Annotated in this window: 56 protein-coding genes, 1 other RNA gene and 1 pseudogene (2 of these 58 running past the window's edge); 23 read left to right on the plus strand and 35 right to left on the minus strand. The window is 62.3% G+C overall.

All coding sequences use genetic code 11. From position 1 onward, the window contains the following. Positions 1-57 carry the 3' portion of an SGNH/GDSL hydrolase family protein gene (locus BLS66_RS13425; protein WP_074726070.1) on the plus strand. Its footprint begins 1,224 nt before the window's first position, so the window shows 57 of its 1,281 coding nt (coding positions 1,225-1,281); the start codon falls outside the window, past its left edge; the stop codon is at positions 55-57. A 63-nt stretch (positions 58-120) separates the two neighbouring features. Here BLS66_RS13425 and fur read toward each other — a convergent pair whose 3' ends face one another. After that, on the minus strand, positions 121-537 hold the full coding sequence (gene fur, locus BLS66_RS13430) for a ferric iron uptake transcriptional regulator (protein WP_014646807.1): 417 nt from the start codon (positions 535-537) through the stop codon (positions 121-123). 103 nt (positions 538-640) lie between these two features. Here fur and BLS66_RS13435 point away from each other — a divergent pair, with 103 nt between their 5' ends. After that, entirely contained in the window at positions 641-1,033 is a 393-nt protein-coding gene (locus BLS66_RS13435) for an outer membrane protein assembly factor BamE (protein WP_049470299.1), read from the plus strand. Positions 1,034-1,068: 35 nt separating this feature from the next. Here BLS66_RS13435 and BLS66_RS13440 read toward each other — a convergent pair whose 3' ends face one another. After that, positions 1,069-1,326 (minus strand): RnfH family protein, encoded by a 258-nt coding sequence (locus BLS66_RS13440; protein WP_064238225.1) that lies wholly within the window; start codon positions 1,324-1,326, stop codon positions 1,069-1,071. Between the two features lie 3 nt (positions 1,327-1,329). Continuing rightward, positions 1,330-1,755, minus strand: a complete 426-nt coding sequence (locus BLS66_RS13445) for a type II toxin-antitoxin system RatA family toxin (RefSeq protein ID WP_053463290.1) — start codon at positions 1,753-1,755, stop codon at positions 1,330-1,332. A gap of 57 nt (positions 1,756-1,812) precedes the next feature. On the opposite strand from BLS66_RS13445, the gene smpB reads away from it, so the two are divergent. Beyond that, positions 1,813-2,316, plus strand: coding sequence for an SsrA-binding protein SmpB (gene smpB, locus BLS66_RS13450; protein WP_049470305.1), 504 nt, complete (start codon positions 1,813-1,815; stop codon positions 2,314-2,316). Further along, positions 2,313-2,744, plus strand: a complete 432-nt coding sequence (locus BLS66_RS13455; protein WP_074726071.1) for a GNAT family N-acetyltransferase — start codon at positions 2,313-2,315, stop codon at positions 2,742-2,744. The genes smpB and BLS66_RS13455 overlap by 4 nt, the downstream gene beginning before the upstream one ends. A 28-nt stretch (positions 2,745-2,772) precedes the next feature. Here the strand turns inward: BLS66_RS13455 and BLS66_RS13460 are convergent, their stop codons facing one another. Beyond that, positions 2,773-3,345: a hypothetical protein gene (locus tag BLS66_RS13460; RefSeq protein WP_049470310.1), complete on the minus strand. Its 573-nt coding sequence runs from the start codon at positions 3,343-3,345 to the stop codon at positions 2,773-2,775. A gap of 220 nt (positions 3,346-3,565) precedes the next feature. Between BLS66_RS13460 and ssrA the strand changes: the two genes are divergently transcribed. Continuing rightward, positions 3,566-3,919: a transfer-messenger RNA gene (gene ssrA, locus BLS66_RS13465) on the plus strand. A 300-nt stretch (positions 3,920-4,219) separates the two neighbouring features. Further along, entirely contained in the window at positions 4,220-5,644 is a 1,425-nt protein-coding gene (locus BLS66_RS13470) for a site-specific integrase (protein WP_208596523.1), read from the plus strand. Positions 5,645-7,017: 1,373 nt separating this feature from the next. Here BLS66_RS13470 and mobQ read toward each other — a convergent pair. The 7 genes and pseudogenes from mobQ to BLS66_RS13510 all read right to left on the minus strand — a co-directional run. Next, positions 7,018-7,698: pseudogene (mobQ, locus tag BLS66_RS21075) on the minus strand (MobQ family relaxase); the annotation flags it as partial. Between the two features lie 207 nt (positions 7,699-7,905). Beyond that, positions 7,906-9,840 carry a DUF3732 domain-containing protein gene (locus BLS66_RS13485; RefSeq protein ID WP_208596524.1) on the minus strand — a complete coding sequence of 645 codons (1,935 nt, stop codon included), beginning with the start codon at positions 9,838-9,840 and terminating at the stop codon, positions 7,906-7,908. Between the two features lie 14 nt (positions 9,841-9,854). Next, on the minus strand, positions 9,855-10,364 hold the full coding sequence (locus tag BLS66_RS21080) for a three component ABC system middle component (protein ID WP_425513292.1): 510 nt from the start codon (positions 10,362-10,364) through the stop codon (positions 9,855-9,857). A gap of 3 nt (positions 10,365-10,367) precedes the next feature. Next, positions 10,368-11,507, minus strand: coding sequence for an ABC-three component system protein (locus BLS66_RS13495; protein ID WP_143025165.1), 1,140 nt, complete (start codon positions 11,505-11,507; stop codon positions 10,368-10,370). Positions 11,508-11,633: 126 nt separating this feature from the next. Continuing rightward, positions 11,634-12,170 carry a hypothetical protein gene (locus BLS66_RS13500; RefSeq protein ID WP_074726077.1) on the minus strand — a complete coding sequence of 179 codons (537 nt, stop codon included), beginning with the start codon at positions 12,168-12,170 and terminating at the stop codon, positions 11,634-11,636. A 34-nt stretch (positions 12,171-12,204) separates the two neighbouring features. Then, positions 12,205-12,504, minus strand: a complete 300-nt coding sequence (locus BLS66_RS13505) for a hypothetical protein (RefSeq protein WP_074726078.1) — start codon at positions 12,502-12,504, stop codon at positions 12,205-12,207. A 13-nt stretch (positions 12,505-12,517) separates the two neighbouring features. After that, positions 12,518-12,976 (minus strand): hypothetical protein, encoded by a 459-nt coding sequence (locus BLS66_RS13510; protein WP_244152995.1) that lies wholly within the window; start codon positions 12,974-12,976, stop codon positions 12,518-12,520. Between the two features lie 118 nt (positions 12,977-13,094). Between BLS66_RS13510 and BLS66_RS13515 the strand changes: the two genes are divergently transcribed. The 3 genes from BLS66_RS13515 to BLS66_RS13530 all read left to right on the plus strand — a co-directional run bounded on the left by BLS66_RS13515 (position 13,095) and on the right by BLS66_RS13530 (position 16,313). Beyond that, a complete protein-coding gene (locus tag BLS66_RS13515; protein WP_074726080.1) occupies positions 13,095-13,427 on the plus strand; it encodes a helix-turn-helix domain-containing protein in 333 nt (110 codons plus the stop codon). 1,753 nt (positions 13,428-15,180) lie between these two features. Beyond that, positions 15,181-15,840 carry a hypothetical protein gene (locus tag BLS66_RS13525; protein WP_208596525.1) on the plus strand — a complete coding sequence of 220 codons (660 nt, stop codon included), beginning with the start codon at positions 15,181-15,183 and terminating at the stop codon, positions 15,838-15,840. Positions 15,841-16,103: 263 nt separating this feature from the next. Continuing rightward, positions 16,104-16,313: a hypothetical protein gene (locus BLS66_RS13530; RefSeq protein WP_074726081.1), complete on the plus strand. Its 210-nt coding sequence runs from the start codon at positions 16,104-16,106 to the stop codon at positions 16,311-16,313. Positions 16,314-16,359: 46 nt separating this feature from the next. On the opposite strand, the gene BLS66_RS13535 is transcribed toward BLS66_RS13530, so the two are convergent. Continuing rightward, positions 16,360-16,749, minus strand: coding sequence for an H-NS histone family protein (locus BLS66_RS13535; protein WP_074726082.1), 390 nt, complete (start codon positions 16,747-16,749; stop codon positions 16,360-16,362). Positions 16,750-17,273: 524 nt separating this feature from the next. Between BLS66_RS13535 and BLS66_RS13540 the strand changes: the two genes are divergently transcribed. From BLS66_RS13540 to BLS66_RS13550, 3 genes are read left to right on the plus strand one after another with little or no spacing between them, the layout of a single operon-like run. Further along, complete coding sequence (locus BLS66_RS13540) at positions 17,274-18,671, plus strand: site-specific integrase (protein ID WP_074726083.1); 1,398 nt, start codon at positions 17,274-17,276, stop codon at positions 18,669-18,671. Between the two features lie 57 nt (positions 18,672-18,728). Next, positions 18,729-20,294 (plus strand): DUF4365 domain-containing protein, encoded by a 1,566-nt coding sequence (locus BLS66_RS13545; protein WP_143025166.1) that lies wholly within the window; start codon positions 18,729-18,731, stop codon positions 20,292-20,294. Between the two features lie 51 nt (positions 20,295-20,345). Beyond that, positions 20,346-21,116, plus strand: a complete 771-nt coding sequence (locus tag BLS66_RS13550) for an NYN domain-containing protein (protein ID WP_074726085.1) — start codon at positions 20,346-20,348, stop codon at positions 21,114-21,116. Between the two features lie 597 nt (positions 21,117-21,713). On the opposite strand, the gene BLS66_RS13555 is transcribed toward BLS66_RS13550, so the two are convergent. The 6 genes from BLS66_RS13555 to BLS66_RS13580 all read right to left on the minus strand — a co-directional run bounded on the left by BLS66_RS13555 (position 21,714) and on the right by BLS66_RS13580 (position 26,005). Further along, positions 21,714-22,007 (minus strand): hypothetical protein, encoded by a 294-nt coding sequence (locus tag BLS66_RS13555; RefSeq protein WP_074726086.1) that lies wholly within the window; start codon positions 22,005-22,007, stop codon positions 21,714-21,716. A 237-nt stretch (positions 22,008-22,244) separates the two neighbouring features. Next, positions 22,245-23,045 (minus strand): hypothetical protein, encoded by an 801-nt coding sequence (locus BLS66_RS13560; RefSeq protein WP_143025167.1) that lies wholly within the window; start codon positions 23,043-23,045, stop codon positions 22,245-22,247. A gap of 9 nt (positions 23,046-23,054) precedes the next feature. Continuing rightward, entirely contained in the window at positions 23,055-23,888 is an 834-nt protein-coding gene (locus BLS66_RS13565) for an abortive infection family protein (RefSeq protein WP_074726088.1), read from the minus strand. Between the two features lie 11 nt (positions 23,889-23,899). Beyond that, positions 23,900-24,172 carry a hypothetical protein gene (locus BLS66_RS20770; RefSeq protein WP_167357710.1) on the minus strand — a complete coding sequence of 91 codons (273 nt, stop codon included), beginning with the start codon at positions 24,170-24,172 and terminating at the stop codon, positions 23,900-23,902. Positions 24,173-24,208: 36 nt separating this feature from the next. Then, a complete protein-coding gene (locus tag BLS66_RS13575) occupies positions 24,209-25,222 on the minus strand; it encodes a hypothetical protein (protein ID WP_143025168.1) in 1,014 nt (337 codons plus the stop codon). 366 nt (positions 25,223-25,588) lie between these two features. Continuing rightward, a complete protein-coding gene (locus BLS66_RS13580; protein WP_074726091.1) occupies positions 25,589-26,005 on the minus strand; it encodes a hypothetical protein in 417 nt (138 codons plus the stop codon). 203 nt (positions 26,006-26,208) lie between these two features. On the opposite strand from BLS66_RS13580, the gene BLS66_RS13590 reads away from it, so the two are divergent. Next, the gene (locus tag BLS66_RS13590; RefSeq protein WP_057493804.1) at positions 26,209-26,655 is read left to right on the plus strand and encodes a hypothetical protein; all 447 of its coding nucleotides are present in this window, start codon (positions 26,209-26,211) and stop codon (positions 26,653-26,655) included. Between the two features lie 27 nt (positions 26,656-26,682). Then, positions 26,683-27,129: a hypothetical protein gene (locus tag BLS66_RS13595; protein WP_074726092.1), complete on the plus strand. Its 447-nt coding sequence runs from the start codon at positions 26,683-26,685 to the stop codon at positions 27,127-27,129. Here the strand turns inward: BLS66_RS13595 and BLS66_RS13600 are convergent. Next, on the minus strand, positions 27,126-27,920 hold the full coding sequence (locus tag BLS66_RS13600; RefSeq protein WP_057493806.1) for a hypothetical protein: 795 nt from the start codon (positions 27,918-27,920) through the stop codon (positions 27,126-27,128). The two genes, BLS66_RS13595 and BLS66_RS13600, sit on opposite strands and share 4 nt — an antisense overlap. A 274-nt stretch (positions 27,921-28,194) precedes the next feature. On the opposite strand from BLS66_RS13600, the gene BLS66_RS13605 reads away from it, so the two are divergent. The 3 genes from BLS66_RS13605 (at position 28,195) to BLS66_RS13615 (ending at position 31,882) form a co-directional block, all read left to right on the plus strand. Then, positions 28,195-30,216, plus strand: coding sequence for an esterase/lipase family protein (locus BLS66_RS13605; protein WP_074726093.1), 2,022 nt, complete (start codon positions 28,195-28,197; stop codon positions 30,214-30,216). A gap of 84 nt (positions 30,217-30,300) precedes the next feature. Further along, on the plus strand, positions 30,301-31,173 hold the full coding sequence (hchA, locus tag BLS66_RS13610; protein ID WP_074726094.1) for a glyoxalase III HchA: 873 nt from the start codon (positions 30,301-30,303) through the stop codon (positions 31,171-31,173). 4 nt (positions 31,174-31,177) lie between these two features. Then, on the plus strand, positions 31,178-31,882 hold the full coding sequence (locus tag BLS66_RS13615; RefSeq protein ID WP_074726095.1) for a PA1136 family autoinducer-binding transcriptional regulator: 705 nt from the start codon (positions 31,178-31,180) through the stop codon (positions 31,880-31,882). Between the two features lie 20 nt (positions 31,883-31,902). Here the strand turns inward: BLS66_RS13615 and BLS66_RS13620 are convergent, their stop codons facing one another. After that, entirely contained in the window at positions 31,903-33,159 is a 1,257-nt protein-coding gene (locus BLS66_RS13620) for a cytochrome P450 (protein ID WP_244152996.1), read from the minus strand. Positions 33,160-33,533: 374 nt separating this feature from the next. On the opposite strand from BLS66_RS13620, the gene BLS66_RS13625 reads away from it, so the two are divergent. Next, positions 33,534-34,391 (plus strand): endonuclease/exonuclease/phosphatase family protein, encoded by an 858-nt coding sequence (locus BLS66_RS13625; RefSeq protein ID WP_049470325.1) that lies wholly within the window; start codon positions 33,534-33,536, stop codon positions 34,389-34,391. A gap of 19 nt (positions 34,392-34,410) precedes the next feature. Here the strand turns inward: BLS66_RS13625 and BLS66_RS13630 are convergent, their stop codons facing one another. Further along, positions 34,411-34,674, minus strand: coding sequence for a hypothetical protein (locus BLS66_RS13630; protein ID WP_049470327.1), 264 nt, complete (start codon positions 34,672-34,674; stop codon positions 34,411-34,413). Between the two features lie 141 nt (positions 34,675-34,815). Here BLS66_RS13630 and BLS66_RS13635 point away from each other — a divergent pair, with 141 nt between their 5' ends. Then, positions 34,816-35,193, plus strand: coding sequence for a VOC family protein (locus tag BLS66_RS13635; protein ID WP_074726096.1), 378 nt, complete (start codon positions 34,816-34,818; stop codon positions 35,191-35,193). Positions 35,194-35,234: 41 nt separating this feature from the next. Here the strand turns inward: BLS66_RS13635 and BLS66_RS13640 are convergent, their stop codons facing one another. The 6 genes from BLS66_RS13640 to BLS66_RS13665 all read right to left on the minus strand — a co-directional run bounded on the left by BLS66_RS13640 (position 35,235) and on the right by BLS66_RS13665 (position 43,058). Beyond that, entirely contained in the window at positions 35,235-36,656 is a 1,422-nt protein-coding gene (locus tag BLS66_RS13640; protein WP_049470332.1) for an efflux transporter outer membrane subunit, read from the minus strand. Then, a complete protein-coding gene (locus tag BLS66_RS13645; protein WP_074726097.1) occupies positions 36,650-37,387 on the minus strand; it encodes an SDR family oxidoreductase in 738 nt (245 codons plus the stop codon). Before BLS66_RS13645 ends, BLS66_RS13640 begins: the two co-directional genes overlap by 7 nt. 63 nt (positions 37,388-37,450) lie before the next feature. Beyond that, on the minus strand, positions 37,451-40,621 hold the full coding sequence (locus tag BLS66_RS13650; protein ID WP_074726098.1) for an efflux RND transporter permease subunit: 3,171 nt from the start codon (positions 40,619-40,621) through the stop codon (positions 37,451-37,453). Positions 40,622-40,748: 127 nt separating this feature from the next. Beyond that, a complete protein-coding gene (locus BLS66_RS13655; protein ID WP_074726099.1) occupies positions 40,749-41,972 on the minus strand; it encodes an efflux RND transporter periplasmic adaptor subunit in 1,224 nt (407 codons plus the stop codon). A gap of 91 nt (positions 41,973-42,063) precedes the next feature. Then, complete coding sequence (locus BLS66_RS13660; RefSeq protein ID WP_049470344.1) at positions 42,064-42,834, minus strand: SDR family NAD(P)-dependent oxidoreductase; 771 nt, start codon at positions 42,832-42,834, stop codon at positions 42,064-42,066. Further along, complete coding sequence (locus BLS66_RS13665) at positions 42,831-43,058, minus strand: hypothetical protein (RefSeq protein ID WP_049470347.1); 228 nt, start codon at positions 43,056-43,058, stop codon at positions 42,831-42,833. The genes BLS66_RS13660 and BLS66_RS13665 overlap by 4 nt, the downstream gene beginning before the upstream one ends. Positions 43,059-43,205: 147 nt before the next feature. Here BLS66_RS13665 and BLS66_RS13670 point away from each other — a divergent pair, with 147 nt between their 5' ends. After that, entirely contained in the window at positions 43,206-44,237 is a 1,032-nt protein-coding gene (locus BLS66_RS13670) for a LysR family transcriptional regulator (protein WP_005416157.1), read from the plus strand. A gap of 32 nt (positions 44,238-44,269) precedes the next feature. Here BLS66_RS13670 and BLS66_RS13675 read toward each other — a convergent pair whose 3' ends face one another. Continuing rightward, positions 44,270-45,160, minus strand: coding sequence for a LysR family transcriptional regulator (locus tag BLS66_RS13675; RefSeq protein ID WP_049470353.1), 891 nt, complete (start codon positions 45,158-45,160; stop codon positions 44,270-44,272). A gap of 119 nt (positions 45,161-45,279) precedes the next feature. Between BLS66_RS13675 and BLS66_RS13680 the strand changes: the two genes are divergently transcribed. Then, entirely contained in the window at positions 45,280-46,005 is a 726-nt protein-coding gene (locus BLS66_RS13680; protein ID WP_049470357.1) for an SDR family oxidoreductase, read from the plus strand. 211 nt (positions 46,006-46,216) lie between these two features. Here BLS66_RS13680 and BLS66_RS13685 read toward each other — a convergent pair whose 3' ends face one another. The 6 genes from BLS66_RS13685 to BLS66_RS13710 form a co-directional block, all read right to left on the minus strand. Continuing rightward, positions 46,217-46,912 carry a YiaD family glycine zipper/OmpA-like lipoprotein gene (locus tag BLS66_RS13685; RefSeq protein ID WP_005416156.1) on the minus strand — a complete coding sequence of 232 codons (696 nt, stop codon included), beginning with the start codon at positions 46,910-46,912 and terminating at the stop codon, positions 46,217-46,219. A gap of 140 nt (positions 46,913-47,052) precedes the next feature. Continuing rightward, positions 47,053-48,468 carry a cryptochrome/photolyase family protein gene (locus BLS66_RS13690; protein ID WP_057493813.1) on the minus strand — a complete coding sequence of 472 codons (1,416 nt, stop codon included), beginning with the start codon at positions 48,466-48,468 and terminating at the stop codon, positions 47,053-47,055. Between the two features lie 89 nt (positions 48,469-48,557). Then, entirely contained in the window at positions 48,558-49,172 is a 615-nt protein-coding gene (locus tag BLS66_RS13695) for an inorganic diphosphatase (RefSeq protein ID WP_074726100.1), read from the minus strand. Between the two features lie 10 nt (positions 49,173-49,182). Beyond that, the gene (locus tag BLS66_RS13700) at positions 49,183-50,532 is read right to left on the minus strand and encodes a purple acid phosphatase family protein (protein WP_244152999.1); all 1,350 of its coding nucleotides are present in this window, start codon (positions 50,530-50,532) and stop codon (positions 49,183-49,185) included. 14 nt (positions 50,533-50,546) lie between these two features. Continuing rightward, positions 50,547-51,662, minus strand: coding sequence for an NHL repeat-containing protein (locus tag BLS66_RS13705; protein ID WP_074726102.1), 1,116 nt, complete (start codon positions 51,660-51,662; stop codon positions 50,547-50,549). Continuing rightward, positions 51,662-54,175 carry a TonB-dependent receptor gene (locus tag BLS66_RS13710; RefSeq protein WP_425513294.1) on the minus strand — a complete coding sequence of 838 codons (2,514 nt, stop codon included), beginning with the start codon at positions 54,173-54,175 and terminating at the stop codon, positions 51,662-51,664. Before BLS66_RS13710 ends, BLS66_RS13705 begins: the two co-directional genes overlap by 1 nt. A gap of 219 nt (positions 54,176-54,394) precedes the next feature. Between BLS66_RS13710 and upp the strand changes: the two genes are divergently transcribed. Next, positions 54,395-55,027, plus strand: a complete 633-nt coding sequence (upp, locus tag BLS66_RS13715) for a uracil phosphoribosyltransferase (RefSeq protein WP_005409099.1) — start codon at positions 54,395-54,397, stop codon at positions 55,025-55,027. A 186-nt stretch (positions 55,028-55,213) separates the two neighbouring features. After that, positions 55,214-55,507, plus strand: a complete 294-nt coding sequence (locus tag BLS66_RS13720) for a PsiF family protein (protein WP_046430010.1) — start codon at positions 55,214-55,216, stop codon at positions 55,505-55,507. 77 nt (positions 55,508-55,584) lie between these two features. On the opposite strand, the gene BLS66_RS13725 is transcribed toward BLS66_RS13720, so the two are convergent. Beyond that, positions 55,585-56,279: the 3' portion of an MBL fold metallo-hydrolase gene (locus BLS66_RS13725; RefSeq protein WP_057493818.1), read on the minus strand. Its footprint extends 193 nt past the window's final position; 695 of the gene's 888 nt are visible here — the last part of the coding sequence; its start codon lies beyond the right edge, outside the window; its stop codon occupies positions 55,585-55,587.

A 56,279-nucleotide genomic window follows, 5' to 3' on the forward strand; every position in this document is an offset into this window, starting at 1 on the left:
TCCGACGCCGCGGAGCGCCCGGGGTCGGCCCCCTCTCCTGAAGGGAAAGGGCTCTGACCCCATCAACGAAAAACCCCGGGCAGGCCCGGGGTTTCGTCGCTGGCGGCTGGCCGGAACGGCTTACTTGCGCTTCTTGCGCACGTACAGCACCAGCGAGTGTTCTTCCAGCTCATAGCCGTGATCGGCCGCGATCTTGCGCTGCAGCTCCTCGATCTCATGGCTTTCGAATTCGATGATCTTGCCGCTGTCCACGTCGACCATATGGTCGTGGTGGCCACCACGGTCCAGCTCGTAAACGGCCTGGCCGCCCTCGAAATTGTGCTTGAGCACGAGGCCGGCGGCCTCGAACTGGGTCAGCACCCGGTAGACCGTCGCCAGGCCGATCTCGTCGCCATGCTCGAGCAGCTGGCGGTAGATGTCCTCGGCGGTCATGTGGTGCTGGTGGTGCTGGGCATTGCGCTGTTCGAGCAGCGCCAGGATCCGCATCCGCGGATGGGTCACCTTCAGGCCGACTTTACGCAGGTCGTGGGTTTCCATAGGTCTCCGTTCATTGGCGATTTAGCGCCAGCTGCCTCGGATTGGGTCGCGGTGGCACGCCGGGAGTGTATCATCGGTTTGATTTCCCCAACCGCCAGTCCCGATGCGCAATCTCCTGTTGGTCGCCGCCGTCGCCCTGTCCACCACCGGGTGCGGCATCATCTACAAGCAACCCATCTATCAGGGCAACCTGATCCGGGAAGATGCCGTGGCCAAGCTGCAGGTCGGGCAGAGCAAGCAGCAGGTCAGCGCGCTGCTGGGCACCCCGTCCATTCCCGACCCGTTCCACGCCCAACGCTGGGACTACACGTCCAGCCAGCGCGTGAACCGCCTGGGCCGCACCGAAGTGAAGAACTTCGTGGTCTTCTTCGAGAATGACACCGTGACCCGCTGGGAAGGCGACTACTTCCCGGGCAACGACAAGGCCCTGGCCCAGCAGACCGTGCGCCAGTTCGGCCGCAACCTGCCGAAGGACAAGAAGAAGAAGGGCCGCTGAGCCCCCTGCCCGTCCGCAACGACGGGTTGCCTGGATCAACCGCCGAGCGCGCGACGCCGGCGGTTGTCCTTTGGATCGGCCAGCAGCGGGCGCAGCAGTTCGATGCGATCGCCATCCAGCAGCAGCTGCTGCGGACGCGCCAGGACGCCGTGCACGGCAGTGGCCGGACAATCGGCACTGCCTTCCAGCGCCGCAGCGGCAATGGCGTCGGCCACGGTGGCACCCTCCTCCAGTTTCAGTCGGCGCGACAGCACCCGCTGTGGCCAGGCCAGTACCACCTCGACCTCGATCATCGCTCAGGCCTCGTCGGCGACGCGGATGAAGTCGTTGACCATGCGGTCGGCCAGGCTCTGGAAGCCCAGCGCCAACGCAGGACCAAGCAGGCGCGAGCTGGGTTCGAACTCCAGGGTGAGAGTGACCTTGCAGGCGTCCTCGGCCAGCGCATGGAACTCCCAACGGCCGTGCAGCTGCTTGAACGGGCCATCGCGCAGCTGCATATCGATGCTGTACGGGCGCCGCAGGGTGTTTTCCGTCTGGAACCAGGTGCTGAACGAACCCAGGCCCAGGTCAAGGCGCGCCACCAGGCGGTCCTCGCCCTGCTCCAGGATCTGGGCAGCCGAGCACCAGCGGAAACGGCTCGGATAGGCCTGGACATCGTTGACCAGGTCGAACATGCGCGCGGCCGAATGTTCGACCAGGGCGCTGCGGCGGATAGTTGGCATGAATACAGGACGTTTCGGCAATCGACCGGGCGGGCCCGAATCGGAGACAATACGGAAATGAGCAAGAACAGCGGCAAGGATAAAGCAAAGAGCGCGACGGCCAACAAAACCATCGCGTTGAACAAGCGTGCCCGCCACGAATACCACATCGAAGAACGGTTCGAGGCCGGCCTGGCCCTGCAGGGCTGGGAGGTGAAGTCGATCCGCGCTGGCCGCGGCAACATCATCGACGCCTACGCCTACGTGAAGCGCGGCGAGATCTACCTGATCGGCGCACAGATCACCCCGTTGATCCAGGCCTCGACCCACGTGGTGGCCGAAGATCGCCGCGAGCGCAAGCTGCTGCTGCACCGTAGCGAGATCGACAAGCTGGTCGGCAAGGTCGAGCGCGATGGCTACACGATCGTGCCCACCGCGATGTACTGGAGCAAGAACAAGATCAAGCTCGAGATCGCGCTGGCCAAGGGCAAGCAGACCCACGACAAGCGCGATGCCGCCAAGGACCGCGACTGGGCGATCGAGAAGCAGCGCGTGATGCGTCGCGGCAACCGCGACGCATGACCGCCCCCATCGGCGCCCTGGTGACTGCCAGCGCCGATGAAACGCGCACGTTGTGCGCGCGCCTGCTGGCCTTCAACCAGGCCCACGGCGGCGATTCACTCGATGAGACCCCTGTCCGCCTGGCCTGGCATGACGAGTACGGCGCGCTGCGCGGTGGTGTGCTGGCCGACGTCTGTGCCGGCTGGCTGCAGGTACATGTGCTGTGGGTGGATCCGGAACTGCGCGGGCAAGGCATCGGCCAGCGCCTGCTGGCGGAAGCAGAAGCCGCCGCGCGCCAGCTTGGCGCCCGCAACGTGATGCTGGATACCTTCGACTGGCAGGCCGAAGCTTTCTATCTGCGGCAGGGCTACACCGTCTATGGGCGACTGCCCGATTGCCCACCCGGTCACGAGCGGATCTACCTGCGCAAGACGTTGTCGGGGTCGTAGTCGTGTCGGCGCTGGAGTTGCCCGCCGGTCACCCCGCCAGCACGCCCTGCCCTCGCATGCGCGGTGCCAGCGCGGCGTGCATCACGGCCAGATGCATCACCACCGCCAGTTCCGGCGCATGCCGGTCATCGCCGGCGCGCCACCGCTGCGCCAGCTGGGCCGCGTCGGCCGGCAGCAGGGCCAGCAACTGGGCGTCATCCAGCGAATCGGCCGCGCCCTGGAGTTGCCGCGCCATCTGCCGCGACTGCCACACATGCACGCCGATGCTGAGGCTGGCCAGCGACATCAGGACCACGGCCAGCCCGTGCTCGAACCACTGCGACAGCACTTCCGGCCCCCACAGCAGGGCCGCCAACACCGCCAGGCCCGGCAGGCGCCAGCCCAGCCAATGGATGCGACCGCGCTGCGACCAGTGCACCACCACCGCGCTGGCAACCAGTGCCGCGGCCGCGGTGGCCGGCAGTTCGGTCAGCCCGGTGGCCGCAAGCAACACGGCCAGCACCGCCCAGACCCAGCCGGGCGGCAGCGCGCGCCGCTGGTAGTCGGCACCGACCGGCCCGATCAGTTGCCGCAGGCTGCGTTGTTGGCTTGCATCGGTCACCCACAGTCTCCGTGTCTGTCCTGGCCCGGATGGTCGCCGCCAGTGTGTCGCAAATTCGTGCCAATGACGTTACCAATCCGCTATGCCGCTGGCTCTACAACATGTTGTGGATTGCCACGGTGACTGTTCAGCTGTTTTGGCGTAGCATTGGCAGCGTTGGGCAGGCACTGGCCGTGGCGACACGAAACAGGCCTTGTACCTTGCAGAACTTGAAGAAACCGGGGGTGCATTGGTTTCGACGGGGGTTGTGAAGTCGCCTGGCGCATGCCGAGGGGGTAGCTTTCCTCGTAAATCCAGCTGCAAAACTCTAGTTGCCAACGACGACAACTACGCTCTGGCCGCTTAAGGCCTAAGCCTCGAAACCGCTTGTGTCCATGCTCGCGGTGTAGAGTCACTATCATGGAATCGCGCTGGGCGGCTGCCTGTCAGTCCGGCACTAGAACACAACAGGCTGGTTCCCGGATGCGCTTTGCGCACCGTGCTGTTCGGGGACGAGATCCAACGGTGAGCTAAGCATGTAGTGCTGGGGATGGAGTGCCTTCGGACGGCGGTTCAATTCCGCCCACCTCCACCATCTGTAAGCAGTTCAGCTGTATCTTGCTGATTCTGTTGGGTTTTGGCAGGGCGCGATACCGAAAAACGATCTTTCCAAAAGGATCTTTTGAGGTATCGCCCCTTGCCCAAGCCCTATCTTCTACGCCGACCTAGCGGACTTCATGTCCGCTTTCTTGTTCCTGTAGACCTGCGCGAGGCTATCGGCTCACGCTTCTTGGTCCGCCGCCTTCCCCCGTCCGCTGTTGAACTTGCCCGCCTCGTCGCGGCCCGCATGGCTGTGGCACTCTCCGAAGCATTCGAGCGCTGGAGAGGTAGCCGCATGGATGACAAGGATAGAGAAGACCTGCTGAAAGTCGTCAGCGGTTCCATCAACCAGTGGACCGGAAACATCCAGCTGCCGAATGGGACTAAGCTCACCGGTCTGAACGTCAATGGGCGAGAAGATGCTCAAGCACTTCTGGAAACGATCAGAGGCTTGGCGTTGCCTGGGCTCTCGGTTGTGGGACTGCCCAATGAACCCGCCAGCGCAGATTTCACGCTATCCGACCGCATCGCCCTGTATCTGGCCGACCTGAGGAATGCCAAGACCTCACCCGGCAATCTTCTAGATAGTGAGAACACGCTCATCATCTTCCAAGAAGTCGCAGGACCTGATCTGCTGATGTCGAAGGTCGGGGAAGCCCAAGTCAGAGCGTTTCTGACAGGACTCCATCACTGGCCGAGCAATGCCAGGAAGAAGAGTGACTACAAAGAGCTGACCGCGCCGCAGATCATGGCCAAGGTCAGGCAGCAGAGAGATAAGGGCATCATTGTTGCCGGTCTCTCAGATCGGACACTCGGAAAGCACCGAGACCGGCTTGCCAGCTTCTTTAACGCACAAGTGGCCAGCGGCATCATCGCGCGCTCGCCTTTGGACGGAATCAAACGGCAGAACTCGGCACAATCCGTGGCTGCCCTGCCCCGCCGCCAGTTCACGATTGAAGAGATCAACAAGATCTTTGACCCTGAGAACTTCCTGCCTTGGGCCAAAGGACGGCCTGATCGCTACTGGGGCGTGCTGCTAGCGGCAGGCACCGGGGCGCGGGTCAACGAAGTTGGTCAGCTTTATGCGGAAGATGTTGCAGAAGTGAACGGCATCTGGGGGATCCACATCCGCGCCGTCCATCGCGACCAGAAGCTGAAGAACGCCAACTCGCTGCGCTTCATCCCACTACATCCCCGCCTCTTGGATGCTGGGATCCTCACATATGCCCGTGATGTCATGGAGGCTGGCCATGAGCGCCTGTTTCCTCACTTGCCTTGGCACAAGAAGGCAGGCTACGGGGATGCCCTCGGAGATCAGTTCCGCGCCTATCTTGTTGGCTTGGGCATGATGCAGCCAGGCATGGGCTTCCACTCGTTCAGACATACTGCGAGCACCCGGCTTCTCTATGCGGGTGTGCTTAGCTCTATTGCCGCTGCCATTACGGGGCACAAGGCGCATATGCCCGGCGAGCTCGGAACCTATGTTGATGTGCCCACGCTCCAATCGCGCGCAGACGCGGTAGCGCTTCTCCCCGTTCCCGAAGGTCTGCCGGTCTATCAGCCTGGAGAGGCAGCGCAGTCTCTCAGGCAAGCGCAACTCAGAGCGAAGCGGAGGGCGGTCAATGCAGCTGCACGTGAACGAAAAGCGGTCGCTCTTGCCAAAAGCGCGCACTCCACGACGCCAGCAAGTCGCGTGAGGAAGCCATCGAAGGCGTCGTAGCGCCCGGGGAATCGCGGTGACAATGATTAGGCAACGCCATCAACCACTCTAGGCGCTCAAGATTCGGGGCCGGAGCCTTGCGATCAACGCAAATGGTGGTTTTATGGAAGCTCCCCCACGTTAGGAGCTTCATATGCCCTTAGGGAGAAAGCTAGCTATCGCTAGTCGAGTGCTATGCCCTTTGATTGCCCAAGACCGGACACGAGACACGCAAGAGCGGATCGAGGACATCATCCATGCCCTCGAAATCGCCGACGAGCTGATCAACCGATGCATGCACCCAAAGCCTCCTGCTGACGACCACACCCTGAAACCTGCCGTCAGGGTCAGAGAAGCCGTGGTAGAACGCGACCAGGTGCAGCTTAGTGACATGATCTCAGAGCGTCGTGGCGCGGTGTCCAAGCCCACTCGCGGACCTACCTACCACTGAGTTTTCGAAACGAGGATAGCTAAAGCCCCGGCGAGCCGGGGCCTTCGCTTGTCTATCAGTGCAACCTTGCTCCAGGATCTCTGACAGGATTCATTACGAGCAAGGGGTCCGCTGAAATAGGGGCTTCAGAAGCGTCAATGGGCGCATCCTCCACCGGATATCTACGCAGCAGCACTTCACTCCAATTCTCCAGCTGCGACAACGACTCGCCTGTTCGACGGTTGTAGTCTTCCTGGGCCTTGGGTCCGGTGGCTTCGTGAGCGCGTTGATACTCCTCGCGCCCCAGCTCGACAGCCCTGACACGGCGCGCCCGACGCCGCGACCAGTCTGAGCGATTCAGGATCCCTGGACGTGGGTTCTGGCTTTCGAAGCTCTCCAAGGCAAATTCTGCTTGGGCCAATACGTGCTGGGCACGGTCTTCAGCTTTCAGCCTACGCTTGAAGCGAAGAGAGTCCCGCTTCAGCTTCTTCAGCCGCAAAAGCAGTTCTTCCAAGTCGCCACGGAGCCTAGGCGCTGCGACATGAGTGGATATCAGGGCAGCACTGCTGCGGAGCAACCTGCGCGTGAACTTCAGCCTATCTCGCAGCACTTCTATCCACGCCTCGGCCCAAATTTCTAACACAGCCTTCATGGCCTGCTTGGATGCTATGGCCTGCGGTTGCCGCGCCCCTTCATCGGCAACCGCCCCAACCGGCATGGCTTCCCTACCCCCGTTAACCAGACGAGTCGCTCCACCAGGTGACAGCATTGATTGAATGGCAGCATGCGAAGGAACCTCGCGTGGGCCAACCGGCATTGCTTGATCAGATGCGGGTTCCATCAACCTGCCCTGCTCTGCCAGGTCAGCCACGGCGCGATCCCAAGCAGCGCTGTTGGCCTGGTGGATCCCGTCATTGCCCTGCTTAAGGACTGTATCGACGCCTCGGCGATGCAGCGCCGTCGCATCTTTGCCCAAATGAAGCCCTGGGATGCGTGAAAGCTCCGCCGCTGTAAGCTCGTCGCCTTGCTCTGCGGCCTCGGCGGCCTGATTCTTCAAGCTGCGGTGATCGACGCGTGCCGAGACACCGGCAGCGGCCAGGTGAGCATTGATAGCCTCTCCTACCATCTGGCGAATCCATTCCACTTCCCCTCGGCCTGAAGGGCCGCCATCCAGCTCCCTGGTCTTGTCCTTCAACCCGTCTGCGTCCATCCGCCTAGTCGTGGCTAGGATGTGGACGTGATAGTTGAGCCCGTCAGCGGTCTGCGGCTCGTGGATACTTGCCTGGACTGCGAACCTATAACGCTGGACTAGACAGCGCGATATTTCAGCTGCCAGGTCTGAACGCTGCTCGTTGCTCAATTCGTGTGGCAGAGCCACCTCGAACTCACGAGCAACGGTAGCGTCTTTGCGCCGCTCTGAAGCCTCGGCTGTAGGCCAAAGCTGCCGAGGATCGAAAGCCCAATCGGGAGCATCGTCGGGAGCGAGGCAACGGGTCTCAACGACCCCACCGCGCCTTCGGTAGTCGTGCCGGAGACCGGTGCGGTCATCGATGATGAGCAGCCCCGCCCTGTAGGCAGCGGCGGCGGTAGATGCGTGCCCCTGGGCACGACTGAAGGTCTTTACTCTTGTGTGATAGATGGCCATTGATGCTCCTTGTTCCGGCCCCCGCACTTGCCTTTATGCCTACGATTTAGGCTTTGGCAAGCGCTTTTTAGGGGGTCAAGGGGCACAGCCTCTTGCGCACGCATTGCCCGAAGGGCAATGCCTAAGTGCGCTCTTGCTCTGTCGCTTTAGGTTCGTAACAAAAAGTTCCGCCAGCAAGCGAGCGAGCGCGTAGATCGTGGTTGCGGATTACCAGTCCAACGGAACGAGCTTCTTCCCCCGCCACTCCTCCACAAGGCACACGCCCTCTAGCTCACCCCATACTTCCTGATTAGCGTGATCCAGGACGATCACTTGCAACGCACCCTTGGCGGCCACCACGCGCTTCCCAATTTCATCGAAGATGCTTCGAACTGCCTGAATATCCTCCTGATCCACCAGTCTCTTATCTTTCTCACCCGTAACCTTATCGATCACCACTGCCGGGAAATAAACCTGACTCGGCTGATCGTAAATAATAAGACCCGGTACCGGGCTCGGGGGATGCTTGAGGAAATAGATCTGGAGCGCCAGAGTCACCGCAACGTGATACGCAAGCCAGTTAGCCCCACTGCCGATCTCCCAAAGGTAATCCATCCGCCCATTGCGAGACACCCTTACCGTCAGCTCCTTCGTATCCAGTCGCACCGGGCTGTCACCCCACTCTGCATTGAGTGACGGAATGATCGTTCCGGTGATCTGCTGAATCTCGTCAAGAATGCTGTCCAGTCGCCGTTGAAGGGCAGCCCCATTGATATTGCCATTGATCTCACTCAGCCTCTTGCGCAAGTCAGAGATTTCGCCTTCAAGCTCTGGAGACGAGTCCGACGCCTCGTACTGACTGAGCAGCTGCTGCAGACCCCCTAAGAACCTATCGATTGTGGAGGTCAGAGTAATTTCCTGCCGAGCGGCCTCAGAGCTTGCTTCGTATGCGCGAATCTCCTGCCGCACGATGGCTATCTCAGACAGCACATTCTCAGTCAGCACTCGCTGCCGCTGATACTCTGCATCTAGAGAGGTAGTAGCGAGAGGATGCGCCTGGAGCTTTGCCTCCACCTCCAATAATGCATTCGATAGCAAATCAAGTGATTTCGCAGTTTCGGATGGGAATAGCAGAGAAGCATCATTTCTTCTCTCCACCTCATCACGCATCCAAGTCGATAAAGAAATACGCTCACGTTGTATACGAAGAGCGCCAGCGTAGTCATCGCTCCCCTCGCGCAACCGCTTCAACTCCATCAACCGCTGCCGATGTCCCGACGCTTTAGCGGCCAAATCCTGCTCTCTGGCACGGAGCTCAGAAAGCACATTAAGAGTCGCCTCAATCCCCTCAACTGACGCAGACCGGCCGATGTGGTTGACGCCTGCAATTTCCTGAAGCTCTTCCAAGATCTCTGGCCACCCAGCTGGCTGACCCTGCCGAGCCGACAGGCCAAGTTCTCGACCTTGGGTTAGCCAACGCCGACCCTCCGAAACTCGCCTCTCAGATATAGAGCTCGCCTCTCTAAGCTCGGATTCAAGCTTCTTAAGCCTCCGGCCCAGCCTATCTGCCTCATGCCTCAGCGCAATGGTCTTGGACGTGACAGCATTCAACACATAAGGAAGGACAGTTTTGAGCTTCTCCCGGTGCTCATTAGAGTCGGCCTTGTAAAAAAGAACATTCGGATTTGCAACGATGTTCTGAGGCTGGAAGACTAGAGATGTTAGATCCCTAAAGGACGGTCGAAGCTTGTAGCCATACTCAGTGTCGGGTTCGAAGTCCAACTGCGTAAGACCAGCAAGTCGATCAAGAAGTCCACGCACAGCACTAGCCGTGGTGTTGCCCTCATCCAAGCTCTGAGGCACTTCGACCTCGCCAGACTCAATAACAAACATCTCACCGGTCTGCGCTTGCTCACCCGGCTCCTTTCGCGCAAATAGCTTCTGCCCCTCCACCGTCTCAACGAGAATTCCAAACCATGAGCACTCGTCTCTAATAACACCAACGGGAACTGCACACGTCTTGGATGCCAAACAATAGTCAATTATTGGAATAACAGCTGACTTACCAGTTTTGGAAGCACCGGTTATTACATTTACCATGCCAGGCTCAAATACCACCTCCCTAATTGAACCACCATTTCGCGGCCAAAGAACCAGCTTCAAGATTTGGAAATACATTAGAAGGCCACCCTGAGAATTGACGCAACTTGATCGACCGGAAGGCGCCCAAACCAAACCCCCAGCTTCTCACACGCCAAACCAAGCTTTCGCATACTCGAACTCGGCGATGGAATCTCTGAATCCAAGGACAAGATCGTTGCGGTCCCCGGGTCCACAATCATGAATTTCGCCATTGTGCCGGTAGTCAATGAGGCAAGCGAAAGGCTGCGAAGCGCAATCGCTCGCTCATGAATAGCAAGCAGACTCTCTTGTTTGGCGCCGAGCTTTGCCGCGAACAAAGTTAACCCTGAAGGCATATTCGTCCCTATCAGCGCGCTCTTGGATTCTCCGTGGAGCGCTATCGGAAGCACCAAAAATGCGAGGGCTATCGGAAGCCCTCGGCCGGATTCCGAAAAATGTCCGGACGCTGCGCGCCATATAAGATACGACCCGAACGACGGGTTATATATCAGATCCAGACCCGACAAATGGGCAGGAGCTTTATTGGATCCAATAGCAGCGACCACGATTTATTCCAAAAGTGATAGGTAGGCCGGATGCCAACCGAGCTTCATTGTTCCCGAGAGCTCGTTAAAACAGCCGTGAGTAAAGTGCCCCGGGACGCTTTTCCCTTGTAGAGACAGCTCTAGCTTCCGACATTCGGCATACACGACCTTGCCGCGACTTACATCGTTGAGACTTGAGTGAAGCACGTCAAGACTGTCGCATATGGCCGAATGCCGCTGTAGAAGCCCGCTCTCCCATTCGTCCAGTGATCCCGGAAGCAGTATCCCCTCCTCGCCCCACCTAGTCTTGCTGGAAATGGCTCTCAAGTAGTCATTGATGGCTTGTAGCTGTTGCTGCTTACTAGCCTCGATCAATTCCAGCTGGCGCACGAAGGTTGGCCTGGAGACAAACTCCATATCAATTTTGGCCGGATCTATGGGAGGAGAATCAAAATCGAAATAGGCCGGAAGATTAATTTCTTGGACAAAGCGCCTGACAGTATCTTTGAACTCGCCAGCATTGATCGCGCCAGGTTTCCCCATCTCCAGTAACCGGTCAGATTTCACCTTGGCCTCCCCCAATGCGAACGAGATGATTCGTTCAAGCAGAAGTGGGGACACTGCGGCTTCATAGCGCAGGCGGATGGTGGAAAATGGATCTCCCTCGCGAACAATCTCAAAGCGAGCCGCCAGCGAGAGCTGTTCATCGGGCTCGGCCGAAAGGAACCTGCTGACAAAGGGATAGACCTTCGACTTCTTTTTCGCCGAGGTGAGCTGGCTCTTGATGCGCGTGACCAATTCTGCAACATCTTGCGCGCTGCTTGCCTTTGCTAACGCCCTTGCAAATTCGCCCGGCTCATGATCTGGCGTTATGTAGAGGCACAGCTTGGATACGACATCAAATGGAGCGTGATCCTCAAGCCAATTATGGACAGTCTTCCATAGGTCTACAGACCAATCTGACAAAGGGTTGCTTTTGACTCGCTTCGTCTGCTCAAGGAGCTTTGTCCCGTCGCTATAAAGCACCGAGACATCGTCATCGTGCTCTACAAAAACGGTTGAATCCGGAGGTTCATTCAAAAGCCGTGCGCATAGCCGCACAGTCTGCAGGCCGTATCCGAGGTATGGCCCAGGAGCGCTGTGTTTTGTCGCCTTGGTTGACATGTCCGTTGCCCAGCCCCACCTGCTGAGCCTCATTCATACTTCACATCCACTTAACCCGTCAAGCTCGGCAGCCAGAGCGTTCGCGCGACGAATCACGAAGGCGAGCTGGCAGGTCTCACGTTTACGTCAGTAAGCTACAGGTGCATTGATCCATGCCTTCATCCTAGCGAACCACTCATCGCGCTCTGATTCATTGAATGCTGTGCTCTTAAGCCAACGATCAGAATGGCGCACGAAAGGAACCAGCCAGAGCGGGTGAACAACGTCCCGCACCTGGACTTCCAGGCGATGGGTGACCACTCCTTTGTAGTTGTATTCCCCAGTGCGGATAGCGAGCACTTCAGCCCGTCGCAGGTAGCGCTCGCCCTTCACGGGATCTCGGACCCAGATTGCGTCCCTGCCGAGGTCCAATGCAATGTGCTCATGGGACACCGTGGGCTCGAATTCTTCAGGCCTATGCTTCTTCAGTTTGGGCGCTCGGCGCCGGAACAGCCACGGCAAGCCCCACAGCAGCGCGAGCGGCCAGAAGACCAACTGCCCGAACAGCATCAGGCCGAAGACTGCCCCGTCAGCCGTCGTGCCCTCTTCGAACACCACACCGCACAACCACCACAGCGCGAGACCGGTGATGATCCAGCGGATTACCTTGAACAAGGTCCACATACGAGCTTCCTAGCGATGGGTGGGATGGGCTGGGTCAACGACGGTCTACGACAGTCCAAGTGCCACCAACTTTGTCGATGACGAAGGTGCCGACAAGATGCTGCTGCTCAGTGCGAGTGCCCAGCTGATACCGCGCAGTTCCAGTGACACTGCAGGCGTAGCCCGGACCGCCCCCTCGCACACACTCGCCCACTTTCAACCCCTCAAAGGTCATCGTCGTTCCCGTCGCTTCTTTGAAATACACGGCCAACGCCTTCTCAACATCGCCATTGCCGGGCCCACCAGAACAAGCCGCCAGCAGCGCAGCAACCGAAAGCATCCAGATCCTCTTCATCTCAATTCCTTGATCAGTCGATAAGTAGGCAGTGATCGCCGGGATTCGTCGCAGTGCCAAGCAGGACTTCGCTGTCAATCACTGAGCCGGCCTTATTGATGACGATCACGATCTGACTAGGCCGCGCAGAGGAGTCCTCCTCACGCTCGCCGAGGTAAGCCAGAACGATGGCGTCCTTGAAGTCATAGACCTTGCCGAAGCCAATGACGCTATGCGCTTCGGGAGGCAGCAGAACCGGCTTTCCATCGAGCTTGATAGCGCGTTTGTAGTCCCGGCCTTCCACAGGGTCGATCCGACCAATGCTTGTTCGCACGGGACCGGTGGGGATCGCGGAGCCATGACCTGTGGCCCAGATGAACTCGGAGACCTTGGGCTCCCCTCCCCCACCAACCTTGAACTGGCCGCTCTGCAGTTGGCACGACAAGCTGGGCGCAGCCTCGGCAGAGGAGACAATGGTGAGAAGACCCAGCAACGCAATGCACCTCATATCCATACGATTAGCTCCCCGGTAAATATTTGCGTTGAACGCAAATGACCAGCTAAGCTTAGATGGGCACACTTCCGAGAGTCAACGTCTTTGTTGTTCTCGGATGCCAGCCCCTCAACCTACGCCTACCGCTCTTGGCCAACGCCTTCGTGCCGCCCGCGTGGCTAAGGGGTGGACGCAGGTGCAGCTTGGAGAATTGCTTTTGGGCGTGGACGACCCGAACACGGTGGCTCCCCGCATCAGCCGTTACGAACGAGGCATGCACAAGCCCGATCCGGCGACCACCGAGAGACTTGCGGAACTGCTGGATCTTCCAGCGGCTTACTTTCTTGCTGCCTCCGACACAATGGCTGAAGCCATCCTGGTGCTATCGCAGCTTGATGCTAGGAAGCAGAAAGAAGCACTGGCACTGCTAAAGCAGCTTGCTGCGCCGTAGCCTTTCATCCCATGTCTTGAGCCGGAATGTTGTCGGGGATCACCTTGCAGAAAGAACCAGCGTCCGCGATTTTTCAAGCGAATGACAGTGGTACTCTCTTTAAAGACCAGACACGAAGCGAATCCATTAGCGCTTTCAGCCGGAACAGCGATTAGAACAAGCATAGGTCTGGCGCGGTTGACGAAGCAGGAGTTAATCTAGAAGCATCGGGAACGAGTCACAGGGGACTTGAAGGATGCAAGAAGCTCTGGATCGAAGAACCAATAACGAATACACCGCTTTAGAGATTTCACTGCTCACGGAGGCCCAGCGGGAGCCCTTGAAGGGCCACTTAAAGTGTTTGGGCTGTGAATCTACCGCGCACTTTCGCCGAAAGACCGATCCAAGTCCTGGAAGGAATGGGAGAATTGCGCACTTCTATTGTCGTCCGCATGCGCCCAACTGCAGCCTCATCCAGCGCAACGCAGATCCATGGGAAACAAATGAGAGTGATGCGACTGTCGCTCAATGGGTGGAACGCAATCAGACACTGATTGTCAGAATTCAGATGCCGGTCGAATCTTCGGAGGTGAATTCTGAAGAAGGCGAAGATGCTGACGAAGGCAGCAGAGCTGGCGGAGGCTCGGCCTCCCGAACACGCCGGTCGACGACTATATCTCGCGGGCCGCAACGGCTACTTGAGCAATTAGTTCACTGGCCAAGCTTCAAAACCAGTCCAGTTCGGATACGGCTCCCAGATCCTGCTCAGACGGAGGTGCCGGTCCATGACGCTTTTGTACGGTTTGAGGACGCCCGAGTCGATCTACATACGGAGCGTTGGCTTGGATTCTGGGGAATAGTGCGCTCTTTTAGCTTTTGGCCCCTTGGCAGTAGCTACTACTCAAACTTTGGCGCCGAAAACAGCAGCTTCCGCATCTCGATTCACCAGAACCACGCCGACGCCATAGTGCAAAGGTATCGGCTAGGAAGCATTCATGACTTGGTTGGCCACTACCTTTTGCTCTTCGACCGTGCTCGCGAATCTGCTTCGGGGCGCTTCACCGCAGATGTGAACTCGGTTCATCATGTTGGATTTGTCCGCAATACAGACCAATAAGAAGCGGTCGTCAGGCTCGTGACCGCGAGCAGGTGTTGCGACGCATCTTCACCAAGCTTCGCTAGCACTAGAGGATTGTGAAGTCGTTCGCAGTGCCTAAATCCCATTGATGTAAGAAAACACGCCTATCAGCACGCGCACAGGCGAAGGGGCCTACTGTGCTGTGGAGGGACTCAACTTGCCCCCCTGTCCGGGCATCGCCGGTGAGAGGAAGCTAGGCCAAGACCATACGACGCGCCGCGTGCTTATCTAGCAGCGACTGCAGCTGGCAGTGCCAGCAGGAGCTCCGCCAATCCACTCGCATCTAGAGCAGGCGGAGGCGACTTAAGGCCTAGGTCCGAACCGAGAGAAAGAGAGGACTGACCACTCCCCCCCCCTTGGAGAACCCCGGGAGCACGGCGAGCACGGTGAGCACGGAAGGACGGGATGACGGGGAGCACACGGCTGCCGACCCAAACACCTGATATCAATGGGTATTTTTTAACAAAATGCGCGGAAACGCGCACCTCAACCATTCAGGAATCGCTGTTTGTTGCATCCACGGTGGCTCTGGCGTAGCTTTCAGCTATCTAAAACGCTCAGTTGCGCGCGTCTAGTTCCCTTGCTCTTCGGAGCCTGAAGACGCAAATTGTCCACCAGTTGATAGGGAATTGCTCGATGTCCACGATGAAGCAGGCAGTGGCACGGCGCGTAAATATGTCGGAGCGCGCTGAGCATCAACGGCAAATCCACTTCGCCGGAGTGGATGACGCCTGGATTTGGAATCGCAAGAAGAACAATGGCTTTTCAACTGTGCCGAGGACGCTGCCGATTGCCATGCAGGCCGCAGACGAACAGTCTAAAGGCCAGCCGCCTGGGCATGTTCTTTTTTGCCTTTGGGCGCGAGCGCCGGATCACCCGGTTCTTGTAATCGACAATCCGATCACGTTCGCCGCAGAGGCGGGCTTCACCGGACCGAGGGCAGTAGACACCTGGCGACGGCGCATGAAGCGGCTGCAGGAGTTGCAGCTAATCGTGGCAAAAGCCGGACCGGCAGGTGATTTCCACTACGTTCTGCTGACGAATCCAAATTCGGCCGTTGAATGGATGAGATCAAATGGAAAGATCCAAGACGTGCTCTACAGCCGCTTCTGGGATCGACTGTCCGAGGTGGGCGGACTCAGTGAGATGGATGCACTTCGCGCTTACTGGGCTAAGACGACGGCAAAAGAGGATCCGCCGAGCCCCCCTCCGCCACCACCTACCGATGCCCCAACTGAATCGGCACCTACGAAGGTGAAGTCACGGAAGAGCAAACCTAAAAGCGTAGGGAAATGATGCTCAAACAGACGCCAAGGAGGAACCATGCTTAAGACAACAGTGATCGGCATTCGTCGCCAGCTCGCCCGGCGGATGTCGTGAAAAAGAAGACCCCCGATCAGCCTCGTTTCTCAGGCCAGACTGATCGGAGGTCGTGGCGGGCACCCTCAAGTGCCCTGAGCGGGGTTTCCCCTGCCCAGGGCTCAATTGTAACGCGGCCGCGCCCCTCACACATGACTGGGGCAGCAGTCAACTAGCCGACATCGGCTGAGGAAAACGCAATGACCAAGAAGCCTTCCAACTCCGGTCAGCCCTGGACCCCTGCGCAGGTCAAGCAACTCAAAGAGCTTGCGTCAGGGAACACCCCTACCCGGGTCATTGGCCTGAAAATGGGGCGCTCGCCCGAGGCAATCTACGGCCAGGCGAGCAAGGCGGGGATCTCGCTGAAGCCTACCAACCAGGCTCCCTACGGCACTAAGAAGCCGAAGTGAGTTAGCAACAAACTCAGAAGCCCCGCTATGCGGGGCTTCTGTCTTCTCAACCCGGAAACGCCGGGAACTTTTCGTTGGGATGGGAAGCCTTCCAAGTTGTGTAAGCGGAAGTCCCTTCCCAGGCAGCGAACGCACGAGGAGTTCTGCCTCGGCCGCTCCAGGTTTCGCCCGTGTGTGGGAGCCAATACTTGGGCGCGACTTCCTTCTTCACACTTCCCGCCTTCTTAGGGACATCCGTCGCCAGCATGCTGACGATCTCGGCGCGCTGCTTCGCAGAGAAGCTCTTGCCGTATTGGGACACGAGATTGGCGACTTCTGCGAAGGCATCAGCGGCTTGTTCCTGGAGAAGCTGAACTTCCTGTTCCTCAAGCTTGCGTAGCTCTTCAGCAAGCTTGGCTTTGGCGGAGGCAATGGAATCGAGTGACGGCTTGGTCATTCTTAAAACCTGAAATTGGTAGCAAAAAGAGAGAAGGTAGCTAGGAAGCTTTGGACGCTAAGCGCCACTGCCCCATCCACCGGGAACAAGCTATACGGTCTTTTCCCCCTAGACAACCGGTCCGGACCCGAAAGGGACGCAGTCCCAACCACTCAACCTAACCGGGGTTGCCACTTGCCATAGAGCCAGGGCGAGGCGACCCAACAAAGAGAATGGAGGATGGTGATGCCCGTCGCAAATTCGAAAATATCCTGCATGCCTATTCTGTAAGAAAGCACGCTTAGGCGTAAGCACACTCAAAATCGTACAGTACAGAAATGACTGCAAGATAGAAGCGGTCACCAAAGGAAAACCCTTACGCCACAGCGCCCCGCAAGACAAACCGAACCAATTTCCTCTAAATATTTTCGCGCTAATTCCAACGTTTCGGCGAATGCCTAAGCAACGCGGCAACCTTCTAGATCTCGTTTGACGAATCAAAGCCGGGCCTTAGCACTGCTCCCATCATCCACGGAGACAGCGCAATGCCAAAAACAGTAAAGAGCTTCCTTCAAGACTTCCCTTTCAATCCCGACGCAGATGACGCCCTGCACCTTAAGGGCATCAGGATCGGACGGTTCCGAATTGATGAGCTTGTCATCACCGGACGCGAAGCGGCCATCCATGCGCAAGAGATCCTTAACGCGGCTATGGAGCGCTCCCGACGCGCTCGCATCAATGCCGCAGGCACGCGCTACCTTGAGCCTCTATCCGCAGGCCACCCTGCCCGCCTTCTGTCAGTAGAGATCAAGGACTACCTAGGGGACCGGGAACGCCGCTGCCTCGCCCAGGAGACCATCGACTCCACAGCCCGAACCCTGCGGCTTCTCCAGATGAGCTGCGGCGACATCCCCGTGTCGCGCATTGACCACCCTCACATCTACCGCCTCTGGGACCTCATGCGCTGGTCGCCCCCAGGCCTCTTCTCTGACCCAGCCTATCGAGGGATCAGCTATGACGAAGCCATTGCCTGCGGCAAGGAGCTAGATGTTCCTCAACTCGCCCCTGCAACGCTTGAACGTCATCGACGCTTCCTGGTCTCCTTCTTCAATCAGCTGGTCAAGACGAAAGCCATTGAAGCGTCTCCCATGGCTGCGTTCGCAGAGATCAAGAAAGACCTGGTCACCGATCCCAACAAGCCTGAGCGCCTCTTTGATGAGGAAGACCTAAGGCGCATCTTCGACCCAAAGACCTTCATTCCTTGGGCAAGCAAGTATCCCCACCGATGGTGGCTCCCCATGATCGGTCTGTATACAGGTGCCCGCATCAACGAGGTCGCTCAGCTGAAGGTCGCCGACATCGTCCAGGAGAGCGATGTCTGGTGCATCCGCATCCAGAAGACTGTGGATCCTGACTTGGCTCACCGGACCCGGCTCAGGAGTCGACAAAGCCTAAAAGGCAAGGCATCTATCCGGACCATCCCTATCCCGAAGCCGCTGCTTGACGCAGGCTTCCTGGACTTCATGGATGACATCAGGGACTGTGGACACCCTCGCCTCTTCCCACACCTATCCGCTGGCGTGAACCGTAAGACCGGTGAGACCAATGCTCGCTACAGCCTGGCAGCGCTTAGCCAGTTCAGCCGCTACATGAAAGACCTTGGCTTCCCTAGAGGGGTTGGGTTCCATGCCTTCCGCCACACCATCGCCACAGAGCTCCACCATCAGAACGTCCCTGACGAAGATATTGCTCTGATCACGGGCCACTCCGTCAGCAAGCGCGTGCCAGTGCTTCACGAGGCCTACTTCCACAAGAAGCCCGCCGTGATGCGCAGGAAGCAGATAGAGACCTTGGAGAAATACAGGCCTGCGGTAGTGCTTCCTGTCTACGCCAAGGGGCAGTTCAAGCGCTGCTTGAAGGACAATAAGAGGTTCTATCCCTGATGTGTCCGAAAGTCAGTGGTAGGCTGTCATCCTTGCAACCCCCTTTCGTTCTAGCCGATGAACTTCCCTAAATCTCAGAAGACTGGTCGACAAGCAGAGCTTGCAGTAGAACAAGCCTTTTTAGAGTGGGATTGGAATGTTGGACACGATCAGATAGACATTGGTTACGACCTGTGCATCACCCCCGATCACACTGTCTACCACGGCATTCACTTTCTAGCACAAGTGAAAGCGACCTCTGTCGAGTCCAGAGGAAGCCGAATCACTGCTCAAGTTTCCAAGAACCGATTGCGGCAGTATGCGAACAATGTGCTCCCGGTCTTCATTTTGAGGGTGACCCCCGACCGTTCCATTTACTGGATTCACGCTCAAGAGTGGGCGAAGGGCAATCAAGAAAAGCTGATCGGCGATGGCAAAGGCGTGGTCACGTTCGACCATTCAAAGGTCCTCAGTGACCGTGAAGGCTTTGAACGCTATCTGTGGGACATCGTAGAGCCTATTCTTCAAACCCGAGATCCGCTATCCATCGGAGATCAGCCATCTATTGATCTAGCAAAGCGCAGCGCCCGAAGAGCGCCCCCGGGTTCGGGCGAAAGCAAGACTCAGAAAGTGCAGGAGCTCTCGAAGGGGCTTTCTCGGTTGGATCTATCCTTCACACCAGTCGGAACGGCCGAGAACATAGCCCTGGTCCGAGACGCATATCTGTATGGCCTGCCACGCACATTTGATGTAAAAGACTTCAAGCTTGCGCCTCTCCCCGGCTTCCAGGATCAAATGAAGCCGCTACTTGCCCATGGCAAGCTCACCATGAAGACGAAAGCAGCCACCCAAGGCCATGTCCTCGTATGTCCAGGCCAGGAATATTCCGTCTTGGCGCAGGAAGTGAGCTTAGCTGCTGAGCTATTCAACGGCACCGCAGGAGCAGGCATTACGAATGAGTCTCTCCCATCACCATTGACGATCATCATTCGGTGCACGGTTGTAGAGACATCACTGAAGGCAGAAATCAACCTTAGCATCAGGGGCTCCGCAATATACGGCGTCGCGCTAAAGGAGATTCATACGCTCGCCCCTCTAGCAACGTGGGCTGACCAGATTGCTGCCGAAGACGCAATGATGCTGACTTTGGACTTCAATGGGATCCGCCAGCCACTGCACCCTTCTGTGTCACCCATCGGTCAGATGCTTCCTGTGTTCCAGCGCATCAGAAGCCTGAGCAGACTCCATATGATTTGTCGCGCCCTCAACTCCCCCGTCATACTCGAAAATTCAGACGTGTTCTCCGAAGAGGACTTCCAGGATATCGACTTTGGCTTCGATCTTCTGAGGGGCGTACAGAGATCCGTTACCCTTAATACTATGGAAGTCGATTCAGTGGGCCCGGAGGCGCGCAAGTTCATAACTGTTCCTGGCGAATTTCTCATTCAGACACATTGGCAACTGGATGTGGCTGGGAAGGCGCTCGGTCACTTCCCAGTCGAGATCCATATGACTGGCTATGCCTTTGAAAGCACCGCAGACCCCAAGAAGCTCAAGATTGTCAAAGGTAGCAATGGGCAAGCTTGGGTTAGCTACAAGAAACATGATGCAGCCGGGCACCATATCATTCGGCGGAAGACGTAGTCAGCAGCAAGCTGTCGCACCACATATGCTCTACGCGATAAGGAAATCAACATGGCTCAACCGCAAGAATCGACCGTCGCAGTAATGATCGACTGCGACAACGTTGCTCCCGAAATCGTGGACTTCGCGCTCCTCATGGCTGCACAGGCCGGGCGCGTAACGCTTCGACGGGGCTATGGCAATCGCACTACCTTGGGCAACTCTTGGCAAGAGGCCCTGGTTCGCCAGGCCTTCACTCCATGTCTTCAGTTCCAATATGCAGCGAAGAAGAACACCTCCGATATCGCCCTGGCCTTGGATGCCCTGGAAGCGCTCTTCGATCAGCGGGCAGATATCTTCTGCTTGGTAACCAGCGACTCGGACTTTGCCTACCTCTGCCGAAAGCTCCGTGAGCGCGGCGCCACGGTTCTGATCGTAGGCGAAGCAAAGACCCCCGATGCATTGCGCAATGCCTGTGATCAGTTCTTCGAGTGGTCCGCCCAAGAAGCCTCATCGCCAGAGCCGCCTGATCTTCAGGACCCGCCGCACCCAGCTGACCACAGTAGCGAAGCCAAGACCACCGGCAGCGCGCCGCTTCCGAAGCGCCGTCCTCGCTTCGTCATCGAGGCTGTCTCACTACTTGCCGGTAGCACACCAGAGGGCAAGGTAAGCCTCAACTCCTTAGGCTCCTATCTGAAGCGAGCAGATTCCGGCTTCTCGCCTGGCATCTATGGGCATTCCGGTCTTCTCAACATGGTGAAGACCTACGATCTCCTGTCGCTCAAGCAGGAAGAGAATGGGCAGTGGTCGGTGAGCCTGGCGCCTAAGCCAGAGACAGCCTGACGCGAGCCACCACTCCCGTTTGGCGAATTGCCCAAAAAAGGCCCCGCATCTGCGGGGCCCTAGTCTTCAGTAGCCGTAACCAGATCGACGCTGTTGCGCCCTCGGCTGGTTGTAGGGGCTACCGTATGGATTGCTCTGCGTTGGCTTGTAAGGATCTACAGTCCCGGACTTCCCGTTGTAGGGGTTGTAATTTCCTTGGGTGCTGTAGTTGTCCAGCTTGGTGGAATTCGCATTGCTACGGTGGTGAGGCTGGACGTAGGTACCGTCCGAGCGATAGTGCCCCTTCACCGCATGGCTCTGAGCCGAAACGGCAAAAGAGGCAATCAGAGCGAAGCCTGCGGCTACAGTCAGTGGAATTCTTTTCATATTTCCCCTTGAATTCAAATGCTCCGAATCAGTTCAAATTCAGCTGCAGATCGAGCATACATACAAAATACAAAGAGCGATAGGCGGCGATAGAGCACCACTTTACTTAAATCAAAATCGTGCTATCTATATTTCAAATTAAAAGCACGGAACTAATTTATGTTAATGATTGCACTTGCCATAGTTATTTATGCACTTCTGCTGTATCTCACTTTTAAAAAGAAACTCGATTCACCATCCCAAGAGAACAAGCAATCTGGAAACGCCAAATCCAACCAGGAGGATCGCGATATAAATAGAAATTAAGGTTGTTCGCATCTTGATTAACGTCCTACCCACCTGCATAACGCTTAGGTAAATGCTATCAGCAATAAATGTAATCGCTATCACGAACGCTAAGCCGATGCCGATGCGCAATCCTAAACTAAGCGCCGGATTGTTTATGACAGGACAGACAATCCACAGCACGGCGGAGACGACCGCTGCAACCCCAATAAGACCAACTGCGTCGCTTTTTTTCCACATTCGGACCATTCCCTTTTATTGAAAAATTAAGCATTCCATCTTTGCAAGTTATTTAATCTGGTGAGATAGACCAAACCACCGATCATCATATCGGCCAGGAATCTGGATTCTTTAGAGACAACTAGATTCCACCGAAGACCCCATGCTTTGTCATCATAAATCAGGTAACACCAGCAATTGAAAAGTGCAGTAAAGAGCCCCGCAGAGTTCTTTCGGGCATCCTTAGGGTTGCAGAGCTTAGCTATCAAATGATGGGATTACGGAGCGTAATCCACTCATGTCACCCGGAAACAAAGGGGGAAGTCCATCTGGCACTCTCCTCCAAGCCAACTCCACAAACTCTCTATCCTGCTCGAAAGTGTGCATGACCCTGAACTCTGTCACTCCGATGGCGAGAGCTCTTCTCTTGTTGTGCAGGCTCGTTGCACGGAACTGGATTGTCCGCATGAGTAGAGAGTAGAGGGACCGCTTCGCCTCAGAGTTTATCTGAGACGCGATGGCCTGAAGCTGGGGCTGCTTCTCTATGTTTGGAATCAGTTCCAGCATCCCAATCAGCTGGGCCTTGTTAGTCTTTGAGTTGAAACTCACTGAGCAGCACTTACACAGCAGCTTCAAGTCAGCAACCTTCATCCGCTGCAACAATGAAGAAACGGATGGCGGCTGAGACGGCACGGGCTGAGGAAAGTTGAGCGGGAAGCGACCCAGTTCCGAGAAGACCGATAGCCATTCCTCATGCTCAAGCCATCGCCAAGAACGACCTTCGAAGTAGTTCTCCCATACGTGCTCGTAGTATCCGTGAGCATTCAAGAAGCCTCCTTCAACAGCCATGATGTAGTCCTTGATGGCGTCTACGTCTTCCGCAGGGATACCCGACACCTTCGCCATCGCTTGGTCGAACACGGCGTCGTAGCAATCGAACACGTCATCGCTTGGCGTGATTTCGAGCGCCTTGTATGCAGCCTCTTGCGGCACCTGACCTTGAGGAGCAGTTGGACGCCTTGCCCCCACAAGCGACTTCAGAAAGCCAACGATCCCCATAGCTCCCCCCTAAGCCTTCAGCCTACTTGTACCGCTCTTCTTGCGTTCCTTCCAGGTCTCCACAACAAACAAGCACAGTGAGTGCGCGGAGTGGACAACTAGTCGAGCATGGCGCGGAGCGACCTTATACGTGCGCTTGTGCTGCCCGTGGGCACTACCCGCATGAGTCCGGAAGGCGCCGATGCCATCAATGATCGAGCTAAGCCCCGCGAGAACTCGCTTGAGGTCATCATCTTCCAGCTGCTCAGGCGACAGTTTGAGGTGCTTGGCGACCACTACCCAAAGCGGCTTGACGGTCTGATTTGAAGGTAGCTCAAGGCCTTCCGTCGCGATGTAGTGCTTGCACAACGCCTCAACAATCGCACATGCCGCCGTAACCGCTGCGGCTGGGTCGGATTCAATGAACCTGACGGCGCGCTCGAACTCCTCTTCAACTTCCGAGACAGAGAACTCCTTTAGCGCTTCGCCGAACGCCTTGCTCGGAGCAGTGACCGAGTGCGCCCCCAGAATGCGGCCACCGAAACCGTAAGACAGCTGGTAGCGTGCAAGGGCCTCAGTGATCCGCTTACGAGCGTTGAGCTTCTTCTCTGGCTCCCAAGACGGGACCTCGCCATCCATGATGTCTTCGATGAGGTTGCCCAGAATGGAGAAGGACCTAGATACGTCCTCCCTACCCTCTCTGATCAGCCAATTCGTCACCTTATCGACGCAGTTGCCTTCCGGAACGTCCCCGGAAGCGCCTGCTTCATACAGCATCGTTTCCAAGCGTCGATGACTGTAGTAGTAGGAACCCACAACGTCACCGACTGTTATCGCGAGCGGCTTAGGGAACTCTTTCAACATAGCAACCCCTGTCAGTAGGCGGTTGGCGTCGAAGACAACGCCGCCTGTCCGTAGAGCATGAATACACTCCCCAGCGCGTAGATGATCCAGCCGAACAAGGGCCGCACGAAGCCGATAAGAATCAGCCCGAAGAGCATCGGGATCGCTGTGATTCCCAGGTGGTAGGCCCAAGTAGAGGGGATCGTGCCTAGAGATGCTGGCGACTGCTCGAACCGAACCAGCAGACCGAACGACAGCCATGCAAGCCACGGCCCGACGACAAGAAGAGCGAGTCCGTGCAGCACTCTAGTGCGCATTCTGATCTTTGTGAGCGGCACGAATCAGAACTCCTCTTCCGCAGACGGTCCCTCTTCCTCGGCTGGTGGTGCCATCGCTTCGGCAATCTTGCGGTCCATCTCGTTCGCGAAGGCCAGAACCTGAGCCGAAAGAGTCGAGATCGCATCGACTGTTACAGCGTGCTCAACGCCATCGACCGTCTGGCCGCTTCGATGAACTATGTCGTGACGGATCTTGATTGCCTCGGTGAACCCCTCCACGCTAGGGATACGAATTTTGAAGGCGAACTGGTATAGCGAGGCGACCTTGTCCCAGCGATGCCACACCGTCGTCTGCATGTGGGAACGAATTTTCGTTCTTGCAAACCCAATTGGATCGCTGATATCCAAAACGGTATGCAGCTTCACATCTTCATTTCGGAAGTGGGGGTGATCAGTTATCAAGCGCCTTACCACGTCCTCGTCGTGATCAACCCAGTAGACAAGGGTCTCCCACAGAAATGTCTCCAGAGAACTGATGACCGATGCGAACACCAAATTTCTCGCAGTCACCTCTGCGAACGCATCACCACCTAAGCCCAAGACCGCATTGATATCACCTAAGCGGCCTTCCAATCTGACGGTTGGCTCGTTCCGATCATCAACGAAAACATCCTCATCAGGTCTGTAGTAGGTGAGCTGAGTGGGGGCCCAATCCGGCCCCTGGTCAGACACGAGTTCGTCAGCGACTGCCTCAATCAGACCTTCATCAACCAGTCCTTCGAAGCGGCTGAAGAGCTGGTCGTGAGCATCATAAGGGCCTCCATTCACATAGAAGTAGTCCCCCATGTCGCTGCTATACGGGGTCTCCATGGCGGGATCGCAGTAGCGTTGCAAGAACCACCGACGCATCGCGTTGGCAATTTGATCGTTCGTCGCCTGCATCGATCCAAGCCAATCGTTGTTGACCTCGTGCGTCAGCAGGTCAGAGAAAGCCTCATCAGGAGCAGTTCGGGCGAGCTTGGCCGCCCTAGCTTGCTCCAATGCCTCTCGAACCCGTGGAGGAATCTGAGTGCTCACATAGCGTCCTTGCAGATGTCTTGGCGTGGTTCTCAGTATCGCCGATGCCCAAGGCTTGCGCTGCGCCGCCCAACCAAATTAGGATCATGTATCGTTCAAGGTATCGTCGCGCTAACGGTCGCCACCCCAATATTATGAGTGGAATCAGTGAGTTACAGGTCTTTTGAGACCTCTCCGCCCACCTCCACCATTTGCCGGTCCAGTCGGGACCAAAACGAAGCCGGAACCCGAGGAAATCAAGGGTCTCCGGCTTTTTTTTGTCCAATGTTGCCCAGGCTCCCATTGCAGGCCGTACGACCTCGGGGGCACATCCAGCGCTTGGAATGCGTCGCCTAGAAGTACTGCAAATCTTAGAGGAGCGACAGCCTATTGCCGCTCCATCGTTGGCCGTCCACCGGCAGGCCAGGCGATGCGATAGGCCAGGACATCGCCAGCAGCGACCGTCAAGTTCTGGAACGTTGAGACGTTCTGGCAAAGACCGCCACCGGCCTCAAGCTTAAGAAAGTAGGTTCCAGGCACCACGTGCATGCTGACCGATTCGCCTGGCTTCAACGCAACGACCTTCTGGTTGTCTATCAGGATGTCGAACGAGCAGCCACCGCCAGCAAACCCTTTATCACGAGTCACGTTGATGGCTGCCGAGCGATCGGGACTGCTTTCAAGGTAACTGGCGTCGTACAACCGACCGGCTGACACAGCCTTCGCTGTCCCCGGGGCTACTGCCGTTGAGGAACATCCGGTGGCAAGCAGGACCAAGAACCCCAGAGCCGAAATCTTCTTCATGCGTCCTCCCTGTAGGCCTGCGAGTCTACCCGGCCGACAAGTTCAAGGAAAATCTGCCCGTCCGAGGCAAGAAGCCGGATCCCGTTACGACCGGGGTTCCGGCCATCTTCGTCCCTGCAAGCCTGGAAGGCTGTAACTCCAGCCCCTTTTAATTGCATCATTCCGGCCATCGAGACCCCGATCTCCGCCAAGGAAGAACTGTGATGAAGAAGCTGCTCATCCCTGCCCTGCTGATTGCCGGATTGTCCGGCTGCATGCCGACCAAGCAGGCGTCGCCCGAGCAGATCAAGGACGCTCCGGCCGCGCGCATTTTCCCGATCGATGCCCAGGGTGAACCCACGGGCACCATCACGGTCACCCGCGATGTCGGATTCGTAGGCAGCGGCTGCTACATGGGCGTCATGGTCGACGGCAAGATGGCCGCACATCTCGACCCCGCCGAGCGCCTGTCCCTTGTCCTGGCCGAGGGGCGCCACGTACTGACCGCCACGCCTGTCCAGGGGCGGGGCCTGTGCGGCGTGCTGCAATCGGAGAAGACCAACAACTCCCGCCGGCGCTCGACCGAAATCAACGTCCGCGCCGGTGCCACGCAGGCGTATCGCCTCTACTCCTCCGCTGAAGAGTTCCCGGTAATCGAACCGGCGTTCTGATTCCTGCTCCCATCAGAATGATCTGCCATGAAAGCTGCCCTCACGGTTTCCCTGCTCCTCACCACCCTCGCCGCAGCCTCAGCCACGCATGCCGCGGCACCGGCCATCGCGCCGCCCGGCACCGCCACGCTGGAAGCCCTCCTGGCCTGCAAGCCCGGCTCGAATTTCAGTGCGGCCGACGCCATCGATGCGCTGCAGGCGGCCGGCCTGGCCAAGAAGCCAGCTGGCACGTTCGAGCCGGAGGACAAGCCGGTCGCGCTGTCTGGCGGCACGGTCACCGGTGCCGATGTAAACGTGGCCGAGGTCAACGAGCATGCCAACACCGAAGAGCCGTCGTACGTGAAGCGCATCGACAAGCGCCACACCCCGCATGTGATCGCAGGCGACGACTACGAGGGCTATTGGGCAGCGGTGAAGTGCCAGAACAGGCAGCAATGGGGTGACCTGCACTGCAGCCAACGACGCTGGCTCTAGTGTGCCAGCGGCACGGTGGCTACGATGGCACCAGTCTTCTTGTTCTGCACCGAAACAGCAATCAACCGCGCAGGGAACAACGTCTGTTGATCTACACTTTCGAACGGGCTGCTGAGCAAGGGCGGTATTCGGCGGCGAGCGGCAAGCACGTAAGGCTCCATCAGCTCGATCTGGTAGACCAACGAGGTGTTGAAATTCAGCGATCGCGCCAGCTCCGGGCTGGCATCGAGCACCAACCGCAACGCGTCTCCGGTATTTATGACCTCTCCGCTGGAGGCTAATGCGTCTATATCCTTTTGGGAGAACGCGATGTTGACCGTCTGGAGTACCGTTTTCTCCACCATGGCCCCGGCCCCGAATGCGTTTTCGGCCCGATATTTCTCGCGCTTCAGAATTTTCCGAGTAAGCGGCAATGCATAGAAGATCCTGCTGTCGCTTTGGGCAGCTGTGACGTTCAGCGGCTTGTTGATGAGATACACGGTCAGGCGCTGCTGGTCTGCATCGTATAACGTGGTGACCGCCGAATCCTCCCTGAAACAGGTCATGCCGTTGGCAATCGGACTCGTCTGCAGCACCTTGTCCGCGCGCTGCTGGTAGGCGGCATTGCTCTCGAACTCATCCTTGGGACCCAGTGACGCTGCAAGCATATCGGTGACAGACAGGACATTTCCCTGTAACCGTATCGAACCAACACCCTCGAGCTGCAGGTCACATATTTCCCGCGATCTGTTGTCGGCCGCAGAACACGTGAACGCAGCGGTGATGGCGATGGTGAGCAGAATGCAGCGCATGGATATCCCCCTGAATGGTGGAGCACATTATCAGGGCAAACGGCTCCGCGGCATCGTAGCGTCTGTGTGCGCAGACTGCTCGACCCGGCCAGCGCTAGCCCGTCGCGCGGCCCTGGTGTAACAACCACGGTAGCGCCCCCCATTCACCCCAGTGTTACACGGAAGTGCCTGAATCGACGTCCTGGCGGCAGTCTCATGCCCCAAACCGACCGTCCGGGATATTCCGCTTTGACAGACCGCCCGCTAGAGTGGCGCCACCGCGCAGGAGGATCGCATGGCTACCACGGGCTTGGGCTTGATCGGCCGCACGACCCTCATCATCACCGTGCTGCTCACCCTGGGCGGCTGCGCGACGCTGCGCCAGTTCGGGCCGTCGGTGCAGGTCGCTTCGGTCACGCCCGGCCAGTACATCGCGCTCAAGCGCGGTGACATCCTCACCTCCGGCAAGCTCAGCGCGGCGACCACCGAGACCCTGCGCGTGGCCGGGCTCGATGAGGGGGCCTGTGCCAAGCCCGGCCTTCCCTGCATCGAGGCGATGGAAGGCAGCATCGTGGTGCGCGAGGAAGACAAGCGCTCCAGTCTGGCCGAGCTGTGGCTGCAGTATGCGATGACCCTGCCGGCGCCGAAGCGCGAATACTCCGCGTCAGGCCGGGCCAAGACTGCAATCACCGAGCTGGATGCCGACTTCCAGCCGCGCCTGGACGCGTGGATGCAGGTCGCGCGCCAGGCCTATGCCTATCTGTTCTTCACCGAGCGCACCGCCAACCAGCGGGGGTTCGAGGACCGCCAGACCCAGGTGCGCGACTACTACAACCTGGCGGTGCAGGAGGCTTCGGTGCAGCTGTACGATGCCTATGCCACCGGGCGCGTGCACAACACGGCCAACCACCTCCGGCTGGGCCGCTGGACCTTCGTGCTGGCCCCTTCAGACGAAGCATCGGCGCTGGACCAGCGCACCCCCAGCGAGCTGGTACCTGCCGCCTCGCTGTCGTTCACCGGCACGCTGCGCAGCGTGCATCGCCGCGATGGCTTCGGTGCCGAGCTGGTGGCGGTGATGGACGACCCGGCCGGCAGCACGACTACTCCGCCTCCGGCGGCGGCGCAGGCGGCGCAGGCAGGACGTTCTGCCACGCAGAGCTGGAGCGAGATGCCTTCGCCATCGATGACGGTGCTGCTGCGCTTCTCGGGAAAGAACCTGTGGGAAGTGCTGCATGACGACGAGCCGGAACTGGAGATCCACGATCCCTACCAGGTCTCGGAAGTGACCCTGCACGGCCAGCAGGTGCCGCTGGCAGCCAATTTCACCGCCGGCTACGCGCTGTGGCTGGCCCGCTCCAACTTCAGCCGCCAGTCGTTGCGCACGCTGTTCGGTGGCAAGGGCGGCATCGACACGCCGCATCTGTACATGATGCAGCCCTACGACCCGAACCGTCGCGTGCTGCTGATGATCCATGGCCTGGCCAGCAGTCCGGAAGCGTGGGTCAACGTGGCCAACGAACTGCTGCGCGACGACGAGATCCGCCAGGCGTTCCAGGTCTGGCAGTTCTATTACCCCACCAACATGCCCATCGCGATGAGCCACGATGCGATGCGCCACACGCTGGCCGAGGTGTTCAGGCACTTCGACCCCAGCGGCAAGGCGCAGGCCTCGCATGACATGGTCCTGGTCGGGCACAGCATGGGGGGAGTGATCGCACGGTTGATGGTCTCCTCCTCGGGTGACCACCTGGTCGATACCCTGCTGGCCACCGCGCAGATGACGCCTGCCCAGCGCGAGCTGCTGCGCACCAAGGGCGCACCGGTGCTGACCTTCCTGCCGGAGCCGGAAGTATCGCGGGTGGTGTTCATCGCCACCCCGCATCGCGGCACCGACGTGGCCGGCACCCGCCTCGGCCGCTGGATCGGCCGCCTGGTCCGGCTGCCGCTGACCGTGCTGGAAGACGTGGCGACGCTGGCCAACGACGGCCAGATCGACCGCACCGATGGCAAGCACGGCTACCAGATGAACAGCATCCAGAATCTGGACAAGGATGACCCGTTCGTCCGGGCCGTAACCGACCTGCCGATGTCTCCCAGGGTGCACTACCACTCCATCATCGCCCGCGCCAAGGCCGACGGCCCGCTGGAAAAGACCGATGACGGGCTGGTGCCCTACTGGAGCTCGCACCTGCCGCATGCGGATTCGGAGAAGGTGATCGTGTCCGGGCACAGCGTGCAGGAAGCCACGCCGGCCATCGTTGAACTGCGCAGGATCCTGCATGAGGACATGCAGCAGCACCGGACGCCGCTGAAGTAGCAGGGCCCGATTGAGGGGAATCCCTCATCGTGGCTGCGCGCGCGGCCTTTTATGCTGGGTCCACTTTCCCCCACGGAGGTCCGCATGCACACGCAAGAGCCCAGCCGCCAGCCCAGCCCCGATCCGGCCGAGCGCGATGCCTTCTTCCCGTCGCCGTACTCGCTGTCGCAGTTCACATCGCCCCAGAGCAACCTGTCCGGGGCCGAGTACCCGGATGCACGCCGCGACGGCCGCTGGAAGGTGCTGATGATCGCTGCCGATGAGCGTTACCTGCCGACCGCCAATGGCCACCTGTTCTCCACCGGCAACCACCCCGTGGAAACCTTGCTGCCGATGTACCACCTGGACAAGGCCGGCTTCGGGATCGACGTGGCAACGCTGTCCGGCAACCCCGTCAAGTTCGAATGGTGGGCCTTCCCGCGCGAGGACCGCGAGATCGGCGCACTGTACGAACGCTACGAGGCGCGCTTCCGCCAGCCGTTGCAGCTGGACGCGGTGGTGGCCGGCCTGGGAGCCGATTCGGACTATGCCGCCGTGTTCATTCCCGGTGGCCATGGCGCACTGATCGGCCTTCCGGAGAGCGCAGCAGTGAAGGCCGCGCTGCACTGGGCCATGGCCGCGCAGCGCCACATCATCACCCTTTGCCATGGACCGGCGGCGCTGCTGGCGGCGGGCGTCAACGAAGCTGAAGGCAGCTCGCTGTTCCGTGGCTACCGCATCTGCGCGTTCCCCGACGCGATGGACCGGCAGACGCCGGAGATCGGCTACATGCCGGGGCAGCTGCGTTGGTTCTTCGGTGAGCGGCTGGCGCAGCAGGGCGTGCAGATCGTCAATGAGGGCATCGATGGCAGCGTGCTGCAGGATCGGCTGCTGCTGACCGGCGACAGTCCGCTGGCGGGCAACGCGCTGGGCAAGCTGGCCGCGCGTACGCTGCTGGACGCGTTGGTCGGGCGCTGAGCCAGTGCCCGCGCTGGTGTCCGCGTTGCTGGAACTGGAACAGGCGCGCTCACTGGCCGCGGTGGGCGGCGTGCTGCGCCGCGCCGCCTCACCCTTGGGCTACGACCGCCTGCTGGTGTTCGCCACCGGCACCGGCCTGGAACGCGGCGCACAGCGCGTGTACTGGATCGAAGGGGACTGGTTCGACGACGGCAGCGCTACCGGGCTCGCCCGCTACCTCCACGCCTGCCCGGTCAACCGCCATGTACTGGACAGCACGGCGCCGTTCTTCTGGAGCAAGCGCCAGGGCGTGCGCGGCGAACGCTATCTGGTGGTGAAGCAGCCGCGCGGCGATGGCCTGCATGGGCTGCAGGTTCCGGTGTTCGGCCCGACCGGTCTGGAAGGCGCGGTCAGCTTCGCCGGCACCTCGATTGATGCGTCCGCCAGCGCGCGCGTGCTGCTGGACATGGTCGGCACGTCCGCCTTCCGTGCGGCGCGGCGTCTGGCCGAAGCGCCTGCGCAGGTTCCCGCGGGCACCTTGAGCGCGCGCGAACGTGAAGTGCTGCGCTGGGTCGCGGCCGGGCGGCGCCAGGCGGACATCGCGGCCACACTGGGGCTGTCTGCGCGCACGGTGGAGAACCACCTGCGTCGAGCGCGGCAACGGCTGGGTGTGGCCACCACCGCGCAGGCGGTGCGCGCGGCCGCCCGCCGAGGCGAGATCGACGACTGAGCCCCGCGCGGTGGCCACCGTCATGCGCGCCGCGGCGTCAACGTACCGATGAAGTCGACCGGGATGGCAAAGCCCTCCAGCTGCATCCAGGGTGCTGGCACCTCCTGCACCGACAACTCGAAATCGCGGGTCACCAGCGCGCAGAACAGCAGCAGCTGGGCATGGCCGACCGCGCTGCCGATGCAGGCACGCGATGAGAATCCGAACGGGACATAGGCGCCCTTGTTGGCCTGGCGGCGCTCGGGCAACCAGCGATCCGGATCGAAGCTGTCCGGGTTCTGCCAGTACTCCGGCGAATGATGCTGGAAGTAGGACGACAGCTCGTATGCCCCACCCTTGCGGATGCAGACACCCTCGATGTCGATATCGTGCGAGGCGGGACGATGCAGGGCGAACAGTCCCGGCCACAGCCGCAGAGTTTCCTTGACGAAACGCGACGTGCACGGCAGGGACTTGATCGGCAGTGCATACAGCTGCTCCAGGCTCAGCGCCGAGGTTTCCTCGCGAATGCGCGCATGCCAGTGCGGAAAACGGTGCATCGCGTAGAGCAGGCTGGCGGCAGTGATACCGGGCAGGCCCGACATGCCGGCCAGCACCATCGACACCAGATAGGCCACCCGGTCCACCCCGACCCGTTCTACCAGCGGCAGCAGCGATTGCAGGAAGTCCTCGCGCGGCGCACTCTCCCGCGCACGGCGCCGGATGTGCCGTGACACGGTGCGCGCCGCGCGGCGGGAAAGGTGGAAGTCGATGATCCGCCGCCAGAATGAGAAGTTCTGCAGCACGATGGCGTTGTAGCGGGTCTTCTGTTCGCCGATGAGTGCTTCGACGTCGGCGCGGCTGAGGCCATCGATCAGCAGCGGCAACAGCGACTGCGAGATCGTCCACCAGCTCAGTTCGCTGAGGTCATGCGCACGATCAGCACGCTGGGCGAGAAAGCCGTGCATGCGCGCGTAGAGATCGCGCATGTGCCCGGCACTGGCGAGGCGTCCGGCCTGTTCGCTCAGCAGTCCACGCACCTCACGCCATGCGACCGGGTCGCGGGCACGGCGCAGGCCAAGATAGTCAATCAGCGAATCCGGTACCGTGTGCCGGTCGGTGTTGGCCTTGTCGACCCTGACCGCCAGGGCCGGATCAAAGATGCCGACAACATCATTGTTGAAGCGCAGGACCGGCCCTTCGCGGCGCACGCGATCGAGCAGATCGTCGATGGAAACCACTTCCGCATCCGCTGCACGCTCATCCATGCCCTGCCCCCCGATGCCAGGGAAGATCATCGACCTTCCCTGGCGATGTCATCGAATATGTGGCGTCCTTCCGGTCAGAAGATGTTCCAGTAGCGATACTTGGAACGGATGCACTGGGTGGAATTGTCCGAACGCAGGTTCAGCGACACCTGCAGGGCGCGAATCAATCGTGTCATGGCACAGCTCCTTGTGGTTCCGTTGTGGGTTTGCTGCTGCGATGCCGGGTTCAATGGCCGGCACGGCCGTTCTAGCACGCAGGCCCGGTCTGACGGGTCAATGCGCCGTCAAGGCCAGGCTGAATACGCCCCATTCCCGACAGATGCCGCCAGCGCGTGCACAGCCATCCACTGGCGATCCGTGCGATGCTCCGTGAAACCGTTTTCATGGAATGGAGGGATTCCACGATGTTGTCGCGTTTCCGTCGCCCCGCGCTCTCTGCGCTGCTGGCGCTTGCCCTGCCTCTCACCAGCGCCTGGGCGGCTGCCCCCGCGCCGTTGAAGGTGATGTCGTTCAATGTGCGCACCCCGGCCGATACCGAACCCGGCAAGCGCTGGCCTGACCGCCGCGACGCGATGGTGAAGGTCATCCTCGATGCACACCCCGCAGTGATCGGCACGCAGGAACTGGTGCAGGAGCAGGCCGACTACCTGGCCGGGCACCTGCCCGGCTATCGCTGGTTCGGCGAGGGCCGCCGCGGGGGCAGCGGTGACGAGCACATGGGTGTGTTCTACGACAGCAATGTGCTGGCAATCGAGCAATCAGGCAACTTCTGGCTGTCCGACACACCGGACGTGCCGGGCAGCATCACCTGGGGCAACCTGTATCCGCGCATGGTGACCTGGGCGCTGTTCCGCCGCATCGACGACGGCCGCCGCTTCTACTTCATGAACACCCACCTGCCCTACCGCGACGAAGACGAACCGCGGCGGGTCAAGGGTGCCGAACTGATCGGCACGCGCGTGGCCAAGCTGCCGGCCGATCTGCCCGTCGTGCTGACCGGTGACTTCAACAGCGAACCCGGCGGCGACACCTACAAGGCGTTCACCCGCGTGCTGCAGGACACCCGAACCCAGGTGAAGGCCCCGCAGGGCCCGCGGCTGACCTTCCACGATTTCACCGGCAAGGCCACCGTGCAGCTGGACTGGGTGCTGGTGCGCGGCTTCCATGCGCGCAGCTTCCTGACCGACGACCGACGCGTCGATGGCGTGCTGCCGTCGGACCACTTCCCGCTGGTGGTCGAGCTGGACTGGCCCAAGCACTGAGCAGCCACGGCAGCCGCCGTTACAGCGGTGGCTGCCGCGACAGCAGGCGATACAGCGCCTGATGCTGGTCGCGCGCCTGGCAGATGCGGGCGCCGATCGCCAGGAACACGGCCACACCGATCAGGCCCAGCCCGAGCATCGAATCCTGCAGGCGCAGGAAACCGACCGCAGCGGCCATCGTCGCCAGCACCAGCAGCACCACGACCGCCACCGACAACCCGGCACCGGGTGGGCCCGGATCGCCGAACAACATTCGTTGGGTATCCCGCCATCCGTCCGCCATTGCTTGTCCTCCCAGGTGCCTGACCCACTAGTTACACGGCGCGACGCCGTTTCGGCAGAGTCAGAAACGTCACGGACGTGAAGATGTCCACGCGGGGCACCGCGCTACCCTGCCGCATCCCCCTGGACCGCGGAGCAGGACATGGCACACCAGAGCCGGCTGGCCGGATTCATCATCGACTGCCAGGACATGCCCGCCGACGAGGCTGCCCGCTTCTGGGCCGCCGCGCTGGGCCTGCAGGCGCAGGCGGCACGTGCCGAAGACGGCGCCGAGTACGCCGACCTGCTGGGCGCGCCGGCAGGCTTGGACGTGGAGGTGCAACGCGTCGATCACCCGTCACGGGTGCACCTAGACATCGAGAGCGACGACATCGATGCCGAGGCCGACCGCCTGGAAAAACTCGGCGCCCGTCGCATCGGCTTCGTCAAACGCTGGTGGGTGATGGAAGCGCCCAGCGGCCATCGATTCTGCGTCGTGCGCATGCGCGACCGCGCGGTGCCGGCCAACCAGTGGCCCTGAAAGAAGAAAGGGACGGAAGCCAGCGCTTCCGTCCCCCGGGTCTACTGCAGTTGCGCCACGCTGGGCGGCTGCGGTGATTGCCCCCAGCCCCCCAGTGCCTTGTAGACGCCCACCACGCTGACGTTGACTTCGGCCTCGGCCGCCGCCAGGGCATCGTCGGCGGCCAGCTGCGTGCGCTGCGCGTCGAGCAGGGTCAGGAAGTCCTCCGAGCCCTCGCGGTAGCGGATCTGTGCCAGCGATTCGGCACGCCGTGCCGCCTGCGCCTGCTCGACCACGATCGCCAACCGTGCCTGCTGCTTGGAATAGCGGGTCAGCGCGTTCTCGGTGTCCTCCAGGGCGAGCAGTACCGCCTGTTCGTACTGCGCGGCCACGCCTTCGGCTTCAGCCTTGCTGGCACGCAGGCGCGCACGCACGGTACCGAAGTCGAACGCTGCCCAGCTCAGCGACGGGGTCAGCGACCAGGCCTTGTTGTTGCCGTTGACCAGGCCGCTGGCATCGCCCCCCAGGAAGCCGACGAAACCGGACAGCGACAGCCGCGGGAACAGATCGGCGGTGGCCACGCCCACGCGCGCGGTGGCGGCCGCCAGGCGCCGCTCGGCCACGCGCACGTCGGCGCGCTGGCGCAGCAGTTCGCGGGTGTCACCCAGCGGCAATGCCTTGGCGAAGGCCGGCACGTCGTGCGGCGCAAGCATGTCGGTCAGTACTTCCGGACGCTGTCCCAGCAGCACGGCCAGCCGGTTGCGCGACTGTGTCTCGGCCACTTCCAGCAGCGGGATGTCGGCCTCGATCGCCTTCAGGCGCGCGCGGCTGCTCTGCACGTCCAGCTCGCTGCCGGCGCCCAGTTCCCAGCGCGCCTCGGTCAGCTTCTGCGTATCGCGCAGGTTCTCCAGCGTGTGCTGGGCCACGGCGATGCGCTTCTGCGTCCCACGCAGCTCGAAGTAGTTGCGTGCCACTTCGGCGGCGACCAGTACCTGCGCGTCGGCCAGGTTGGCCTGCTCGGCACCGAGGTCTGCACGCGCGGCTTCGGCGGCACGGCGCTTGCGGCCGAACAGATCCAGCTCCCAGCCGGCATCGAAGCCGAGCTGGTAGCTTTCACTGAACACCCGCTGCCCACCCAGCTGCGGATCGGGCTGCTTGCGGCGGTCGTAGCTGCCGCCTGCGGTGATGTGCGGGGCCTGGTCAAGGCGGCTTTCGACGAACACCGCGCGGGCCTGGCTGACGCGGGCCACGGCCACGCGCAGGTCCAGGTTGTCCGACAGGGCACCATGGACCAGCTGCTCCAGCACCGGATCATCGAACTGCGCCCACCAGCTGGCGACCGGCGAGGCCGTGCTGAAGACCGGCTGCTGTGCACCCTGCAGGACCACCGGTTCCTGCACCGGGGCCTTGTAGTTCGGGCCGACGCTGACACAGCCCGCCAGCACCAGGCTGGAGACGGCCATCGCCAACGTGCGGATCACCATGGCAGCACCTCGCCCAGGTAGGTGAAGCTGCCGCTGGCACCGGATTCACCGATCAGCGCCATTTCCACGCTGGAACGCGCGCCTTCGCTGATTTCGATCTCGCCGTTGCCGCCGTTCATGTCGGTCTTTACGTAACCCGGATGCACGGTGTTGACCTTGATCGGCGTGTTGCGCAGCTCATAGGCCAGGCTCAGGGTCCAGCTGTTCACTGCGGCCTTGGACGCGTTGTATGCCGGAATCTTGAAGTCGTAAATGCCCGAGGAGGGATCCGCGTGCAGGGTCTGCGAGCCGAGCATGCTGGACACATTGACGATGCGTCCGGACTTGGACTGCTTGACCAGCGGCAGGAATGCCTGGGTTACCGCGACCAGCGCATAGACGTTGGTGTCGAAGGTGCGCTTCCAGGTGTCCAGCGACTGCTCGGACGGCGCCTGCGCCGGGTTCTCGATCATGATGCCGGCATTGTTGACCAGGATGTCGAGGCGACCGTGGCGCTGGCGCACCTGCTCGACCGCTTCGGCGATGCTGACCGCGTCGGTCACGTCCAGCTGCAGGGCTTCGACCGGCAGGCCTTCAGCCTGCAGCTTCAGGGCCAGCTCCACCGCGGTATCGCGCTTGCGACCGGCCAGCAGCGTGTGCACGCCGGCCTCTGCCAGCTGGCGCACGGTTTCCAGGCCGATGCCACGGGTGGCGCCGGTCACCAGCGCGATCTTGTTCTGATGGGTGTTCATGGATGCATGCCTTGTCTGTGGGGAGAGTGGCCGCCGGCCAACGACCGGCGGCGGAGTTCCGTATCAGTGGTGGATGGTCGGTTCGCCGTGCTGCACCAGCTGGCCGCCACCGTTGCGGGTAACCAGCTTGCGCAGCGCCACGTAGAACACCGGGGTGAGGAACAGGCCGAACAGGGTCACGCCCAGCATGCCGGCGAACACGGTAATGCCGGTCACCGAGCGCACCTCGGCGCCTGCACCGTGCGACAGCACCAGCGGTACGGTGCCGGCGATGAACGCGATGGAGGTCATCACGATCGGGCGCAGGCGCAGGCGGCAGGCTTCCAGCGCGGCTTCAACGATGCCCTTGCCGCCCATCTCCAGCTCTCTGGCGAATTCGACGATCAGGATCGCGTTTTTGCACGCCAGGCCCATCAGCACCACCAGGCCGACCTGCACGAACACGTTGTTGTCACCGCCGGTCAACCACACGCCGAACAGCGCAGACAGCAGGGTCATCGGCACGATCAGGATCACCGCCAGCGGCAGCGACCAGCTTTCGTACAGCGCGGCCAGCACCAGGAAGGCCAGCATGATCGCCACCGGGAACACGATGAACGCGGCCTTGCCCTGCGTGGCCTGCTGGTAGCTCAGGTCGGTCCATTCGGTGGCCATGCCCACCGGCAGTACCTTGCCGGCGATCTCGGTCAGCTTGTTCATCGCCTCGGCCGACGACAGCAGGCGCGGATCGGCTTCACCGGCCAGGTCAGCGGCCGGATAGCCATTGAAGCGCAGCACCGGGTCCGGGCCGAAGGTCTGCTTGATGGTGACCATCGAACCGATCGGCACCATCTCGCCGCGGTCGTTGCGGGTACGCAGCTTGCCGATGTCCTCGACCGTCTCGCGGAACGGACCGTCAGCCTGGGCGATCACCTGCCAGGTACGGCCGAACTGGTTGAAGTCGTTGACGTAGGCCGAACCCAGGTAGGTCTGCAGGGTGTCGAACAGCTCGGTGAGCTGCACGCCCTGTGCCTTGGCCTTGACGCGGTCGACCTCGGCATCCAGCTGCGGCACGTTGGCCTGGTAGCTGGAAATCGGGAAGGCCATGCCCGGCGTCTGCGCCACGGTGCCCTGCATCGCCTGCACGGCGTTCTGCAGCGCGCCGTAACCCAGGTTGCCACGGTCCTCGATGAACATCTGGTAGCCGTTGCCGTTGCCCAGGCCGAGGATCGGCGGCGGCATCATCGCGAACGCGAAGCCTTCCTGCAGGCCGGCGATCTTCTGGTTGATCTCGGCGTTGATCTGCGCGGCGGTGCGGCCATGGCGCTCGGCGAACGGCTTGAGCGGGATGAACGCCACACCGGTGTTCGGCGTGTTGGTGAACTGCAGCGCGTTCAGACCGGGGAACGAGATGGTGTGGGCGACGCCATCGGTTTCCTGGGCGATCTTGGCGACCCTGCGCAGCATTTCATCGGTGCGTGCGATCGACGAACCTTCCGGCAGCTTCACACCCGCAATCAGGTACAGCTTGTCCTGGGTCGGGATGAAGCCCGGCGGCACCAGCTTGAAGATCACGCCCGTACCGACCAGCAGGATCGCGTAGACCACGAATACCGCGCCACGACGGCCGAGGATGCGGGCCACGCCACGCTCGTACTTCTCCGAGCTGGACTTGAAGAAGCGGTTGAACGGACGGAACACCCAGCCGAACAGGCGGTCGATCAGGCGGCTCGGGCCGTCCTTCGGTGCGCCGTGGGCCTTCAGCAGGCGTGCGGCCAGGGCCGGCGACAGGGTCAGCGAGTTGATCGCCGAGATCACCGTGGAGATGGCGATGGTGACGGCGAACTGCTTGTAGAACTGGCCGGTGACCCCGGACAGGAACGCCATCGGCACGAACACGGCACACAGCACCAGCGCGATCGCCACGATCGGGCCGGACACTTCACGCATGGCCTGGTGGGCCGCAGCGGTGGGCGACAGGCCTTCTTCGATGTTGCGCTCGACGTTCTCCACCACCACGATCGCGTCGTCGACCACGATGCCGATCGCCAGCACCAGGCCGAACAGGCTCAGCGTGTTGATCGAGAAGCCCAGCAGGTACAGCGCGGCGAAGGTACCCACCACCGACACCGGCACCGCGATCAACGGGATGATCGACGCGCGCCAGGTCTGCAGGAACAGGATCACCACCAGCACCACCAGCGCGATCGCTTCCAGCAGCGTGGAGACCACGGCCTTGATCGAGTCACGCACGAAGATGGTGGTGTCATACACCGCTTCGTACTTCACGTCGGCCGGCATGGTCTTCTGCATCTCGTCCATCGTCGAGATGACCTTGTCGCGGATTTCCAGCGCGTTGGCGCCCGGCGACTGGAAGATACCGATACCGACTGCGTTCTTGCCATCCAGCTGCGAGCGCAGGGTGTAGTCACCGGCACCCAGTTCAAGGCGGGCCACGTCGGCCAGGCGCACGATCTCGCCATCGGTGCCGCTCTTGAGCACGATGTCGCCGAATTCCTTTTCGGTCTTCAGCCGGCCCTGGGCGTTGATCAGGGTCAGGAACTTGCTGTCCGGCAGCGGTTCGGCGCCAAGCTGGCCGGCCGAGACCTGCACGTTCTGCTCGCGCATGGCGTGCACCACGTCGCTGGCGGTCAGGCCGCGCGAGGCCACCTTGTCCGGGTCCAGCCAGGCACGCATGGCGTAGTCGCCGCCACCGAAGATCTGCGCGTCACCCACGCCCGGAATGCGCGCCAGCGCATCCTTGACGTGCAGGCGGGCGTAGTTGCGCAGGTACAGGGTGTCGTACTTGCCTTGCGGCGAGGTCAGGTGCACCACCATCAGGAAGGTGGGCGACTGCTTCTGCGTGGTCACGCCCTGCCGGCGCACGTCCTCGGGCAGGCGTGCCTGGGCCTGGGCCACGCGGTTCTGCACCTTCACCGCCGCCGCGTCCGGGTCGGTGCCCGGGCGGAAGGTGACGGTCATCTGCAGCACGCCGTCCGAGCCGGCAACCGACTTCAGGTACATCATGCCTTCGACGCCGTTGATCGCCTCTTCAAGCGGCGTGGCGACGGTCTCGGCAATGACCTTGGGATTGGCGCCCGGATAGACCGTGCGCACGACCACCGACGGCGGCACCACTTCGGGGTACTCGCTGATCGGCAGGATCGGAATCGTGATCAGGCCTGCGGCGAAGATCACGATCGACAGCACCGCCGCGAAGATCGGCCTGTCGATGAAGAAACGGGAAAAGTCCATGGAGGAATTCCTGGGAAAGGCGTCCGGCGGGCAACAGCCACCCTGCCCCTCGCCGGGATGACGAAGGCAGGAAAGGCTGCCGCTGGCGCCGGCAGCTAAGCGGAGACGCGGATCAGGAGCCGGCGGATCAGTGGTTCAGCGCAGCGGTTGCATCGCGGCCCGGTGCCGCCGCCGACTGTGGCTGCATCGCCACGGTCCTGGCCTGCACCGGCATGCCCGGCATGAAGACCTTCTGCACGCCGTCGATGATCACCTTGTCACCGGCGGCAAGGCCGTGCTCGACGATACGCAGGCCATCGGCGGTGCGGCCGAGCTGGATGTCGCGGCGCTGGGCCTTGCCATCCTTGTCGACCACGTAGACGTACTTGCGGTCCTGGTCGGTCAGCACGGCCTTGTCATCGATCAGCATGGCCTGGAACTGGCCGCTGCCGAGCAGCTGCACGCGGGCGAACAGGCCCGGCGTGAACTGGCGGTCGGCGTTGTCCAGCAGCGCACGGACGCGGATGGTGCCGGTGCTGCGGGCCACCTGGTTGTCGAGGAAGTCGACCTTGCCCGCATGCGGGTAGCCCTCTTCCCCGGACAGGCCGACCTTCACCGGCAGCGCGCTGTCACGCTCACTCGGGCGCTCGCCCTTGCGTGCCATCTGTGCATAGCGCAGGAAGGTGCTTTCGTCGGCATCGAAGTAGACGAACACGGTATCCAGCGAGACCAGCGTGGTCAGCACGCTGGCGCTGTCGCCGGCAGTGACCAGGTTGCCGGCGGTGACCATCGCGCGGCCGGCGCGGCCGTCGATCGGTGCACGCACCTTGGTGAACTCCAGGTTGAGGCGGGCGGCATCCAGCGCCGCCTGCGCGGCCTGCACGGCGGCCCCGGACTGGTCGGCCGCGGCACGACGCTGCTCAGCGGTCTCGGTGGAGATCGCCTGCTGCTCGGACAACCGCTTGGCGCGCTCGGACTCGCTGCGCGCCAGCGTGGCCTGGGTGCGGGCGCGGGCCAGCTCGGCGGCGGCGCGATCGTACTCGGCCTGGTAGCTGCGCGCGTCGATGGTGAAGAGCACTTCGCCCTTCTTCACTTCCTGGCCTTCGACATAGTTGACCTTGTCGATGTAACCGGACACGCGCGGGCGCAGTTCAACGCTCTGCACCGCTTCGACGCGACCGCTGAACTCGTCCCATTGGCTGACCTGCTTGACCAGCACCGGTGCCGCGCTGACCTGCGGCGGCGGCGGCGCACCGGCTTCTTCGGCATGGCCGCCGCTGCAGGCCGCAAGCACGGCCGCGGCGAGGATCGACACGCCGACCATCGCGATGCGATGGCCGAAACGATGTGGGGTGGTATTGGGGGAAGTCATGGCATGCATCCGTACGGAGGGGTGGTACAGCAATATGAGAACGTGTTGCAAAAATCAGCGGCGCATCCTGCGACCTCAACCGTGGTCGAGGTCAAGCAACACCTGCGGTATCGCGCCACGAAGGGGGAACGTCCAGGTGCAGCAGCCCGCGTGGCAGTTCGGCATCGCTGCTGTCACAGCGGACGATGGCGCGGTTGTCGCGACAACCGTCGAGCAGCGAAACCACGCGACGGCCAACCAGCAGCGAGCTCGGCCACTCGATGCAGGCGTTGGCGGCATTGGCCGGGGTACACACCGGGCTGCAGACTTCCAGCATCTGCGCGCGCACGCCCAGTGCCTGGGCTTCCTGGTGGACCACCTGCGCGTACATGCGCAGCGCCGCAGTGGTGATCGAGGTCTCGCCGTAACCGGCCCACGGCTTGGCGCTGGCCGGGCTGCCGATCATCACGTAGCGCCGCGCATGCACGTTGTCCTGCAACAGCGGCAGCAGGTGGCGGACGGCGTGCACGTGCGGCATCAGATCGGCCTGCATCGCGCCCAGAAGTTCATCACCGTTGCGGTCGATCACCCGGCCGCGGCGGTAGGGCCCGCCCATTGCCGCGATCACGGCAGCCAGGGGACGCGGGCGCTGCACGATGCGCCCGGCCAGCGCGCGGGCCGAGCCGTCGTCGCTGAGCGAGCCCAGCATCGTCTCCAGGCCCGGCTCATCGGCGAACTGCTCATGCAGTGCGGCCAGCCGGCCCGGATCGCGACCGACGACCAGCACCGGGCTGCCGGCTTCCAGCAATGCGCCGACCACGCCCTGGCCGACGGCACCGGTGCCGCCGAGGACCAGGACTTCGGGCGTCAGTATCCCATTCACGGGACATTTCCTCCCAAATCCGGGATAGTCCCAATCCGGCGCAGCCGGTCGCCCTTGTGCGGGACCAGGCGGAGGGCACCGCCACGCTGCTGACGCATGGGCGCGGTAAACTCACGGAAGTCCTTGTGCACCAAGGAACTGGGACGTGCTTCGACGGTCATCGCCAGGTCCAGGGCGTTCTGGCCGACGTGCCGGAAGCGGGCAAGAATGTTGCGCAGGCTCATGGCGAGGGGGCTCCATTTCACGAATGGCGCCACGATAGACCTCAAACCTTTACTTGATTAGTCCTGATTAAGGGGAATAATCATCCCGCACCCGGTCCAATCGTTCTGTCACGATTGTCCCATCCCCGACGTCCAGGATCCCCGACCATGTCCCACGATCTCAACGAGACACTGATCTTCGTCAAGGTGGTCGAGCAAGGCAGCTTCATTGCCGCTGCCAAATCGCTCGGCCTGCCCAAGACCACGGTCAGCCGCAAAGTGCAGGAACTGGAAACGCGCCTGGGCGCGCGCCTGCTGCACCGGACGACCCGGCGCCTCGGCCTGACCGAAGCCGGCTCGATCTACCACGAGCATTGCCAGCGCATCGCGCGTGAGCTTGAAGAAGCCGAGAGCGCGGTAAGCCAGCTGCAGTCCGGCCCACGCGGCTGGCTGCGCTTTACCGTGCCCTATTCGATCGGCATCACCTGGATCGCGCCGCTGCTGGGCCAGTTCCACGCGCAGTATCCGGAGATCCGCCTGGACATGCACATGGGCAACGAGAAGCTGGACCTGATTGCCGGCGAAGCAGATCTCGCGTTGCGCGTGGGTGCCCTGCCCGATTCCAACCTGGTCGCGCGCAAGCTTGGCAGCCTGCGCACGCAGGTGTTCGCCAGCCCGGCCTACATCGAACGCTATGGCGAGCCGCTGCATCCGGAAGAACTGCAGTTCCATCGCATCCTGGCAATGCGCAAGCCGTACCACACCGGCAACTCGCCGCGCTTTACCTGGCAGCTGGGCGAGAACGGCGGCGAGCTGCGCGACTTCCCGGTCACCCCGCTGATGACCGCCAACGACATGTCCGCACTGAACGGCGCATTGGTATGCGGCGAGGGCCTGCTGCTGACCGGCGACGTGATGGCCAAGCCGTTCGTTGAATCGGGCATGGTGCGTCGTGTACTGGCCGGCTGGACCGGCCCGGAAGTGGACTTCAACGCGGTGTTCGCCGGCGGCCGCCTGGTCTCGCCGAAGGTGCGTGCGTTCGTCGATTTCCTGGTCGAGAAGCTCAACTTCGACGCCAACTACATGCTGGCGCAGTGCCCGGGTGCGAAGCTGGCGCAGCAGCAGAAGGCGCAGGAAGACGCCGCGCTGGAAAGCAGCGGCAAGCGGATCCTGGAAAAGGTGGCCGCTTCGGCGGCGTAACCGGATCTTGTAGAGTCGAGCAGGACTCGACTCTACCGTTCGGACAGCACGTGCTCCACCAGCGCGCGCAGCTTCGGCTCGGCCTGCCGGCGGCTGGGGTAATACAGGAAAAAGCCCGCAAACCGCGGACAGTATGCTTCCAGCACCGGCACCAGTTCGCCGCGCTGCAGCCAAGGTCGCCAAGTCTCTTCCATGCCGATGGCCAGGCCCGCGCCGGCCAGCGCCAGCCTGAGCATCACCCCCATGTCGTTGCTGGTGATTTCAGGCTGCACATCAACACTGAATTCCCGGCCGCGCTCCTCGAATTCCCAGCGATAGGGCGCTCTGCCGGGCGCGCTGCGCCAGCCGATGCAGCGATGCGCGCCCAGTTCACGCGGGTGGGTCGGCAGCACGTGCGCATCGCGATAGTCCGGCGAGCACACCACCAGCTGGCGCTGCCGCGCCGACACCGGGACCGCGACCATGTCCTGCGCAATGACCTCACCTAGACGCACGCCGGCGTCGAAGCCCGCGCCGACGATGTCGAACGCCTCGTCGGTCACGGTGATGTCCAGCTGCAGCGCCGGGTAGCGTGCTGCGAACGTGGCCAACAGCGGGCCCGCCAGGAACGCTTCGGCGATGGAGGACACGGCAAGCCGCAGCTGCCCGGACACGGCGGCCTGGCGGCGCACGCTGGCCTCCAGCGCATTGCCCAGTTCCGCCAGCGCAGGGCTGACCGAGACCAACAGCGCCTGCCCGGCATCGGTGAGGCTGACGCTGCGCGTCGTGCGCAGCAGCAGGGCAACGCCCAGCGACTGCTCCAGCTTGGTGAGGGTCTGGCTGACCGCAGATCGAGTCACGCCGAGTTGCTGGGCCGCGGCGGTGAAGCTGCGACAGTCGGCCACCCGCTGGAACACGGCCAAAGCGTTGAGATCGACGGACATTGGTTAGCAATTCTGAACAAGGTAATCAGGAATCGCCATCTTATCGCGGCAAGGCGTGCCATCTACCGTGGCTGCACCGGGCACGCCCGGGCATTCCCTACCCCTTCAGAGACACCGCCATGAGCCTTTCCCGAACCATCCTGATCACCGGCGCCTCCAGCGGCATCGGTGCCGGCATCGCCCGCGCCCTCGCACAGCCGGGCGCGCGCCTGGTCCTCGGTGCCCGCCGCGTGGATCGCCTGCAGGCGCTTGCCGACGAACTGCGCCAACAGGGCGCCGAAGTGCGGGTCCACGCGCTCGACGTGACCCAGCGCGCGCAGGTCGATGCCTTCGTCGAAGCCGCGTTGCGGCATTTCGGCTCGATCGACGTGATCGTCAACAACGCCGGCGTGATGCCACTGTCCCTGATGGGCTCGCTGAAGGTGGAGGAATGGGACCGGATGATCGACGTGAACATCCGTGGCGTGCTGTACGGCATCGCTGCCGTGCTGCCCGGCATGATCGCCCAGCGCAGCGGCCAGATCATCAACATCGCCTCGGTCGGCGCACTGTCGGTGGTGCCGACCGCAGCGGTCTACTGCGCGACCAAGTATGCGGTGCGCGCGATTTCCGACGGCCTGCGCCAGGAGCACCGCGAACTGCGGGTGACCTGCATCCATCCTGGCGTGGTGGAAAGCGAACTGGCCGACAGCATCACTGATCCGGCTGCCGCCGAGATGATGGTCGGCTACCGCGCCATTGCGTTGCAGCCCGACGCGATCGGGCGCGCGGTGAGGTTTGCGATCGAGCAGCCGGACGATGTGGATGTGAATGAGATCGTGGTGCGGCCGACGGCGACGGTGTAACGAAGGTCTGGCCGAGTGGCCCTTGCAGAGTCGAGCCGTGGTCGACTGCTCGCATGGTGTCGAGCATGGTTCGACTCTGCAGGCGCCAGAGCACGCGATGCTGCGGCCGAGTGTTCCAGTGTGTGCCGAGCAACGCTCGGCACCTACAGAAAATGCCGCCTGCAAGGGCGGCATTTTCGTTCCGGCTGCGCCGGAACTGTAACGCTGCGCGTTACTGCTTGAGCGGAATCACGCGGATCTCGACGCGGCGGTTCTTGGCGCGGCCAGCATCGGTGCTGTTGTCGGCGATCGGGTAGGCCTTGCCGGCGCCCAGCGTTTCGATACGCACGCTCTGCACGCCCTGGCCGATCAGGTATTGCGCCACCGAGTCGGCGCGTTCCTTCGACAGGCGGTTGTTGACCGCGTCGCTGCCGATGCTGTCGGTGTGGCCCACTACTTCGATCATGGTCTGGTTGTACTCGCGCAGCGTACCGGCCACACCATTGAGCGAGCCGTAGAACTGCGGCTTCAGGGTGGCCTTGCCGAAGTCGAAGGTGATGCCGTCCGGCAGGTTCAGCATGATGTTGTCGCCCTGGCGCTGGACATCGATGCCGGTATTGGCGGTGCGCTCGCGCAGGGCGCGTTCCTGGCGATCCTGGTACTGGCCAACGGCGGCGCCGCTGAGCGCGCCGATACCGGCGCCGATCAGCGCGTGCTGACGACGTTCGGTCGCACTGTCGCCGGTCAGCAGGCCGGCAGCCACGCCGATGGCGGTACCGATCAGCGCGTTGCGGCCGGTCCGGTTCTGCTGCTCGGTCGGGTTGCCGTACTGGTCACTCTGCACGTAGGAGCCGCCGGTGGCGCAGGCCGACAGGACGGCCGCACTCATCAGGGCCAGTGCGACGTTGCGGGTGGTGTTGCGGATCATGGAGTTCTCCTTGTTTTCCGGTCGGGCCGGCGGCTTGCGGGCGCAGAGAGAATAAACAGCCCGATGCGATGTCGGGATGATGATCGGTCACGGCGACAGGGCCGCGTTCAGCTAACTGACTGGATCACCCACGCGGCCCTTTACCCTGCTCCCGACTGGCGGTAGGCGGCCAGGGCGGCATTGCGGCCAGCAGCCAGATCCACCAGCGGGGTGCGCGGATAGCCCGGCGCGTGCGTGGCCAGCAGCTGCGGGTGCTGCCATGGCGCGAAGCGCGCCTTCACCGGCAACGCCGCCAGTTCGGGCACCCAGCGGCTGATGTAGCGGGCCTGCGGATCGAACTTCTCGGCCTGGGTGACCGGGTTGAACACCCGGAAGTACGGGGCCGCGTCGGCGCCGGTACCTGCCACCCACTGCCAGCCCATCGTGTTGTTGGCCAGGTCGGCATCGACCAGGGTGTCCCAGAACCAGCGCGCACCATGCAGCCAGTGGGCGCGCAGGTGCTTGCACAGGTAACTGGCCACGATCATCCGCACCCGGTTATGCATGTAGCCGGTGTGCCACAGCTCGCGCAGGCCGGCGTCGACGATCGGCACGCCGGTGTTGCCGCGCTGCCAGTGGTGCAGCTGCGCTGCAGTGGGCGTGGCCCAGGGGAAACGGTCAAACCGTGGGTTGAGGTTGTCGGTGGGTGTCTTCGGGAAGTGATGCAGCAGGTGATAGGCGAAGTCGCGCCAGCCCAGTTGCCGCAGGTAACCATCGATGTCGGCATCGGTGCCTGCAGTGCGCAGCCCCTCCAGCGCATGGGCGATGCGCCACGGCGCGATCTCGCCAAAATGCAGATGGGGCGACAGCCGCGAGGTGCCCACGCGATCGGGCAGATCGCGCTGCTCGCGATAGCCACGCAACGCGCCGTCCTCGAACACCGACAGCGCGTCCAGCGCACCGGCCTCGCCCGGCTGCCAGTGCTCCCAGAAGCCGGCATCCCAGTCCAGTGTCGGTGCCAGCTGGAGATCCTCCAGCGCGAGGCTGTCCACCGTGTGCGCCGCCATTGCCTTCGGTGCGGCCTGCAGCGCCGGCAGGCGCCAGTGACTGAGCACGTTGCGCCAATACGGCGTAAATACCTTGTAGGGCTGGCCCTGCTGGGTGGCAATGTCCCAGGGTTCGAACAGCAGGCTGCCGTTGCAGCTCTGCGCGTCGATGCCCTGCTCGCGCAGCGTGCGCTTGATGGTGGCGTCGCGTGGCTGCGTGGCCGGCTCGTACTTGCGGTTCCAGTACACGGCTTCGGCGCCGGCCTGCTCGATCAGGGCCTGCAGGGTCGGCAGGCTGTCACCGCTGCGCAGCACCAGCGCGGAACCGCGGGCGCGCAGGTCGGTATCCAATGCAGCCAGGGAACGGTGCCGCCACGCATCGGAGGCCGCACCCGGCGCCCATTCACCTTCTTCGTGGGGCGCATGGATGTAGACCGGCACCACATCGTGCCCCGCCTCCAATGCGGCCTGCAGGGCCGGATTGTCCTGCAGCCGCAGATCACGGCGGAACCATACCAACGCTACCGACACAGACACCGCCCCCGTTGTTGAAGGCGGACATGATAGCCAGGGGCAGTGAAGGAGATGCGCGCGCCAGGCCATCCACGCATGGCATGGATCTACTTGCCGAAGCGCTGCATCGCCTCGCTGATCAGCGCACGCGCTTCAGCAGCATTGCCCCAGCCATTGAGCTGCACCGGGTTGCGCCCGGCCGGCAGGTCCTTGTAGACGCGGAAGAAGGCCTCGATGCGCTGCCGTTCGACCTCCGGCAGATCCGCCAGGTCGCGGATGCCGGCGTAGCTCGGGTCGACCTTGTCGGTCGGCACGCCGATGATCTTCTCATCATGCTCGCCGCCGTCGATCATCTTCAGGTAACCGATCGGCCGGAAGCGCACGATTACGCCCGGATGCAGCGGTTCGCGGGTCAGCACCAGCGCGTCCAGCGGATCGTTGTCACCGGCCAGGGTACGCGGCATCGAGCCGTAGTTGGCCGGATGGGCGACCGGCATGGACTGGAAGCGATCCACATGCACCAGGCCATCTTCCTTGATCTCGTACTTGGTGAAGCTGCCGGCCGGAATCTCCACCGCCAGATTCACTTCCTGCGGGGCCTGCTTCGGCTGGGCGACCAGGAAGGGATGCAGCACGGTATCGGCGGCGGCTACCGCACTGGCCAGCAACAGCAGGGACGCGCCGATGGCAGCCAATGGAATGATGCGACGGGGTGTGGTCATCAGTGCGTCCTCATTCCCAGCAGCGGTCGGCACGACCCTTGGCAGTCTGCGCACGCGGACAGTCGCGCGGTGCGATACGGCCTTCGCTCAGCTCCGTGCGCTGCTTGCCGCCCCTGGCGTCGCGGCGCAGTTCGAAGGCATCGTAGAGACGCCCGGTCACGGTGCGCGCCTCGTAGCGCAGGTGCTGCGGATCGATAGTCAGCACCTGGAACAGCTGGGTGTCCTCGGCTACCGGATCCATCGTCTTCCGTGCCTCGTCGGAAAGGCGATACTGCTTCGGCCCGGCCACGGTCACCACGTACTGTGGCGTCGCGGCCTGACCCTCGCCACGGCGGCCATAGGTGTGATCGTGGCCCTGCAGCACCAGATCGACGTTGTGGCGGCGTACCACCGGCAGCAGCACGTCACGCAGCGCGGCGTTCTCGCGCCCTTCGCGCGGCGAGTAGAACGGCTGGTGCAGCAACACGATGGTCCATGGCTGCGGATTGCCGGTCAGCACCTTGTCCAGCCACTGTGCCTGTGCCCTGGCGGTGCCCAGATCGAGTGCCGAGGTGCCATCGACCACGGCCACACGCACGCCCTGCGCATCGAACCAGTAGCTGGTCTGCTGCGCGGCGGGGGCGCCATTGCCCGGCAGCGCGAACGTGACCGGCCAGTGCCGGCCCAGCACGCGGCGCTCCTGCGGGGTGTCCTCGAATTCCTCGAAGTACTCATGGTTGCCGATCGCCGGGGCTACCAGCGTTTCCTGCGCCAGCCAGCCGGTGGCGGCAAACCACTCGCCCCATTCGCTGTCGTCCATGTTGTCGCCGCCGCTGACCAGATCACCGGCGAACAGGCTCATGCGCGCCTGCGGTGCAGCCTTCTGCGCGGCACGCACCACCCGGCTGACATGGCTGACGTTCTTGTTCTGGGTATCACCGAAGTACAGCAGGGTCAGCGGCTGGTCGGCCGCGGCCAGCGTGCGCAGCTGGTTCCAGGCACTCCAGCTGCCATGGCCCTGCACGCGGTAGACATACAGGGTGTCCGGCTGCAGGCCGCTGACGTCGGCGCGGTGATGATGCGACAGACCGTTCTCGGTCTGCAGCGCGCGGGTCGTCGCGCGTACCTGTCGGATGCCATCGATGGCGGGCGAATCACCGGCCAGGGCGATCTCCAGCAGGGGCGCCTGCACGCTGCCATCGGTACGCCAGGCCACGGCGAACCCGTGGCTGGGATCGGCCGCCGGCGAGGCGACGATGCGGTCCGGCACCGGAGTCGCTGCGTAGTGGTGGCTTCCGGTCGGCACCTGGGTGTTCGGTTCGGCCGCGGCCCACGACAGCGACGGCAACGCCAGCAGCAGGCCCAGCGCCAACCTGCGCATCACGCACTGCCCGCTCATGCGCCACACTCCAGCGGCAATGCCAACTGCTTGGCGATGCTCTCCCAGTCGAAGGCCACCACGCCCTGGTCGTCGTGCACGGCGTACAGCGCACCATGCGGGAAGCGCGCGCTGGGCTGCTGCATCATCCAGATGCCATCGGTGTTGGCCACGGTATTGCCCTGGAACGCGCCGACCGGTTTCAGCGTGTGCCGGTCGAACAGGTGGAACACGCTGCGCTGCTTGCCCTGTTCGGTGGTGATCCACCAGCCGTCCTTGCCACAGGTGCGCAGGGTCACGCCTTCGGCCTGTGCCTTGAACACGTCGCGGCCGAAGGTGGTGCCAGTGAAGCGGCCCGTCAGTGTGTAGACCTTGAACTCGCTGGCGTAGCGCTCGTCCTCCTCGGCAATCAGCAGGCGATCGTTCTCGGGGTCGCCCCAGATCGACTCGACCACGCGCAGCGCACCGGCCTCGGTGGTGTCACCGATACTGGCGACAAGGTTCGCTTCGACCTTCGCGCCGTTGCGGGTCACGTGGTACTGGCGCACGCGCTTGTCCAGCTCGGCCAGCGGCGGCAGGATGTCACGCCCCTGCGCATCCTCGCCGTTGTCCCAGGAGTCGGTGACGTAGACGCCGTAGCCATCGGCACGGCGGTCGACCCACAGCCCGTACGGCTTGCGCAGATCGCCCGCAGCGAACGTCGCCAGCGGCGCGAAGTCCGGCAGGCTCAGCACCTGCACGCGGTGGTTGTCGCGCTCCACGATCCATAGCAGGTCGTCGGTCACCGCAATGCCGTTTGGGCGGTCGAACTGTCCCGGTCCGGTGCCGCTGCTGCCGACGTCACGCAGGTGCCGGCCGGTGCTGCCGTCGTAGACCACCAGCTTGTCGGTGGCCTTGGCCGTGGCGATCAGCCACAGCGTGCCGTCCGGGGCGCGCCAGGCCGCCGGCGAGTCGATGTTGTCGGCCGGGGTCATCGGCGTGAGGAAGGCTTCGGCGAGGGTGGTCACCCCGCGCGCGCCACTGGCGGCCGGCGCGGCCGCTCCCGCGACCGGATCGTTGCCGCTGGCCGGCGTGCAGCCGGCGATCAGCGTGGCGGCCAGCGCCGCGGCCAGGACGGCACGGCTGCGCCCCATCACAGCGCCACCTTCAGGCCCAGCGCATAGGTGCGGCCGTATTCTTCCATCTGCAGGGTGCGCGACCGCGTGCCCTGGTACAGCTCCAGCGGCTTGTCCAGCAGGTTCTGCGCCTCGAAGTACATGCTCACCCGCGGGGTGAACTTGTAATCCAGCGAGAAATCGAGCTGGGTGTTGGGTGCCACGTAGATGTCGAACGCGCGGCCCTTGCCGATGCTGTCCAGGTACTCGCTGCGGTATACCGCCGCCAGGCGCGTGCTCACGCCGTACTTCTCATAGCCGATGTGTGCGCTGTAGACATGCTTGGAGGCGCGCGGCAGGGTGAAGTCCTCGCCCGCACGGTCCTTGATACCGGCATCGAACGTGGTGTCCAGCCAGGTGCCACTGGCACCCACCAGCAGGCCATCCAGGCCGTCCGGCAGGAAGGCCAGCTGCTGCTGCCAGTTGAATTCCGCACCCCGCACGGTGGCGTTGCGGCCGTTGATTGGCTGGGTCACGTCGAACCCGCCGTAGGCCGGATCATTGGTCCGCACAGTTTCCACGATGTAGCCATCGATCGACTTGTGGAACAGGCCGAGCGACACGATGCCGCTGCTGCCGATGTACTTCTCCACCGACAGGTCGATGTTCTTCGACTCGTACGGGTCCAGTTCCGGATTGCCCAGGCGCACTTCCTCGTCACCGCGGCTGTAGCCCACGCGCGGCGAAACGTCGCCGAAGGACGGGCGCGATACGGTCTTGTTGGCCGAGGCGCGCAGCACCCAGTCATCGGCCGCGTCATAGCGCAGGTGCAGGCCCGGCAGCACGTTGGTGTAGCTGCTGTTGGCCACGCGCGGGGTGACGGTGAAGCTGCGGCCGTTGGCGGCCACGTCCACCTGGTTGCCGATCGCCTTGAAGCGGGTGTTCTCCACGCGCACGCCGCCGATGATGCGCAGCGCGCCCACGTCCCAGGTACCCATGGCATAACTGGCGAAGATGTCTTCGCTGGCCACGTAATCCTCTTCCAGCGACGTCATCGCATTGCCGCCGACATCCTGCGGACGGGCGCTGTACTGACTGCCGCTGGCCGCCCAGAACGCGCGCATCGCGGCCGAGTCCATGCCGTCCCCCATGTTGCCGTGGCGGTGCTCCGGCGAGGAGGTGGTCCAGCTCGACAGCGCCACCTTCGGGCCGACACGCAGTTCGCGCTCATCCACATTGACGTCGCGGTCGCGCCAGCGGCCCAGCAGACCGAACTTGATGCTGCTGCTGTCGCCGTCGAAGCGCACGTTGACCTGTGCGCTGTGCTCCTTGTCGTTCACCTGCTTGGGCGAGAGCACGAAGCGGTCGAACGCGTAGTTGCTGTTGTCCAGCCACTGCGGGTTGTCGAAGCTGTAGCTGGGCAGGCGGCTGCGCTGGTCCAGGGTGCCGTTGAAGACCTTGCCGTTGAGCTTGAAGCGCGCCTCCATCTCGTCGTTCACGCGCTCTTCGGTACGGGTATAGCCGATCCGGTAATCGACCACGGCGTGGGTCAGCCGGTTCTCGCCACCGAGGCTGGCCGCGAACGTGTTTTCCTTCTTGGTGCGGTAGCGCATGCGCTTGTCGATCGAATCCTTCGGCATGCCGTCCAGGCGGTACTGGTCGGTGCCGGTCTTGACCATCTTCGCGTCGTCGAAGTTGAAGATCACGCGCTGGCGGGTCTCCGCATCATCGAACTGGCTGTACAGCGTGCGCAGGTAGTACTTGCTGTCTTCGTTCGGGCGCCAGTCGAGATTGAGGTTGGCGCCGATGCGCTTGCGTTCGATCTCATACTTGCGGTGCTGCAGGTTGATCGCGGTCACGTCGCCCGGCGCGGCATCGTCCTCGCCGTCATACTCCACTTCGGTGTTGTCCGACTCGAACTTCCGCTTCTGGTAGTTCACGCCCAGCGCCACGCCGAAGGTATCGTTGAACACTTCGCTGTAGTTGAGCGCCGCCTTGGGGCTGGTCTCGCCGGACAACTGCTGGTGGCTGCCCTCGATCTTGCCACGCAGGCTGCGACCATCGCGGTCGAAGGCCGACGCCGATTCCACCAGCACGGCGCCACCGATGGCATCGCCAGGCATGTCCGGGGTGGGCGATTTGACCACGCGCAGGCGCTCGGTGGAGTCGGACGGGATCACGTCCAGAGGTGCGGCGCGACTGGAATCTTCCGGGGTGCCGACGGCAATGCCATCCACGCTGACGCTGTTGAGATTGGCGTCCAGGCCGCGGATGACCACGAAGCGGCCCTCGCCCTGGTCGCGGGTCACGCTGACACCCGGCAGGCGCTGCAGTGATTCGGCCACGTTCTTGTCCGGGTACTGGCCCAGGGCGTCCGAGGAAACGGCATCCTCGATGGCATCGCTGCTGCGCTTGAGGTCGACCGCGCGGATCTGCGACTCGAGCTGGGCGCGTACTTCGATGCGGTCCAGGTCGACCGCGTCGGCGGCCACGGCGCCGGTAGCGGCTACCGCCTGCTGCCCGGCCGCCTGCAGCGGTGCCGCGGCCCCCATCGCCAGGGTCAGGGTGATGGCAACGGCCAACGGAGTCTTGATATGCACTGGGAATCCCCATTCCTGTTAAGAATGGGTCTGCACGGTATGTCCGCAAGGTTGCATGGCCATGACATGCGCCTGCACATTTCGGGTCACGCCGCTGCGGAGCCGGTTTGGGATTCGACACGCCGATCCGGCAAAATGGCGTCCTCTCTCTCATTTCCCCCTTCCCCGACCATGAAGATCGTCGAAGTGCGCCACCCGCTGGTGCAGCACAAGATCGGCCTGATGCGCAATGCCGCGCTCAGCACCAAGGATTTCCGCGAACTGGCCAACGAGCTGGGTACGCTGCTGGCCTACGAGGCCACCGCCGACCTGGACACCGAGCCGCACACCCTGCCCGGCTGGGCCGGCCCGGTCACGGTGCAGCGCATTGCCGGCGCCAAGATCACCGTGGTGCCGATCCTGCGCGCCGGCCTGGGCATGCTCAGTGGCGTGCTGTCGCTGATCCCGGCCGCCCGTGTCAGCGTGGTGGGCCTGCAGCGCGATGAGGAAACCCTGCAGCCGGTGCCCTACTTCGAGCGCCTGACCGGGCGCCTGGAAGAGCGCGACGCGCTCATCCTGGACCCGATGCTGGCCACCGGCGGCACCCTGATCGCCACCATCGACATGCTCAAGCGCGCCGGCGCCCGCCGCATCAAGGGCATCTTCCTGGTGGCCGCGCCGGAAGGCATCGAGGCGGTCAAGGCCGTGCACCCGGACGTGGAGATCTACACCGCGGCCATCGATGCCCAGCTCAACGACAAGGGCTACATCCTGCCGGGCCTGGGCGACGCCGGTGACCGCATCTTCGGAACCCGCGTCGGATAATCCCGGTGAACGGGTCGGATCCCTCTCCGCAGGAGAGGGCTCTGACCCGCCATCCGCTCGCGGGCGCGCTTCGCCGCGGCACGTGAACGCCCGTGGACGCGGGCGTGGCCGACGCGTGATTCTTCACGTGGCCTTACCGGTCGGAAGCGAATGCTCCGCGCACCCGCCACCGCTTGGAGCATTCCGATGAAAGCCTCTTTCCTGCTGGCCGCCGTCCTGCTGGTTGGCCTGCCCCTGGCTGCCAATGCCACCACCCCGCAGCAGCAGCGCATGGCCGAATGTTCGGCCAAGAACAAGGGGCTGAAGGGTGATGCCTACAAGACCGCGCAGAGTTCCTGCCTCAGCGGCCACGCCGCCGAAACCAAGGCGGTCAATCCGCAGCAGGAACGCATGCGCAAGTGCAATGCCGACGCGGGTGCGAAGAAGCTGGCCGGTGATGCGCGCAAGACCTTCATGAGCAGCTGCCTGAAGTCGTCGTAGCGATCGCGTCCGATCGGAACGTCGCAAGGCGTGGATCGACACACCCATGGATGGCCGGGCACTGCCCGGCCATTTCATTACCCCAGGGCGCGCGCCTTCAGCTCGCCCTGCTCGTGCAGGGTCACGAACCGTCCCTTGTCATCCCGGCCCAGCTGCGCCAGTGCCACCTGCGGGTCGTGGGTGAAGAACAACCGCACGTTGCGCGCCAGCTTGTCTTCAAGGAACTGCCGCTTCTCGTCGATCAGCAGCTCGGCGTTGCGGTCGTAGCCCATGGTGATCGGCACGTGTACCCATGAGCGGCCCGGGATCAGGTCGGCACAGAACACCACGCCACCATGCGCACTTTCGCCAGCATGCGCGTGCCCGACGATCTCGGCCAGCATCAGGCCCGGCGTATGCCCGTCGCTGTAACTGAAGCGTACGCTGCGGCCGAGCGCCTTCGAGTATTCGCCGTCGACCACTTCCAGGCGGCCACTGGCCTGCAGCAGGCCCGGCAGTTCCGGAATGAAGCTTGCGCGATCGCGCGGGTGTGGCTGCACGGCGCGCTGCCAGTGCTGCGCGCCGACCACATAGGTCGCGTTCGGGAACAGCAGCTCGGGATCACGGCCTTCGCTCCACGCCGCCAGCAGGCCGCCGGCATGGTCGAAGTGGAGGTGGCTGAGCACCACCACGTCGATATCCTCATGCTCGAAACCGGCTTCGCGCAGGGAATCGATCAGTACGTGCTGGCTTTCCTGCACCCCGTAGCGCTCACGCATGCGCGGGTCGAAGA

This window comes from Stenotrophomonas pavanii (genome assembly GCF_900101175.1).
In the GTDB taxonomy this organism is placed as follows: Bacteria; Pseudomonadota; Gammaproteobacteria; order Xanthomonadales; family Xanthomonadaceae; genus Stenotrophomonas; species Stenotrophomonas pavanii.

Coding starts and splice junctions, on each gene's coding strand:
- BLS66_RS13625 (WP_049470325.1), top strand. CDS start 33,534: ATGTTGTCGCGTTTCCGTCGCCCCGCGCTCTCTGCGCTGCTGGCGCTT.
- BLS66_RS13435 (WP_049470299.1), top strand. CDS start 641: ATGCGCAATCTCCTGTTGGTCGCCGCCGTCGCCCTGTCCACCACCGGG.
- BLS66_RS13590 (WP_057493804.1), top strand. CDS start 26,209: ATGAAGAAGCTGCTCATCCCTGCCCTGCTGATTGCCGGATTGTCCGGC.
- BLS66_RS13470 (WP_208596523.1), top strand. CDS start 4,220: ATGGATGACAAGGATAGAGAAGACCTGCTGAAAGTCGTCAGCGGTTCC.
- BLS66_RS13515 (WP_074726080.1), top strand. CDS start 13,095: ATGCCAGCCCCTCAACCTACGCCTACCGCTCTTGGCCAACGCCTTCGT.
- BLS66_RS13710 (WP_425513294.1), bottom strand. CDS start 54,175: ATGGGGGCCGCGGCACCGCTGCAGGCGGCCGGGCAGCAGGCGGTAGCC.
- BLS66_RS13600 (WP_057493806.1), bottom strand. CDS start 27,920: ATGCGCTGCATTCTGCTCACCATCGCCATCACCGCTGCGTTCACGTGT.
- BLS66_RS13535 (WP_074726082.1), bottom strand. CDS start 16,749: ATGACCAAGCCGTCACTCGATTCCATTGCCTCCGCCAAAGCCAAGCTT.
- BLS66_RS13580 (WP_074726091.1), bottom strand. CDS start 26,005: ATGAAGAAGATTTCGGCTCTGGGGTTCTTGGTCCTGCTTGCCACCGGA.
- BLS66_RS13630 (WP_049470327.1), bottom strand. CDS start 34,674: ATGGCGGACGGATGGCGGGATACCCAACGAATGTTGTTCGGCGATCCG.
- BLS66_RS13495 (WP_143025165.1), bottom strand. CDS start 11,507: ATGTCAACCAAGGCGACAAAACACAGCGCTCCTGGGCCATACCTCGGA.
- BLS66_RS13720 (WP_046430010.1), top strand. CDS start 55,214: ATGAAAGCCTCTTTCCTGCTGGCCGCCGTCCTGCTGGTTGGCCTGCCC.
- BLS66_RS13445 (WP_053463290.1), bottom strand. CDS start 1,755: ATGCCAACTATCCGCCGCAGCGCCCTGGTCGAACATTCGGCCGCGCGC.
- BLS66_RS13530 (WP_074726081.1), top strand. CDS start 16,104: ATGACCAAGAAGCCTTCCAACTCCGGTCAGCCCTGGACCCCTGCGCAG.
- BLS66_RS13700 (WP_244152999.1), bottom strand. CDS start 50,532: ATGCGCAGGTTGGCGCTGGGCCTGCTGCTGGCGTTGCCGTCGCTGTCG.
- upp (WP_005409099.1), top strand. CDS start 54,395: ATGAAGATCGTCGAAGTGCGCCACCCGCTGGTGCAGCACAAGATCGGC.
- fur (WP_014646807.1), bottom strand. CDS start 537: ATGGAAACCCACGACCTGCGTAAAGTCGGCCTGAAGGTGACCCATCCG.
- BLS66_RS13655 (WP_074726099.1), bottom strand. CDS start 41,972: ATGACTTCCCCCAATACCACCCCACATCGTTTCGGCCATCGCATCGCG.
- BLS66_RS13550 (WP_074726085.1), top strand. CDS start 20,346: ATGGCTCAACCGCAAGAATCGACCGTCGCAGTAATGATCGACTGCGAC.
- BLS66_RS13635 (WP_074726096.1), top strand. CDS start 34,816: ATGGCACACCAGAGCCGGCTGGCCGGATTCATCATCGACTGCCAGGAC.
- BLS66_RS13675 (WP_049470353.1), bottom strand. CDS start 45,160: ATGTCCGTCGATCTCAACGCTTTGGCCGTGTTCCAGCGGGTGGCCGAC.
- BLS66_RS13560 (WP_143025167.1), bottom strand. CDS start 23,045: ATGGGGATCGTTGGCTTTCTGAAGTCGCTTGTGGGGGCAAGGCGTCCA.
- BLS66_RS13555 (WP_074726086.1), bottom strand. CDS start 22,007: ATGTGGAAAAAAAGCGACGCAGTTGGTCTTATTGGGGTTGCAGCGGTC.
- BLS66_RS13620 (WP_244152996.1), bottom strand. CDS start 33,159: ATGATCTTCCCTGGCATCGGGGGGCAGGGCATGGATGAGCGTGCAGCG.
- smpB (WP_049470305.1), top strand. CDS start 1,813: ATGAGCAAGAACAGCGGCAAGGATAAAGCAAAGAGCGCGACGGCCAAC.
- BLS66_RS13605 (WP_074726093.1), top strand. CDS start 28,195: ATGGCTACCACGGGCTTGGGCTTGATCGGCCGCACGACCCTCATCATC.
- BLS66_RS13645 (WP_074726097.1), bottom strand. CDS start 37,387: ATGAACACCCATCAGAACAAGATCGCGCTGGTGACCGGCGCCACCCGT.
- BLS66_RS13455 (WP_074726071.1), top strand. CDS start 2,313: ATGACCGCCCCCATCGGCGCCCTGGTGACTGCCAGCGCCGATGAAACG.
- BLS66_RS13500 (WP_074726077.1), bottom strand. CDS start 12,170: ATGTGGACCTTGTTCAAGGTAATCCGCTGGATCATCACCGGTCTCGCG.
- BLS66_RS13680 (WP_049470357.1), top strand. CDS start 45,280: ATGAGCCTTTCCCGAACCATCCTGATCACCGGCGCCTCCAGCGGCATC.
- BLS66_RS13685 (WP_005416156.1), bottom strand. CDS start 46,912: ATGATCCGCAACACCACCCGCAACGTCGCACTGGCCCTGATGAGTGCG.
- BLS66_RS13640 (WP_049470332.1), bottom strand. CDS start 36,656: ATGGTGATCCGCACGTTGGCGATGGCCGTCTCCAGCCTGGTGCTGGCG.
- BLS66_RS13650 (WP_074726098.1), bottom strand. CDS start 40,621: ATGGACTTTTCCCGTTTCTTCATCGACAGGCCGATCTTCGCGGCGGTG.
- BLS66_RS13670 (WP_005416157.1), top strand. CDS start 43,206: ATGTCCCACGATCTCAACGAGACACTGATCTTCGTCAAGGTGGTCGAG.
- BLS66_RS13565 (WP_074726088.1), bottom strand. CDS start 23,888: ATGTTGAAAGAGTTCCCTAAGCCGCTCGCGATAACAGTCGGTGACGTT.
- BLS66_RS13545 (WP_143025166.1), top strand. CDS start 18,729: ATGAACTTCCCTAAATCTCAGAAGACTGGTCGACAAGCAGAGCTTGCA.
- BLS66_RS13525 (WP_208596525.1), top strand. CDS start 15,181: ATGTCCACGATGAAGCAGGCAGTGGCACGGCGCGTAAATATGTCGGAG.
- BLS66_RS13705 (WP_074726102.1), bottom strand. CDS start 51,662: ATGGGGCGCAGCCGTGCCGTCCTGGCCGCGGCGCTGGCCGCCACGCTG.
- BLS66_RS13540 (WP_074726083.1), top strand. CDS start 17,274: ATGCCAAAAACAGTAAAGAGCTTCCTTCAAGACTTCCCTTTCAATCCC.
- BLS66_RS13505 (WP_074726078.1), bottom strand. CDS start 12,504: ATGAAGAGGATCTGGATGCTTTCGGTTGCTGCGCTGCTGGCGGCTTGT.
- BLS66_RS13595 (WP_074726092.1), top strand. CDS start 26,683: ATGAAAGCTGCCCTCACGGTTTCCCTGCTCCTCACCACCCTCGCCGCA.
- BLS66_RS13665 (WP_049470347.1), bottom strand. CDS start 43,058: ATGAGCCTGCGCAACATTCTTGCCCGCTTCCGGCACGTCGGCCAGAAC.
- hchA (WP_074726094.1), top strand. CDS start 30,301: ATGCACACGCAAGAGCCCAGCCGCCAGCCCAGCCCCGATCCGGCCGAG.
- BLS66_RS13695 (WP_074726100.1), bottom strand. CDS start 49,172: ATGACCACACCCCGTCGCATCATTCCATTGGCTGCCATCGGCGCGTCC.
- BLS66_RS13440 (WP_064238225.1), bottom strand. CDS start 1,326: ATGATCGAGGTCGAGGTGGTACTGGCCTGGCCACAGCGGGTGCTGTCG.